Source organism: Mucilaginibacter sp. RCC_168 (genome assembly GCF_041355315.1).
Classification (GTDB): domain Bacteria; phylum Bacteroidota; class Bacteroidia; order Sphingobacteriales; family Sphingobacteriaceae; genus Mucilaginibacter.
Map to the genome: position 1 here is coordinate 115,343 of NZ_JBFUPN010000017.1, position 57,671 is coordinate 173,013.

General features: G+C 42.8%; 50 protein-coding genes (1 of these 50 cut by a window edge). 12 read left to right on the top strand and 38 right to left on the bottom strand.

The genetic code is table 11. The features are described from left to right. Positions 1-165: 165 nt before the first annotated feature. From AB6735_RS17165 to AB6735_RS17190, 6 genes are all read right to left on the bottom strand, one after another. A complete protein-coding gene (locus AB6735_RS17165; protein ID WP_370997037.1) occupies positions 166-1,710 on the bottom strand; it encodes a glycosyl hydrolase family 65 protein in 1,545 nt (514 codons plus the stop codon). 6 nt (positions 1,711-1,716) lie between these two features. Beyond that, on the bottom strand, positions 1,717-2,730 hold the full coding sequence (locus tag AB6735_RS17170; protein ID WP_370997038.1) for a zinc-binding alcohol dehydrogenase family protein: 1,014 nt from the start codon (positions 2,728-2,730) through the stop codon (positions 1,717-1,719). Between the two features lie 168 nt (positions 2,731-2,898). After that, on the bottom strand, positions 2,899-4,551 hold the full coding sequence (locus tag AB6735_RS17175; protein WP_370997039.1) for a UxaA family hydrolase: 1,653 nt from the start codon (positions 4,549-4,551) through the stop codon (positions 2,899-2,901). Between the two features lie 12 nt (positions 4,552-4,563). Then, positions 4,564-6,057: a tagaturonate reductase gene (locus AB6735_RS17180; protein WP_370997040.1), complete on the bottom strand. Its 1,494-nt coding sequence runs from the start codon at positions 6,055-6,057 to the stop codon at positions 4,564-4,566. Between the two features lie 25 nt (positions 6,058-6,082). After that, the gene (locus tag AB6735_RS17185; protein WP_255366832.1) at positions 6,083-7,987 is read right to left on the bottom strand and encodes a glycoside hydrolase family 105 protein; all 1,905 of its coding nucleotides are present in this window, start codon (positions 7,985-7,987) and stop codon (positions 6,083-6,085) included. Between the two features lie 99 nt (positions 7,988-8,086). Continuing rightward, positions 8,087-9,742, bottom strand: a complete 1,656-nt coding sequence (locus AB6735_RS17190) for a glycoside hydrolase family 28 protein (RefSeq protein ID WP_370997041.1) — start codon at positions 9,740-9,742, stop codon at positions 8,087-8,089. A gap of 249 nt (positions 9,743-9,991) precedes the next feature. Between AB6735_RS17190 and AB6735_RS17195 the strand changes: the two genes are divergently transcribed. Continuing rightward, positions 9,992-10,297 carry a hypothetical protein gene (locus tag AB6735_RS17195; RefSeq protein ID WP_370997042.1) on the top strand — a complete coding sequence of 102 codons (306 nt, stop codon included), beginning with the start codon at positions 9,992-9,994 and terminating at the stop codon, positions 10,295-10,297. 8 nt (positions 10,298-10,305) lie between these two features. Here AB6735_RS17195 and AB6735_RS17200 read toward each other — a convergent pair whose 3' ends face one another. The 5 genes from AB6735_RS17200 to AB6735_RS17220 all read right to left on the bottom strand — a co-directional run bounded on the left by AB6735_RS17200 (position 10,306) and on the right by AB6735_RS17220 (position 13,814). Continuing rightward, entirely contained in the window at positions 10,306-10,431 is a 126-nt protein-coding gene (locus tag AB6735_RS17200; RefSeq protein ID WP_370997043.1) for a hypothetical protein, read from the bottom strand. A 381-nt stretch (positions 10,432-10,812) separates the two neighbouring features. Further along, the gene (locus AB6735_RS17205; protein ID WP_370997044.1) at positions 10,813-11,757 is read right to left on the bottom strand and encodes a nucleoside hydrolase; all 945 of its coding nucleotides are present in this window, start codon (positions 11,755-11,757) and stop codon (positions 10,813-10,815) included. 365 nt (positions 11,758-12,122) lie between these two features. Next, the gene (locus AB6735_RS17210; RefSeq protein ID WP_370997045.1) at positions 12,123-12,542 is read right to left on the bottom strand and encodes a hypothetical protein; all 420 of its coding nucleotides are present in this window, start codon (positions 12,540-12,542) and stop codon (positions 12,123-12,125) included. Between the two features lie 655 nt (positions 12,543-13,197). Further along, the gene (locus tag AB6735_RS17215; protein ID WP_090463400.1) at positions 13,198-13,392 is read right to left on the bottom strand and encodes a hypothetical protein; all 195 of its coding nucleotides are present in this window, start codon (positions 13,390-13,392) and stop codon (positions 13,198-13,200) included. A gap of 191 nt (positions 13,393-13,583) precedes the next feature. After that, positions 13,584-13,814, bottom strand: a complete 231-nt coding sequence (locus AB6735_RS17220; RefSeq protein WP_090463397.1) for an SDR family oxidoreductase — start codon at positions 13,812-13,814, stop codon at positions 13,584-13,586. Between the two features lie 10 nt (positions 13,815-13,824). On the opposite strand from AB6735_RS17220, the gene AB6735_RS17225 reads away from it, so the two are divergent. The 6 genes from AB6735_RS17225 to AB6735_RS17250 all read left to right on the top strand — a co-directional run bounded on the left by AB6735_RS17225 (position 13,825) and on the right by AB6735_RS17250 (position 20,106). Further along, positions 13,825-13,974 carry a helix-turn-helix domain-containing protein gene (locus AB6735_RS17225; RefSeq protein ID WP_255366831.1) on the top strand — a complete coding sequence of 50 codons (150 nt, stop codon included), beginning with the start codon at positions 13,825-13,827 and terminating at the stop codon, positions 13,972-13,974. Between the two features lie 93 nt (positions 13,975-14,067). Next, on the top strand, positions 14,068-14,946 hold the full coding sequence (locus AB6735_RS17230; protein ID WP_090463391.1) for an AraC family transcriptional regulator: 879 nt from the start codon (positions 14,068-14,070) through the stop codon (positions 14,944-14,946). 84 nt (positions 14,947-15,030) lie between these two features. Beyond that, positions 15,031-16,239, top strand: coding sequence for an MFS transporter (locus AB6735_RS17235; protein ID WP_370997047.1), 1,209 nt, complete (start codon positions 15,031-15,033; stop codon positions 16,237-16,239). Positions 16,240-16,264: 25 nt separating this feature from the next. After that, positions 16,265-17,326 (top strand): alpha/beta hydrolase, encoded by a 1,062-nt coding sequence (locus AB6735_RS17240; RefSeq protein WP_370997048.1) that lies wholly within the window; start codon positions 16,265-16,267, stop codon positions 17,324-17,326. A 70-nt stretch (positions 17,327-17,396) separates the two neighbouring features. Next, a complete protein-coding gene (locus AB6735_RS17245; RefSeq protein WP_370997050.1) occupies positions 17,397-17,942 on the top strand; it encodes a YbhB/YbcL family Raf kinase inhibitor-like protein in 546 nt (181 codons plus the stop codon). A gap of 676 nt (positions 17,943-18,618) precedes the next feature. Then, positions 18,619-20,106, top strand: coding sequence for a serine hydrolase domain-containing protein (locus AB6735_RS17250; RefSeq protein ID WP_090463382.1), 1,488 nt, complete (start codon positions 18,619-18,621; stop codon positions 20,104-20,106). Between the two features lie 296 nt (positions 20,107-20,402). Here the strand turns inward: AB6735_RS17250 and AB6735_RS17255 are convergent, their stop codons facing one another. The 5 genes from AB6735_RS17255 to AB6735_RS17275 all read right to left on the bottom strand — a co-directional run bounded on the left by AB6735_RS17255 (position 20,403) and on the right by AB6735_RS17275 (position 25,807). Beyond that, complete coding sequence (locus tag AB6735_RS17255; RefSeq protein ID WP_370997051.1) at positions 20,403-21,770, bottom strand: S41 family peptidase; 1,368 nt, start codon at positions 21,768-21,770, stop codon at positions 20,403-20,405. Positions 21,771-21,796: 26 nt separating this feature from the next. After that, positions 21,797-24,301 carry a M1 family aminopeptidase gene (locus AB6735_RS17260; RefSeq protein WP_370997052.1) on the bottom strand — a complete coding sequence of 835 codons (2,505 nt, stop codon included), beginning with the start codon at positions 24,299-24,301 and terminating at the stop codon, positions 21,797-21,799. Between the two features lie 92 nt (positions 24,302-24,393). After that, positions 24,394-24,828, bottom strand: a complete 435-nt coding sequence (locus tag AB6735_RS17265; RefSeq protein WP_090463372.1) for a hypothetical protein — start codon at positions 24,826-24,828, stop codon at positions 24,394-24,396. A gap of 59 nt (positions 24,829-24,887) precedes the next feature. After that, entirely contained in the window at positions 24,888-25,331 is a 444-nt protein-coding gene (locus AB6735_RS17270; RefSeq protein ID WP_090463370.1) for a hypothetical protein, read from the bottom strand. Further along, on the bottom strand, positions 25,328-25,807 hold the full coding sequence (locus tag AB6735_RS17275) for an RNA polymerase sigma factor (RefSeq protein WP_370997053.1): 480 nt from the start codon (positions 25,805-25,807) through the stop codon (positions 25,328-25,330). Before AB6735_RS17275 ends, AB6735_RS17270 begins: the two co-directional genes overlap by 4 nt. A gap of 724 nt (positions 25,808-26,531) precedes the next feature. Here AB6735_RS17275 and AB6735_RS17280 point away from each other — a divergent pair. The 3 genes from AB6735_RS17280 (at position 26,532) to AB6735_RS17290 (ending at position 30,512) form a co-directional block, all read left to right on the top strand. After that, entirely contained in the window at positions 26,532-26,726 is a 195-nt protein-coding gene (locus AB6735_RS17280; protein WP_370997054.1) for a hypothetical protein, read from the top strand. A 351-nt stretch (positions 26,727-27,077) separates the two neighbouring features. Beyond that, positions 27,078-27,878: a GLPGLI family protein gene (locus AB6735_RS17285; RefSeq protein ID WP_370997055.1), complete on the top strand. Its 801-nt coding sequence runs from the start codon at positions 27,078-27,080 to the stop codon at positions 27,876-27,878. Between the two features lie 9 nt (positions 27,879-27,887). Then, positions 27,888-30,512, top strand: a complete 2,625-nt coding sequence (locus AB6735_RS17290; RefSeq protein WP_370997056.1) for a carboxypeptidase-like regulatory domain-containing protein — start codon at positions 27,888-27,890, stop codon at positions 30,510-30,512. Positions 30,513-31,076: 564 nt separating this feature from the next. Here AB6735_RS17290 and AB6735_RS17295 read toward each other — a convergent pair. The 5 genes from AB6735_RS17295 to AB6735_RS17315 all read right to left on the bottom strand — a co-directional run bounded on the left by AB6735_RS17295 (position 31,077) and on the right by AB6735_RS17315 (position 34,790). Beyond that, complete coding sequence (locus tag AB6735_RS17295; RefSeq protein WP_370997057.1) at positions 31,077-32,144, bottom strand: zinc-binding dehydrogenase; 1,068 nt, start codon at positions 32,142-32,144, stop codon at positions 31,077-31,079. A 28-nt stretch (positions 32,145-32,172) separates the two neighbouring features. After that, the gene (locus AB6735_RS17300; protein WP_370997058.1) at positions 32,173-32,919 is read right to left on the bottom strand and encodes an SDR family oxidoreductase; all 747 of its coding nucleotides are present in this window, start codon (positions 32,917-32,919) and stop codon (positions 32,173-32,175) included. A gap of 12 nt (positions 32,920-32,931) precedes the next feature. Further along, positions 32,932-33,384 (bottom strand): BON domain-containing protein, encoded by a 453-nt coding sequence (locus AB6735_RS17305; protein WP_370997059.1) that lies wholly within the window; start codon positions 33,382-33,384, stop codon positions 32,932-32,934. Next, positions 33,381-33,950 (bottom strand): YetF domain-containing protein, encoded by a 570-nt coding sequence (locus tag AB6735_RS17310; protein WP_370997060.1) that lies wholly within the window; start codon positions 33,948-33,950, stop codon positions 33,381-33,383. Before AB6735_RS17310 ends, AB6735_RS17305 begins: the two co-directional genes overlap by 4 nt. 153 nt (positions 33,951-34,103) lie before the next feature. After that, complete coding sequence (locus AB6735_RS17315; RefSeq protein ID WP_370997061.1) at positions 34,104-34,790, bottom strand: DUF421 domain-containing protein; 687 nt, start codon at positions 34,788-34,790, stop codon at positions 34,104-34,106. Between the two features lie 467 nt (positions 34,791-35,257). Between AB6735_RS17315 and AB6735_RS17320 the strand changes: the two genes are divergently transcribed. Continuing rightward, positions 35,258-35,392, top strand: a complete 135-nt coding sequence (locus tag AB6735_RS17320; protein WP_370997062.1) for a hypothetical protein — start codon at positions 35,258-35,260, stop codon at positions 35,390-35,392. A gap of 234 nt (positions 35,393-35,626) precedes the next feature. On the opposite strand, the gene AB6735_RS17325 is transcribed toward AB6735_RS17320, so the two are convergent. The 16 genes from AB6735_RS17325 to AB6735_RS17400 all read right to left on the bottom strand — a co-directional run bounded on the left by AB6735_RS17325 (position 35,627) and on the right by AB6735_RS17400 (position 54,276). Next, complete coding sequence (locus AB6735_RS17325) at positions 35,627-36,307, bottom strand: HAD hydrolase-like protein (RefSeq protein WP_370997063.1); 681 nt, start codon at positions 36,305-36,307, stop codon at positions 35,627-35,629. A 265-nt stretch (positions 36,308-36,572) separates the two neighbouring features. Further along, positions 36,573-37,691: an ABC transporter permease gene (locus tag AB6735_RS17330; RefSeq protein ID WP_370997064.1), complete on the bottom strand. Its 1,119-nt coding sequence runs from the start codon at positions 37,689-37,691 to the stop codon at positions 36,573-36,575. After that, the gene (locus tag AB6735_RS17335) at positions 37,688-38,866 is read right to left on the bottom strand and encodes an ABC transporter permease (protein ID WP_370997065.1); all 1,179 of its coding nucleotides are present in this window, start codon (positions 38,864-38,866) and stop codon (positions 37,688-37,690) included. The genes AB6735_RS17330 and AB6735_RS17335 overlap by 4 nt, the downstream gene beginning before the upstream one ends. Beyond that, on the bottom strand, positions 38,805-39,545 hold the full coding sequence (locus tag AB6735_RS17340; protein ID WP_370997066.1) for an ABC transporter ATP-binding protein: 741 nt from the start codon (positions 39,543-39,545) through the stop codon (positions 38,805-38,807). The genes AB6735_RS17335 and AB6735_RS17340 overlap by 62 nt, the downstream gene beginning before the upstream one ends. Before the next feature lies 1 nt (position 39,546). Then, positions 39,547-40,452, bottom strand: coding sequence for an ABC transporter ATP-binding protein (locus tag AB6735_RS17345; protein WP_370997067.1), 906 nt, complete (start codon positions 40,450-40,452; stop codon positions 39,547-39,549). Positions 40,453-40,455: 3 nt separating this feature from the next. Then, the gene (locus AB6735_RS17350) at positions 40,456-41,349 is read right to left on the bottom strand and encodes an HlyD family secretion protein (RefSeq protein WP_370997068.1); all 894 of its coding nucleotides are present in this window, start codon (positions 41,347-41,349) and stop codon (positions 40,456-40,458) included. Between the two features lie 7 nt (positions 41,350-41,356). Further along, positions 41,357-42,628 carry a TolC family protein gene (locus tag AB6735_RS17355; RefSeq protein WP_370997069.1) on the bottom strand — a complete coding sequence of 424 codons (1,272 nt, stop codon included), beginning with the start codon at positions 42,626-42,628 and terminating at the stop codon, positions 41,357-41,359. 66 nt (positions 42,629-42,694) lie between these two features. Beyond that, the gene (locus tag AB6735_RS17360) at positions 42,695-43,303 is read right to left on the bottom strand and encodes a TetR/AcrR family transcriptional regulator (RefSeq protein WP_370997070.1); all 609 of its coding nucleotides are present in this window, start codon (positions 43,301-43,303) and stop codon (positions 42,695-42,697) included. A 650-nt stretch (positions 43,304-43,953) separates the two neighbouring features. Continuing rightward, on the bottom strand, positions 43,954-44,808 hold the full coding sequence (locus AB6735_RS17365) for an HD domain-containing protein (protein ID WP_370997071.1): 855 nt from the start codon (positions 44,806-44,808) through the stop codon (positions 43,954-43,956). A 211-nt stretch (positions 44,809-45,019) separates the two neighbouring features. Further along, entirely contained in the window at positions 45,020-46,123 is a 1,104-nt protein-coding gene (locus AB6735_RS17370; protein ID WP_370997072.1) for a phytase, read from the bottom strand. Between the two features lie 61 nt (positions 46,124-46,184). After that, positions 46,185-47,438: a right-handed parallel beta-helix repeat-containing protein gene (locus tag AB6735_RS17375; RefSeq protein WP_370997073.1), complete on the bottom strand. Its 1,254-nt coding sequence runs from the start codon at positions 47,436-47,438 to the stop codon at positions 46,185-46,187. Positions 47,439-47,466: 28 nt separating this feature from the next. Beyond that, complete coding sequence (locus tag AB6735_RS17380) at positions 47,467-50,235, bottom strand: TonB-dependent receptor domain-containing protein (protein WP_370997074.1); 2,769 nt, start codon at positions 50,233-50,235, stop codon at positions 47,467-47,469. Positions 50,236-50,574: 339 nt separating this feature from the next. Next, complete coding sequence (locus tag AB6735_RS17385; protein ID WP_370997075.1) at positions 50,575-52,224, bottom strand: tetratricopeptide repeat protein; 1,650 nt, start codon at positions 52,222-52,224, stop codon at positions 50,575-50,577. Between the two features lie 179 nt (positions 52,225-52,403). Beyond that, positions 52,404-52,562 carry a hypothetical protein gene (locus tag AB6735_RS17390; protein WP_370997076.1) on the bottom strand — a complete coding sequence of 53 codons (159 nt, stop codon included), beginning with the start codon at positions 52,560-52,562 and terminating at the stop codon, positions 52,404-52,406. Positions 52,563-52,811: 249 nt separating this feature from the next. Beyond that, a complete protein-coding gene (locus AB6735_RS17395; protein WP_370997077.1) occupies positions 52,812-53,396 on the bottom strand; it encodes a TetR/AcrR family transcriptional regulator in 585 nt (194 codons plus the stop codon). Positions 53,397-53,520: 124 nt separating this feature from the next. Next, positions 53,521-54,276 (bottom strand): SDR family oxidoreductase, encoded by a 756-nt coding sequence (locus AB6735_RS17400; protein WP_370997078.1) that lies wholly within the window; start codon positions 54,274-54,276, stop codon positions 53,521-53,523. A 329-nt stretch (positions 54,277-54,605) separates the two neighbouring features. On the opposite strand from AB6735_RS17400, the gene AB6735_RS17405 reads away from it, so the two are divergent. Further along, the gene (locus AB6735_RS17405) at positions 54,606-56,375 is read left to right on the top strand and encodes a hypothetical protein (RefSeq protein ID WP_370997079.1); all 1,770 of its coding nucleotides are present in this window, start codon (positions 54,606-54,608) and stop codon (positions 56,373-56,375) included. Positions 56,376-56,824: 449 nt separating this feature from the next. Here AB6735_RS17405 and AB6735_RS17410 read toward each other — a convergent pair whose 3' ends face one another. Continuing rightward, positions 56,825-57,671: the 3' portion of a FecR family protein gene (locus tag AB6735_RS17410; protein ID WP_370997080.1), read on the bottom strand. 143 nt of this gene lie beyond the right edge of the window; the window shows 847 of its 990 coding nt (coding positions 144-990); its start codon lies off the right edge, out of view; its stop codon occupies positions 56,825-56,827.

Consider the following 57,671-nt stretch of genomic DNA (forward strand, 5'->3'; position numbering starts at 1 on the left):
TCAGTATCTCAAACGATACCTTTGGTTGTGAACTTAATTGGTTGTATAGTATTCAAAAATATCAGTACGCTGCTGTAATTTCATCTGATATTTTCTCTATCTACTATACGATATTATCATCATTTAAGCCAGCAAAGCCAATAAAAGAGAGAAAATGAGTCAGGATTAAGCCGGGAGCTTTACCAGTACATGTTTTAATTGTACACTCCTGGATATCACCTTACCGTCGGCATAAATGATGAACCCCTTGCCCTTGTGATATTTTGTGCCTGTTTTATCCCAAACCACGCTGATAGTGTGCCCGTGATAAAGTACATTATCCAATGCAAACCATTTCCATTGGTTTTGGGGAACCAGCGGGAAGATTTCCAAAATATTATCCTCGCGGGGCTTTAAGCCCACAAGATCGCTGATAATCAGATCACAAAAGCCGGAATGGTTATAATAGCTGCTCCTTGGGTTATCACCTTTAAGCCAATAGCCTGTTTTTTCGTCCTGGTATTCACCCAAATAAGGCTGTCCCCGCTTAATGTGTGAAAGGGCATATTTATGCAGTTCATTATAAAAAACACCCGGCGTCATAGTGCCTTTATTTTGATACGCGGTAAGCAGATTGGCCAGTCCTTTTAAGGTTTGCGTGGTGGCAAATGGCCACACCGCTCCATCCCATTCGCAACCATGCCCGGTACCGTGGGTGCGGAACAGTGGGTGCCTGCGTTCGGCAGTGGTAATGCCCCATGGCGCGTTGAAACCTTTGGGATTTATCAACTGATCCCATTGTTTGGCATATACCGGCTTATCATCGGGCAGGTTAAAATACCAGGGGATAAAGCCCAGTTCCTCACGAGCACCGGCAAAATGCCCGTCGGGTTTGCGCACTTCAAAAAAGGAAGCGCTGTCATTCCATAAACTATCCTGCACCAATTTCTTTAGGTCGATAGCCTTTTGTGCGTATTTTATTTTCAGCGAATCATTGCCAGTTAGCGCTGCCATTTTTGACAGGGCTACCGCATTACCATACATATAGCTGTTAATAGTAGGCCGGATGTTTTTGACCTTGCGCGCCCCGCTGATACTTTCTTCCATCGCGTCGCGCACATCAAACTGCCAGAACAGTTTGGAAGGCAGCTGCTTTTCAGTTTCCCATACACGATAGTCGGTGTTGAGCAAAGGCAGGGCCTGCTCCACAAACTTTTTGTTAAGGTTTACGAGGTAGTAATTATAAACCGCGTCATCTATCCAGCTGCTGAAAGCATGGAGGTGCGGCTTCTTTTGCTTAGGATCGACATAAAGCCAAAAGTGAATATACTGATTGATATATTGCGGATCATGCAGCCAGCGCCCCTCATAAACCTGGTGACCGAGAGCACTGCTTGAACTATTATAAACGCCCGTAAAACTTACCGGAGTTATGAATTCGGTAAAAATAAAGCCGTCCGGCGTTTGTTTGAGGTGTTTCCTGAACGTCCACCAGCGGTAATAATAGATCTTCTGAATTGCCGAATCGGGACATTCAAACAAAGGAACATTTTTGGCAAGCCATTCGTAGGCATGGTCATTGGTAATGTAATTCTTTACCGTTTCGGTATCTATTTTATTAAAACCGTTTACGTAGGTTTTTAGCTTTTCAAAACCCAGCACAGGCTTTTGCTGTGCGAAAGCATTTACCACAACGCAAAAAAACAAGCCGATCAAAAACGCCCTTTTCATTATCACTTATACCTCCACAATTGCTTTTATAACTCCGTTGGCGGGGTTAAGCCAGCTTTCAAACTGATCTTTTATTTCATCGAAAGCCACCCGGTGGGTGATATACGTTTGCGGGTTTACCAGTCCGCTTTTCATAGAACGGATCACATGCTCAAAATCCTCGCGGGTGGCGTTACGGCTGCTCATTAAGGTAGATTCTCGCTTATGAAATTCGGGGTGACTTACAATGATCTCGTCACGCTGCAAGCCAACCAGCACGTATCTGCCGCCATGCGCCAGGTACAGGAACGCACCGTTTATAGCCCTTTGATTGCCGGTCGCATCGATAATCACCGTAGGCATATCGCCATTGGTGATCTCATTCACACGTTCGGCTACATCTTCGTTCTTTACGTTGATGGTATAATCGACTTTCAGGTTTTCGCGGCAAAAGTTAAGGCGCTGTTCATTTACGTCGGCAGCTATGACCTTTGCACCGGCAATGCGGGCAAATTCCATAATGCCTAAGCCAATCGGTCCGGCGCCTATCACCAGTACAAATTCGCCGGGTTTAACATTGGCCCGCCTAACGCCATGCGCACCGATGGCCAATGACTCCACCAATGCCAGTTCATCAAAACTCAATCCCTCGCCATGAACCAGTAAATGCGATGGAACCTGCAGGTATTCGGCCATGCCACCATCGGTATGTACACCGCAAACCCGGATATTTACACAGCAGTTTGGCTTACCGGAGCGGCAGGCAATACAATGCCCACAATTGAAATAGGGAATAAAAGTTACTGATTCACCCTTTTCAAAACTTTCGGCATCACCGGTTTCAACCAACTCAGCGGCAAGCTCGTGACCTAAAATTCTTGGATAGCTAAAAAAAGGTTGTGTCCCTTCAAAAGCATGCAGATCGGTACCGCAAATACCTATGCGTTTTATTTTGAGCAACGAATAACCCGGTTTTAATTGCGGCATATCGGCATTGCCGTATTCCAGCTGACCGGGTGTGGTACAGGTTAATATTTTCATTAGTTTTTCGTCATGTTTCTCTCCTGTTTCCGTGTCCTCACGAAAACCTGGTGTTTTTTATTTTGGCTATTTCTTCCTTCTAACTCTCTTCATTCCATATAACCCTCAATACCTGTCTACGTGTGTTTGTGGGGACACGCACACGGGTGGAAAAAGTAAATATGCAATTTAAAGCGAAACTCCTCTTTTCCACGGGATAAAATCATCCTGTCCGTGACGTACCGCGTGGACTTCAATTTCTCCGCTCGCCACTTTTACAACATAGTCCAAAATGCGTTCTCCTGCTTGTTCAATGGTTTCATCACCCTCCACAATAGTACCGGTGTTGATGTCGATAATATCGTTCATACGGTTAAATAACGCGGTGTTGGTTGCAATTTTTACAACCGGCGCTATCGGGTTACCGGTAGGTGTCCCCAGGCCGGTGGTAAACAGTACGATGTTGGCACCTGAGCCAACTTCGGCGCTGGTTGATTCAACGTCATTGCCTGGTGTACACAGCAGGTTAAGACCCGGTTGTGTTACTTTTTCGGGATAATCTAACACATCGGCCACCGGCGATGTACCTCCTTTTTTAGCCGCCCCGGCAGATTTGATAGCATCGGTGATCAAACCATCTTTAATATTGCCCGGCGATGGGTTCATGTAAAAGCCTGAACCGGATTCCTCTGCGCGTTGACTATAAGTACGTACCAGGTCGGCAAAGCGTTCGGCCTTGGTTTTATCCAGGCAACGGTCAATAAGGTTTTGCTCCACGCCACATAGTTCCGGAAACTCGGCCAAAATAACGGAACCACCCAAAGCTACCAGTAGATCCGAAGTGTAACCGATAGCTGGGTTTGCCGAAATGCCCGAGAAGCCATCTGAACCGCCGCACTCCAACCCAATGGTCAGCTTACTTAAAGGAGCCGGTTTACGGGTATACTGATTGGCGTGCATCAAGCCAGCAAGTGTTTGCCTGATCGCCAGTTCCATCAAATCGGCCTCCTTGCCCGTTTTCTGTTGATCTAAAATATATAAGGGTTTGTCAAACTGTGGTGAGCGTTTGTTGATCTCTTCCTGCAAAGTTTTCACCTCGGCATTCTGACAGCCTAAGCTCAAAACCGTTGCTCCGGCTACATTCGGATGCGTAATGTAACCAGCCAGCAAACCGCAAAGCGCAGTCGAGTCTTGACGGGTACCGCCGCAACCACCTGTATGCGTTAAAAACTTAATGCCGTCAACGTTAGGGAAAACCTTGTTGCCTGCGCTTTGCGCGGTATCATTGCCTATTTCAGTATATAAAACCTCATCTATCTCTGCCCCCGCCTTTATTTTGCCAATCAACTCCTGTGCCTTGATCTCGTATGTTTTTTTTCGGCCATAGCCTAAAGGTTTAACCAAAGCTTCCTGCAATACTTCAATGTTACGATTTTCGCAAAACACCATCGGCACAACCAGCCAGTAATTTGCGGTGCCTACGCTGCCATCGCCCCGGTGATAGCCGTTAAATGTTTTGCCTTCCCATTTACTAATATCCGGCTTGTGCCAATCGGTATGGCTTTGGCCTGTTAAAAAGCTGTTTGCCGCGTGTTTTACATTGGCAGTACTAAGCAAACCGCCAACCGCTATTGGACTTTGAGCCTTACCTACCAATACCCCATACATGATGATCTCGCCCCCTTCAGGGATTTCCACAATGGCAAACTTATGTTTAGCCGATACTGGTTCCTTTACTGTATAACTTTCACCTTTGTAAGTAACCTGCTCGCCGGCCTGTAGATCGGTCAATGCTACCAGTACATTATCGGCAGGATGTATTTTTAATATATTCTGTTTCATCTCTCTTCCTGTTTAAATAGCACTTATTTCCAGTTTTCCATGTTCGTTAATAAGCTTAAACTGCGCTGTCACCGCTTCCGTAAAGCCGGATAACGTTGTCAGATCGGCATCCCAAAGGCCTTTATTTTTAAGGATAGAGGCTATGGCTGTTTCGACATCGGCAGCGTTCCATGCTTTGCTTAAAGTGGGTGCCTGGTCATCAGTTACCGCATAATTCTCTGAATACGCTGTTCCGGTGTACTTACCATCGGCAATTTCGGTAATTTGCATAAAGCGGATAAAAGCCGCGAAACCAAGGGCCATCAATTGAGGTGCTCTATTATTTTGTTTGTAATAGTTTAATAATAACGGAATAACCCTCATTTTAATTTTAGTGGCGTACTGCACCGAAATGCTCAGCCACTCGTGCCTGATGTTCGGATTGCGAAACCTGTCGAGTACCTTATTACCAAAATCGCGGGCTACATCTTCATCAATCTGGTAAGGGATGGATGGCATGATTTCGGTAAACATCAACTGGGTAATGAACTTTGTAAAATGCGCATCGTCCATTGCTTCCTTTACCGTTTTAAAACCTGAAAGATAAGCTACGGCACAGCTCAGTGTATGCGTACCGTTAAGCAACCGGAGTTTTAACTCCCTGAACAATTCAATATCCGGTGTGATCACCACACCTTTATCGGCCTGGGCAAAAGATAATACTTCGGCAATTTTTTCATCGCCCTGGATAGCCCAAAGACTATAAGTTTCGGACATGATGCTGAGGTTATCGGTATAACCACGCTCGGCTTCCATAGCGTCGCTCATTTGTTGATCTGGTCTGCCGGGTACTATCCTGTCCACCAGCGAATTGCAAAAACTATTGCTGCTTTCCAGCCAGTCCATAAAAGCGGGCTCCAGTTTATTCAAATGCGCAAGTTCCAGCACAATGGATTCCAGTTTTTTGCCGTTATCGATGATCAGCTCGGTTGGAATGATCACCAAACCGGTATCAGGCCTTCCGTCAAATGCCCTATAGCGCTCATATAATATAGCCAGCAATTTGCCGGGAAATGATGCCGGCGGATGTTTGCGCACATCTTCCTTCACCAGTTGGATACCCACTTCGGTTGTGTTGGAAATCACGATCTGTAAATCTTTGCTGCGGGCTATTTCCAAAATCTCCTCCCACTCGCTTGAAGCAGAAAGCACGCGGCTGATTGCCGAACAGATCACCTGCTCATTAACCTCTTCGCCGTTTTCAATCCCCTTGGAGTAAATGGTGTACAAACCATCCTGCATATCAAAATCAGTAGTTGAGCCTTTATCGGTAGATTTAACAACCGCTACCCTGCCGTTGAAGATCCCGGCACGATTAGCTTTATCGATAAAGTAATCGGGAAGGCCTCGCAGTAATACCCCCGTTCCGAACTGCAGCACTTTTTCGGGCAGATCGAATACATTAGCAGGCGGTAATTCAGTTGCCGGTACAGTTGTTTTGTTTAGGTTATATCGTGATAATATCATGTGCTTATGGGTTGTAATGAAGTTGCTATTTTTTTGTTTGAGGGATTTGTTTAACCAACCAGCTTACTAAATCGTTGGCTGCTTTAAAATTGTCATATTCGGGAGGCAGTTTCCGGCCGTCTGTATATTCGTTATAAAACCAGGGATCGCCAACTGCAAACACGGTGCCCTTGCCATATTTGGCAGTAGCTACAATGATATCTTTACCATTGATTAATTGTGGAACAGCGGCATTAGTTAGCTGCAACGTACTCAACTCCTTGATGTAAACCTTGCGCGCCGTTTTAAAGATGGAATTGCCGGCGGAAATATTAATTGCCCCTTGTTCAAAGTTGCGCCCTACTACCCTGTTAACACTATTTAGGTTAAAACTAATACCAAATTTTGCCATCAGTTTGTTCAGGTGCACAAACTCGGCATTGCCCGTATCGTTGTTTAATACAACCAATACCCCGCCATTTTTCACCCAGTTGCTAATCGATTTAACATGCGGTTCTTCAATATATTTAGCATCAGGGTTTTCCTTTGGGATATCGGGATCAACAATAACATAGGCTGCTGCCTTTTTGAGGTTATTCGCATCCGGCGCTTCATTTAAAGTTTTGGTTTGCAGACCGTAATTGTTAAAGATCTGCCCTAAAAACGAAAAGCCATTGTTATCTTGCTCCTCCCATTTGTAATGGAACGGGATACTTTTGCCGGTAACATCATTGTGATGCTCATTATTAAAATAGCTGTCCAAAAGCACGGTTTTTCCTTTGCCTAAATTCAGGTTAGTTAGGCGCTCCATCTCCACACTTGCTAACATAAAAGCGCCTACACCTTTGGTTTCGTTAGTAACAGTTTTTACGCCGGTGTAGTATTCGTAACTACCGTCGCGGTATGGCTCACCACCAACACCAACAGCGCCTGCCGTGCCGTTAAAGTTTACCTGCCCATCAGCATCTATTTCGATGAAATTTTTGATAATGCCATCATATGATTTCCGGGCTGCCGGTAAATACTTTCGAGGCAAATAGCCTTCCCTTACACCTTTAGCCAGCGTATAAACAAACATACAAGATGCGGATGCTTCCAAATAATTACCTTTTTTGCCCCCCTTATCAAGCACCTGGTACCACAAACCCGAGTTTTTATCCTGGCTACCTTGTATCGCCACAACAAGGCGGTTCAAAATGGCGAGCAGCGCGGCACGTTTAGGGTGATTGGTCGGAAAATAGGGTAACACATCAACCAGTGCCATGGCATACCAACCATTGGCACGGGCCCATAAACTTGCCGACAGGCCAGTTTGAGGATTTGCCCAGCGCTCCTTTTTACTTTCATCCCAGGCATGATACAACAACCCTGTTTTGCTATCCCGCGCATGTTGCTCCATCCAGATAAACTGATCGGCTACCTGGTCAAAATCGACATCCTCATGGTAAACCGATGCGTATTCTGCATAAAAAGGTTCGGCCATATATAAGCCATCCAGCCACATTTGATTGGGATATCTTTTTTTATGCCAGAAGCCTCCTTCAGCTGTTTTGGGCTGCCCATTTAATTGCTTACGAAGTAGTGAAGCTGCTTTATAGTACTTTTCGGCACCTGATACCTGGTGCAGAAACAACAAACTTCGGCCCGAAAGGATATTATCCAAAGTATAATCATTGGCCTTATAAGTGCGGATAGTTCCGTCTGTGCCTACATACCTATCCATTGATTTTTGGATATAACTAAAATATTCGCCTTTTGCCGATTGCTGCCAAACGCTTTGCAGTCCCTGTAAAACGATCCCCTGATCATACGACCAATTAGTTCCCGGCAACGAATCTTTCCAAATACGAATAGCGGTGTTAGCCATCCGCTGCGACCATGGCTGTGTTTGTGCCCTGAGCCCAATTCCTGCAGGCAGGAAAGCACATAGCATCAATATTTTCTTCATCATATAGCTCATTTTATCAATGTTACATCCGGTTATCATTCCCGGCACAGGTGCTGTTCAATGTATTTTTTCAATCAGCCACAATCTTTGTTTCGCCATTCATTATTTTGAACTGGTTAGCGTGCTTTCTGCTGCGCCTGAAACAAACTCAACTTTGTTTTTTGCCTTTGAGGCATCCGTATCAAGCAATTTAATTTGCTGCGACTTTTTCCCGGCGATCCTGAACAGCAGCCTGGTATCGCCATAGGTAATATGGTTAAAAGTTACGCTGCTGCTGTTTTGAATATTGATGAGCGGACTGGTTTCTTTGCTTTTGAAGCAGATATTTTTTAAGAAAATATTCTGTGCCTCTATTACATCGGCACATTTAACAGTTTTGAAAGTGCTGTTTTCGATGTGGATGTCTTTAATCCCCATTTCCGGCAATCCCCTGATCATGAGCGCTTTTTCGGCACCGTTACAAACCACATTGTCCACATAAAACTTGCGAAATGAGGGTGTAGCTTCTGTTACCGCCACAACGGTCTGATTGTTTACATCATCTGATTCGCCCGGCGATTTACCACTGTAGTACATATCAAAAAGAATGGCCTCATGGGCAATATCCCTCATGCTGATATTTTTGATGAAGATATTTTCAACCATACCTCCGCGGCCGCGCGTGGTTTTAAAACGCAAACCGATATCCGTACCAATGAATGTACAGTCAGACACGAAAATATTACGCGCCCCGCCCGACATTTCACTGCCTATTACAAAACCACCATGGGCGCGATAAATCACATTATCCCTTACGATTACATTTTCGGTTGGCCTGCCTCGTTTACGGCCCTCTTCGTCCCTGCCCGATTTGATGCAGATGCCATCATCGCCCGCATCAAAAGTGCTCCCTTCAATCAAAACATTCCGGCAGGATTCCACATCAATGCCATCACCATTCTGCGCGTTCCAGGGATTTCTAACCCTTACATTCTGTACAGTAAGGTCTTCGCATAATAAAGTGTGAATATCCCAGGCGGGCGAATTTTGTAAAGTAACACCCTGCAGCAATACTTTTTTACAGTTGGTAAGCACCAGCATATTAGGCCGGAAAAAGTCTTTAAAAGGTTCATTGTCCCTGAGGGTTTTTCCATTACCTATTACACCTGCTCCCGGAGTTTTGAGCCCTTTAACATAGCTTTGGGATGGATACCACGATCTGCCATTTTCGCTCACTATACCGCCCGATGCTACGAGCTTATTCCATTCGGCTGCGGTGAGCCTGTCTTTACTGACCGCCCGCCAGGCCTCGCCGTGCCCGTCAATGATCCCCTCACCGGTAATAGCAATATTTGTAAGATTAGTACCGGATACCGGCGATTCATTACGCACCGCGACATGGCCTTCATAATTGCCTTCAACCAGTTTATACTGGCTTTTATCGTTAGTAAACTGCAACAGCGCTGCACGGCTTACATGCAGGTTTACATTGCTTTTCATAACCAGCGGACCAGTTAACCACAAACCCTGCGGAATGAGCACCACACCGCCGCCCTTTGCACTACATGCGGCAATTGCTTTGTTGATGCTGGTTGTATTTAGCGTAAGGCCATCTGCCTTAGCTCCATATTTTAAAATATTGATGGTATCCTTTTTAAACACGGGCTTACCTGCCTGCGGCAAGTGCTGCCAGGAATATTGCTGAACCTGCGCCCGCGATGTAAAGCAACCTGCCAAAAGCAAAACCGCTATCCCAAACCTTATTTTTATTACCGACATGTTTTTATTTTAACACAGCTATTTCTCGCCTTATAATTGGAAGGACCGTTAAATCCTAAACAAGATTAGTGGCTGACAGCAAAAAAAAAAAGGATTTGGCTAACTAAAAACGTGCAAACGTTCCCAGAAACGTTTGCGCAAATTTTGAGCGGTCTGAAAGCCGCACCGAGTTTCTATTTTAAATCAGGATTAAAATGACATATCGAGGAACAAAGCAGTCCAAGACGTGCAGGTAACTATCTTTGGTCAATGAACTTACTTCGTCGCGCTCTTGGCCGCGCGAGAGCCAGTTACTTTTTTAGCCAAAAATGTAACCAAAAAGGCTTGCAGCAGAAAGGCTTCTTTGCGCTCAAGCCTTTGCCTGCAAACCGGACTGAACCACGGGCTGCAATTATTTTGCCCCGCTTCGCCGCTCTTACCCCCACTTCTGCAAAAACTTGCTATGCCCTTTCCATTACACATACCCACCATCGTTCTGCCTGCTTTCGCCCGAAGCTGATCCGCTGCGAAAAAGCATTCTCTTTTAACTTGGGTATGGTTAGTATTGACACTTGACTTACTTACTACCTTATTAAATTATTCACCTTTGATTTTGATAATTTATCAAATTCCACCATACCTACCCGGGTGGCCCAGGCGCTGTACATTGCTTCGAGTTCAGCTACTTTTTGAGGATATTTGGCGCTCAAGTCATTTAATTTGGAGCGGTCAGTACTGATTCCATTTATTCTCAGGTCGTTGCGATACTAATTTCCAGTCACCCAATCTTACAGCGTGGCTACCTTCGTGCTCAAAAAACAATCCGTTATGCTCTTTCCAGCTTTGTCTGGATATTCTGGGAGGCTTGACCAGGCGATTCCGTGCAATGTGAAGCACCGATTTGTATTATCACTTTTAGAGAATTACAATTATTGATCAATGAATTAATATGATCAAAGTGTTGCAGAACAAATGGTTCGTTATTTCCATACATGGTGATCAAGGGCTTCGGAATGTCCACTCAGAGACTATCGTCATGTTAAACAGACTTCAGTTCGACAGCGTTCTCAAAAAATTCATTTTTATATGTCTCAGTTTTTAAACAATTCCAGTTTCGAAAAAAAATCGCCGAACATTAACCGGGTGTCGATATGCTGATATACCCTAATTTTTCTTCCGCTGGGATTTGATTGGTAAACACCTGAGCTCGTAATGATGGGGCAAGGATTGTTCATGTAATCACTTGATGACGGATCGGCCTCGAACGATGATTGAAGAGCGGTTAGCAAAACCAACGGGCTATCCCCCAGCACATAGGTTTCGCCGATATTAAACTTGTATTTTTGCAGTCTTCCTATCAAATTCTCAAGGGTGTTGAAAAGGTACTTGCCGATCTCTCCATTTGGTTTGATCCGCGTTGCCAATTCCGCATAAGATATTAATGCTTGCCGGTAAACATTTCGCGGCACCTGCCATAAATTTACCTGGCTGCGGTTAAATAAAGCTCTTGCGGCAAAAATATCGATATTCAGGTTATACTCTACTGCCGAACCATTGGGTGGAGGTAAGGCAAGACCGCTGTACTCAGCGCCGCCGATCCATATTAGTGTTAGCTTTTCAGCAATTTCCGGTTTGGTTAATGCCGCCGAAGCAATTTCGGTAAGCCCGGCGCCGCATAACACATATAATGGCAACTTGGTATCGGTGCGTAATGCTTCCTTTAGAATAAAATCAACGGCATCGCTTTTTACCGGCGTGCTGTCGTTTGGCATGCCGGTATTGGATCCGGCTATAAGCGGGATCTTCCCATCCATTTTCATCACCGACAATAATTCATGCGCTTTTTTTGCAGCGTTATCCGCCTGTGTTTTAGAAGGGTCGAAACCATCGCGGGCATTTAGGTGCGTACCGATAATAGCCCTTATCTCAACCGATGGCGACAACAGCAGGTGTGTTAATTGGAAAAGACCGTCCGGATCACCGCCAAAATCATTGTCTATGATTACACGCATACGCGGTGTTATCAGAGGGGCCATTTGGCAATTGGCGATTAAAGGAGATACGAAGATCAGCAGAAAAAAAATGGTCTGGAATATTCTCATGGCAATTATTGTTTGATTAAATCTATATAAGCCCTCTTTCATTGTCTTTGGAAAATCTGTGGTATAAACCGCGGGCTTTCGGGCTATACGTCCCTTTAAAGTATGAAGATTTATTAATAATTTTTCTTTTGTGATCATGCTCAGGATAGGTCTTTTATTTCCGCCGTCTTCATTAATGGCAAGCTCATTACTAACTAAATTGAATAGCCTAACTGCTTTAAAAAAAAAAGAATCTATTACACAGGTTTACCATTGGTATAACATCTTCGTTTCCCGATTTGAAGAAAAACATAGTTGTTTCAAAATTTATGTTGAATTCGTAATTCACCTTCTTTTGAATACATTTTTTTTATATCATTAAATTTGTAAGTAAACTCCCGTCCAGTTGGCTTAATAAATGTAATAAAACCGATAACTACTTTAATGTACTTTTGGAAAATGTTTTTTTCGTGAGAATAAAGTGAAAATAATATATGAGCATCTCTTTGCAAATCACTTTCTAACCTATCCGATAAATAAACAGTCCAATATTTTTCAATAGTTCTGTAGAAGTTCAACATCGCCCCTTGGGAGTTAATGTCTGAGGTTTTCTTAAAATCACCTTCCCTAACTAAAAACAGTTTTCCAGTTACTCGGCTTAGGCACACATACACATAATTGGTTTGTTGATATACATAATTTCTTTTAACTTCCGTATAATGGGAATAGAAATCAGTCATTTCATTGAAATTAACATCTAAGTCAATAGGCAAATTTTCGCGGTTATCCAGGAACGAAAACTGTGCAAAACCGTTTATACCTATGAACAAATTCGTGTGAGTGAAATCATTGTTTGCGGCAACTGCGAATATTGAACCGCTACTTAGACCGGCGATGAGCACGTTAACCAAAATCAAATACAATCTATTAAAAATCAGAAAGTTATAACAAGAGGCAATTAATCGGTTCGATGTACCCCCAAAAATTCACTTTCGAAGAATTGCAACATCGAACCGCTTTTACAAGTGAATTATACTCTTGTATCTACTTGATAACAGCGAAATAAAAGGTAAAAAAGAAGACCAAACGACCGTTTTTTGGTGCTTGCCCATTCTGGCTCCAGACTGGACATAATTCGAACCATTTGATTCACCCAGCTAAAGTTATTGAACGAACTAAAAGTTGCTTAAGAGATTCGACAAGGATATTGCATTGCTTTTTGGATGACTTAAAACTATTGGCAATTAAGATTTTTTAGATGATAAACTGAGAAGTTTTTAATCCGGCGAATGACATGAGGCATGGAAAATGATATTAATACCTCATGTAAACATCATAAGCCGCCTAAGCCGAGCTGTAAAGAGCACAATAATAAATTGACTTCCGCTACAATCTTCATCGTTTTACATTAATAGCGGGTCTAATTGTTACAGGTCCGATTAGCCCTGCCGACATCACCTGGTCATCACTGGCTTTAAACTGCAGGTATCGTTGATCCCCGCTTTTTGCCTTTCCTATAAAGCTGTTTAACTGGCCGGTGGCCACACGTATCTCTATTTTGTTGCCGCCTTCCCCGGACTTTCCGTCCAAAGATAAAAATTTAAAAAAATGAAAGATCTGACACAAAGTAGCCGAATGCTGATTGATGAGAACACTGAACTCTTATTCTAAATTAATATTGATCGTATGATTTCTTTAAATCACTATTTTATTTTGTAGAGCGAAAAGCTCTAAAAGCGGAAGTCGCCGCTTTTAGGTTTGCTTTGATTTGTTAGTGCTGATTATTTCAGCGCATAATTTATAAAACCGCCGTCGGCAATCAGTTCGCATCCTGTAATAAAACTTGCATCTTCGGAAGCTAAGAATATAACTACTTTGGCAATTTCGTCAGCACTTCCCATTCTCTTTACGGCGGTGCTGGAAGCATAGTGCGCTTTAAATTGACCTACCGCTTCTTCAGGGAAACCAAGTTTAGAATAGTTAGGGGTATCTGTTGGCCCAGGGCTAACAATATTTACACGGTTGAAAGTAGATTATGAATTGACAGATTTTGGCAAATCTCTTATTCCTTTACTTAAATCCATCGCTGAATGGGGAAAAGAAACGGCAGAAAAAAACAAAAACATAAAATACACCCCTAACGAAGGTATGGATTGTTCAATCCAGAAATAGTTTCTTGCGCATCAAATCCTTAATCGCCTACACAGTTCTAAATGTTCAGCATAAGTTGCTTGACATCCAGGTTTGAATTTTATAATTTTGTGCATGAAAGATCAAACGCCTCGCGCAGTTTCGGAATTTAACAAGGAACTTAAACTAAAAGGCTTTAATATATTCAAAATTGAGGAAGACAGTAACGCCACACGCATTTACAGCCGGAAAGACTTTTATAAAATTTGCTTAACGACCGGCAAAAGTATTATTCATTATGCTGACAGAAGCTTTGAAGCCAATGACACGGTGTTGTTTTTTGGCAATCCCCATATTCCTTATTCCTGGGAGACGCTTTCAACCACTTATGTCGGTTATACATGTCTTTTTTCTGAAGATTTTTTAAAGCTTTCTGAGCGCTCCGAAAGCTTACAACAATCTCCGTTTTTTAAGATTGGTGGTACGCCGGTCTTAAAAATTAATCATCAGCAGCGGGATTTTTTAAATACCATCTTTCTGAAAATGATTGAAGAACAACGCACAGATTATGTTTACAAAGATGACCTGATCCGTAATTATATCAATCTTATCATACATGAGGCACTTAAATTACAGCCTTCAGAGAACTTTGATCAGCATAAAAATGCGGCGTCCCGCATCACATCGGTTTTTCTTGAATTGCTTGAACGTCAGTTTCCGATAGAAACGGCTGACCGTCCCCTGCAATTGAAGACCGCACAGGATTATGCCAGGAACCTAAATGTCCATGTCAACTATCTCAACCGGTCAGTTAATGAAATTACCGGGAAGTCAACGACAGCGCACATATCCGAACGGGTACTTCATGAGGCCAAGGCCATGCTGCAGCATACCGATTGGAACATTTCTGACATCGCCTATGCCCTCGGCTTTGATTATCCTTCTTACTTCAACAACTTCTTTAAAAAATTAGCAGGCACGAATCCCCGCAATTTCAGGGCGTCCGAGATTTGAAATTCTTAAGTATTGGTTTGAAATCTTTTAACTTGGGCGGCAGCACCTGCAGTACTTTTGCATCTGAAAAACAAATCAGATGCTATGAACATCGCAGGAAAGGAAAGTCCGGAATTAAAATTTGATACGTCTGTTGCAGATCTCCAACCATCCTGGAATGCAGTGTACGCTATTTCTCTGGGTGTAGCTTGTCTGATCATTTCGGAGTTCTTGCCAGTCAGTTTGCTGACCCCAATGGCTAAAAGCCTAAATATAAGCGAGGGAACAGCCGGTCAGGCAATATCGGTAACGGCAATAGTTGCCATGGCCTCAAGCCTGTTTATGGGCGTGTTAACTAAAAAAACGGACAGGCGATGGGTACTGTTAGCATTTTGCGTGTTGCAGGTCTTATCCAACCTCCTGGTAGCGCTCTCACCGAATTTTACATTTTTGCTGGCTGGCCGAATTTTATTAGGCATCGGGCTCGGCGGATTCTGGGGTATGGCCGCAGCGACAGCTATGCGCCTGGTACCACCTAAATTGGTTCCCGGAGCACTCTCCATCATATTTGGGGCAGTATCTGTTGCCACAGTAGCGGCGGCACCATTGGGAAGCTATTTGGGAACGCTGCTCGGTTGGCGAAACGTTTTTTTCATTGTATCAGGACTAAGTGTAGGTGCGCTGGTCTGGCAGGCGGCAACGCTGCCTTCGATGCCAACACAAAACCCGCCCGGTTTAGGTTCCGTGTTAAAACTGCTGAAGCGCCCCGCTGTCAAAGGAGGTATGCTGGGGACGTTCTTCATGTTCATCGGCTATGCATCGTTATTTACTTATCTCCGTCCGTTCCTGGAGAAAGTTACTGGGGTTGCTAATGACCAGCTTTCCGTTTTGCTCCTAGGGTTCGGTGTCGCGAATCTTATTGGAACAGTACTATCGAAATACCTTTTTGAGTGGGGCTTACAACGCTCTCTGATCCTTATGCCATTTTTAATGTGCGGCATAGCTGTTCTTCTGCCAATATTCGGGAACATCATCCCGGTCGCTTTTTTATTGACTGCATTTTGGGGAATGTTTTTGGGGGTAATCCAGGTAGGCTGGACGGCGTGGCTGACACGTGCGGTACCGGATGAAACTGAAAGCGGCGGCGGCTTGCAAATCGCGATTATTCAACTTGCTATAACCACGGGTGCGGCATCAGGCGGAATCATGATGGATCACACCGGCGTTAAAGGCGTTTTCCTTGCCAGCGCTGTTTTTACGTTCGTCGCTGCCCTGGCCGCTATGCTGGCCTTTAAGAAAAGAGAAAACAAATAATATAAATAATTAAACACATAGACCAATGAAATACTTAGCAGGAATAGTGCTGTTCTCAATGATGATGACAGGACATATACAGGCACAAACACAAAAAAACAAATTGAAAATGGAACAGATCTCAGCAACAGGCTTTACTACCTTTAAGGTAAGCGATAAGGTAAATTTATACCGGGTTTCTTTTTTAAACCAGTATCAGATGGAGGTTATAGGCCACTTTTTTATTCCTAAAAATCTCGATCAGAAGCAAAAGCAACCCGCTATCATCGTAGGTCATCCAATGGGCGCTGTTAAAGAACAGGGTGCGGATGTGTACGCCTCTACACTGGCAGACCGTGGATTTATTACACTGGCTATCGATCTGTCCTTTTGGGGAGAAAGTGAGGGTAAACCGATTAATGCGGTCTTGCCGGATGTGTATGCCGAGGACTTCAGTGCTGCGGTCGACTTTTTGGGTACACGTTCATTTATTGACAAAGAGCGCATCGGCATTATCGGAATTTGCGGTAGCGGAAGTTTTGTGGTGAGTGCGGCTAAAATCGATCCGAGGCTGAAAGCAATTGCAACCGTGAGTATGTATGATATGGGTGCTGTTACCCGCAATGGGTTGAACAAGTCGCAAACACTTGAACAGCGCAGGCAATTCCTGGCTGCGGCTGCAGAGCAGCGTTATGCTGATTTCTTGGGCGGGAAACCCAATTATATGAATTATCTGCCGGAAAAATTACCTGCGGACGCTGATACAATACGCAAGGAGTTCTTTGACTTTTACAGAACAAAGCGTGGTATTCATATCCCCAAGGGACATACCCTGATGGAAACAGAGAACCGGACCAATTCTGCGGAAGTAAAATTTATGAATTTTTATCCTTTTGATGATATTGAAACCATTTCGCCGCGCCCAATGCTTTTTATTACCGGTTCAAATGCCCATTCAAGGGAATTTAGTTTTGATGCATATAAAAGGGCTGCGGAGCCGAAGGAATTGGTTGTAATTCCAAATGCCGGACACGTTGACCTTTACGACCGGACAGATTTGATTCCTTTTGATAAGCTGGAAGCTTTCTTTAAAACCAATTTAAAATAAAACACCTGAAGACAGTCGGTGCCCTGCGATTAAGAAGCCGGATCGTATTAACAATTTTGAAACAAATAAAATGAAAAGAACAAGTTTAATCATCTGTTTCCTGCTAATCACAGCTACAGGTTTTGCCCAGAAGACATTTACGCTTTATAGTAAAGACCTGCAGGGGCAGGCTACCATGAAAGAAAGACTGAATGGAGCCGGCTGTACCGGTCAAAATCAATCTCCGCAGCTTTCATGGACAAACGCTCCGGCAGGTACTAAAAGCTTTGCTATTACGATGTACGATAGTGATGCGCCGACCGGAAGTGGTTGGTGGCATTGGATTATGTTCGATGTTCCCGCTAACGTTAATGAGCTTGTTACAAATGCCGGAAAGATTTCGGCAAACCTGGCTCCAAAAGGTGCAATACAATCTCTCACCGACTTTGGTGTTGGCGGGTATGGTGGGCCTTGCCCGCCTGCTAATACAGGCATACACCAATATATTATAACGGTGTATGCACTTAAAACCGATAAACTGGGATTAAATGCGAGCACCCTTCCTCCTGGCGTCGGATTTACGATTTATAAAAATACCCTGGCGAAGGCAAGTTTGGTATTTTACGATCAATATTAAATGGGTAAGACTAAAAATTAGCATGGCAACTGTATTTGGCATTTAAACAGGATAGCAAGTATCTAAAGCATAACTACAGGGAGGGCACATGATGTGCCCTCCGGCTCTTTGACCAGTATTTCCCGCCAGGACCAGGGTTTAGCATCGGGCGGATAGCAATGCAATGTCCTCATTAAATTTCTTCCAGAAAATCAACTACTATAAAAAATCAAATAATTACCTGTAAAACAGTAAATTAAAATAAAAAAATCGTTAATATATTTGCCCACTGCCCGTAAGGAGAATGGGCTTGAACCAAAATGTGCCCCTATTTCACTTAAACGCAGGTTTAAAAATGGGATAAAATTAAAAATGGCTTTTACGATATCGTAAAAGCCATTTCGCTCCCCAGACTGGACATAACTCGAACCATTTGATTGAACAACTGATGATTTTGAACGGATTACAGATTGCTTAGGACAGTAGTCAATTCCGGTGTGACCTACGAAGATTCTTTGCGAAAGTTGAGCGGCTTTTTGTTTTCTTATAATTCGGTGAAAACATCGAGATCTAGCTGAACATAGATTATTTTCGTGATTTTTGTTCATAAAAACCCATTCACTATTCCAAAATAAAATCTTATTTCGTGGTGTAACATAGGGCAAAATCGGATATCTTACAAGCATACTTTATATTTATGAACTTTACAAATACTATCAAAATCCTTTTAGTTGCAGCTTTTCTCACACCAATTTCTTCGCAAGCACAAAACCTTACATCCGACAGCATTGATGTGTTTATTAAACAAAAGATGCATCAGAAACATATCCCTGCATTGCAACTTGCTATAATACACAATAACAAGATCATTAAAACAACAACATATGGTACAGCTAATCTTGAATATAATATTGCTGCTACCGATAAAAGTATCTTTTCTATAAACTCTATCACAAAAGCCTTCACAGGTGTGGCTATTATGCAATTGGCCGAGGAAGGAAAACTCAAAATCACAGACCCTATATCCATGTACCTGGATAGCTTGCCTGTTGCATGGCAAAAAATTACTTTACAACAGGTGTTGACGCATACTTCCGGATTGCCCGATATACTTGACGAAGATGAAATGGTACTTGGACATGGAATAGAAAAACTTGCATTGAAACAGGTAAAAGCCTTGCCAATGGAATTTAATAGAGGTGAAAAATTCAGTTATAACCAAACAGGTTATGTATTGCTTGGCCAAATCATCAATAAATTAAGCGGCATGCATTTCACTCAATTCATTGAAGAAAGACAATTCAAAGTGGCTGGCATGCCTTTAACCCGGTTCGGAGACTCTTATGACGTCATTCCAAATACTGCAGGTGCTTATAGGATGACCAAAATGGTTGATGGTCAATTTACGATGAACAAAACGCCTGGTACAGCATATATCCAATTTCCTTTGTTTTTTAGAACCGCAGCTGGTATATTGTCTACAGCTGGGGATATGGCTACTTGGATTATTGCATTAAAAGAGGGTAAGCTATTGAAGGACAAAGCAAGTATTGAAACCCTGTGGAAACCGGCGATCCTGAATAATGGAAAAATAGGCGGATTTAACGGACTAACCAATGGTTATGCTTTGGGATGGCCAACAGTTACCAGGGATGAGCATCCTGCTGTAGGCCCGGTAGGCGGCGGCAGGTCTGCACTGTTTGTTTACCTAAAAGATGATCTTTCCATTGTTGTATTGACCAATCTAATGGGTGGTAACCCTGATCAGTTCATCGACGAAATCGCCGGGTACTATATCCCCGATATGCATGAGGCAAATGGTTTTGGCTTAGCTCCGAACCTTAAAAAATTAAGAGCCCAATTATTAACAAAAGGTTTTGATAAGGCTGTTTCTGTTGCTTCTTATTTAAAAAAACGAGATACTTCTTTCCGGTTGGAAGAAAATTCACTTAACACCTGGGGATACCAGTTGTTGAATCAAAAGAAAACTTCCGAAGCACTTAATATCTTTAAATTGAATACGATCCTCTATCCGGGCAGTGCTAATGCCTATGATAGCTATGCAGAAGTATTGGAGATAGCCGGTAATAAACCCGAGGCACTCACCAATTATAAAAAATCAATCCAGCTAAATCCAAATAATAAAAATGCTGCAGAACAAATAAGGAAACTTACTTCAAATTAGATTTTCATCCCCAGACTGGACATAATTCGAACCATTTGGTGGAGCAACTGGTGTTATTGAACAAACTACAAGTTGCATAAAAGGGGCTCCATTTCCCTATTGACCACCTATAGCCTATATCGTAAGCATGAAAAAAGCCAACTTTTTCTTTAATTAAATGGGTTAGGTTGCAGAGATGATTTTCGTATAGACGATTAAAATGGCACTCCTAATTGAGCTTTATAAGTTGAGAATTGCTTTTTCTTTTATGTAAATAGCCGAAATGGGATATAAGTCTTTTTGTTTAAGGTAAATTCTTATTGCTGTGCTATTTCTATCGCGAAATTCATTTGGACATCCTGGTGTTGAATAATATCATTCATAGACTGTACGATCAAATAATCAGGAATAGTTCCCCTGTCTTTATGTTTGGTTTTTTTTACTGCCATGACATATTTAAATACGGGGATATTTACCTTGATTTGGGTGTTCGGCAGGAAGAATGTTATTTTATTTCCCGAGGTATTTCCGTAATAGCCGCCCCCGGTTTCCTCACCGACAAAAACACCCCGATTATTTGATCTGGCAATGGATGAAAATTCAGCTGCGCCGGAAAAGCTTTTACCACTGGTAAGGAAAACGACCTTTCCCTTATAATTACCCTTATGCGGTTGTTGTAATTCCACCAGGTCGGGATGGTCCTTTATGGCTTTCGTAGTTGAACTCAGGGAGGCATAATAGGCAAACGGGTGATCCGTCAGGTAACTGTAAAGCAAAGCCCCGTTGCTGTCGTCACCGCCGCCATTTTCCCGCAGGTCAATGATCAGGCTGCCAATCTTTTTATTCTCCAGCTCCTTAAATGATGCGGCTAAAAAGTCAGCGAGGTTTTCTTTGGTCTGAACCAGGTATTCATTAGCAAAGGTCCGGATGGTCATCACAGCAACATTACCTGGCTGATAAGCCAACTCCAGGTAACGATTGGGTATAACCCTCCCAGGAGGAGGGCATTCCATGTTTTTAAAATAACCCGCTGCAATGGTTTTTACCGCCGTGGCACCTCCGACTGTTTTATATTTTATTTCAAAATTTTCCTTAATTCCATAAACCACGTTATACAAATAGGCAAAGGGATCATGGCCGTCATTGACCTTGACATATTTTTCTGTCTGGATACGGCCATCGGATGATAAGTGTTCAAATAGCCGCTTCCTGATTGTGCCAATGCTTCGATGATCAATAGATATGATCTCTGTCCCTGCCGGTAACTCCCTGGTATTGCAGGGCACATAGGCGTTGTTGCCAATGAACCTGGGCTGGATCGGGAACAGCTTGACCTGAGTTATGAACTGGTTGATAAAGTCCTTTGGCAGAAAGCATTCGGTATGTCCGTCCTCTATCCCGCTGATCAGCTGGCTGATGATCGCGAAATAAGCCACTTCGTTCATCGGATGGTCCAGCTCTTTGAAATAGCGGTCAAACAGCCTGTCCATTTCCGCTTTGCTTTTATAGCGGTATAGCCCGGCATGTATTTTTTGCAGTGTGTCGCGCAACGCGGTGAAATCCTGTTGCAGCAATTCGGGCGCAATCTGTTTTGAAATATCATTTACAGATTGCGCAAAAGCAGTTCTAAAAAGGATAAATAATAGAAAAAGTATTAGTATTATTGGTTTTGACAGGAGTTTCATCGCATTCGTATTTAATGTAAATATCATTATTTGGCATCATTGATTTGCTGAATGGCATCCGCGGATGCTTTAGCACCGGCAGCATCGTTGAGCCGGGTACGCTGGTCTTTGATGCTGTCCAGCATCTTGATCATGAAAGGGGCCACGCCATCGCCCTTGTACCGGATAGCCACTTGTTTGAGTTCCTCAATACCTTGTAAAACGGCTTCCGGCCTGGTTAGGTGGCCTATCATCCCCGAAAATGCTTTAGACACGTGGATCTGGTTCTGTATTTCGGCTTCATGATAACGCTGGTAAACAAAGGGCCATTGAGCATCCCCGCCCTGATCCGCATACACGCTGATGATCGCCTGGCTCAGTTGCCCCTCGTTGTCGTTTTCAAATTGTTTGGCTAAACTCAAGCCCAATGCCGGATCTATGCGGATGATCCCGTTAAGAGCGGCCCCGGATACCGAATATGATGGACTGTTGAGCCTTTGCATGAACAGGTTCAGGTAGGCCGGGTCCTTCAATACTGAGAGCGTATTGATCGCATCTGCCTGCACTAAATTGTTCGGGTCTGTCCGGGTAATATTTACCAGCAAAGGCAAAGCGGCATCCCGCAGCGTGGCGTTCATATTACGGATATCTTCCTTGTTTTGATTAAGTGCCCAGATCGCTTTGCGGCGCAAGCCTGAGAAAGGGTCTTTTAAAGCAGCTATCAGCACGCGCTGCGCCTCCGGGCCATCTGCGTTCTTTTCTGCAAGGTTCATGGCTTCATAGCGGTCCAGGTAAAGCGGCGCATGGAAATATTGGTAGACCAACTCTGCCAGGGTCTTATGATCGGTCTTCTCTGCAACCAGCATTTTATCCGCATCAACATTAACCAGGTCGGGTTTTGAGGACGTTTTAAACACTAAGGTATCTGAATGACTGCGGAGCCAGATCTTATGTCGTTCTTTTACGCCATTAACATACACATCCACTGCGATGGGTAAAGTAAAAGCGGTCCCATCCTGGGTTTGCTGCACGAAAACCTTTTGCGTTTTTGCCGCCTCGTCCCATTGGTAGCGGATATCCAGTACCGGATGGCCCGCGCCATAATACCATTGGTTAAAGAACCAGTTCAGGTCGAGGCCGCTGGCTTCTTCCAGCGCCATTCTCAATTGTGGTACTTCGGCGTTTTTAAAGGCGTAGGTGGTCAGGTAAAGGTGCAGGCCCTTATAAAATGCCGCATCGCCCAGGTAGTTGCGCAGCATATTTAAAATGCGCCCGCCTTTAGAATACGTAATGCCAAATGGGTCTTTGGGATTTGTATAATAAAAAGTGACCAGATTTTTGGTACGGGCATCCTGCCGGTCCACGTAGTTCTGCAACCCGTTTTGGAGATGTGCATCCGCTGCATCCTTGCCGTATTTGTGCTCCAGCCAGATCAGTTCCCCAAAATCAGCAAAGGATTCATTGAGGGTAATATTGCTCCAGCTTTCACAGGTCACATAGTCGCCAAACCACTGGTGGAACAGCTCATGTTCCATGCCCGAATCGTAATAACTATCGGCCAGTTCTCTTCTGGTAGAAACGTTACCGAATATAGCTGCAGTGGTGTTTTCCATCGCCCCGCCTACATAATCACGGACGGACACCTCTGCATATTTGTTCCAGGGAAAGTCCACCCCTAAAGTTTTGGCGAAAAAATCAATGGCTTCTGGTATAACTCCGAAATTATCTTTCGCGTAGGGGGCGTATTTCGGCTCCAGGTAGTAGCTAACTTCCTTTCCGTGCCAGCTATCCTTAATGATCTTAAAATCACCTACTGCCATCATGAAAAGGTAGGGTGAATGGGGCAGCTCCATCTTCCAGGTATCGGTACGGGTACCGTCAGCGTTATTCTTCTGCGATGCCAGGCGGCCGTTGGATAAGGTCACATATTTGCCGGGAACGGTCATGCTGATCTCTTGGGTGGTTTTTTGATTCGGCTTGTCGATCGTTGGGAACCAGCAAGAATTGTTTTCCGGTTCGCCCAGTGTCCAGACTTGCGTTGGCTTATCCTTTTCGGTACCGTCCGGGTTAACAAAATACAAGCCGTGTTCGTTATTTCGCCTTCCCTTCAATTCTTCGGGCTTCGCCGTATAAGCGATATACAGCGTGTAATTTTCGAATGGATCGTAAACCTTATCCAGTTTGATATTTAAGCTCAGACTGTCATAAGAAAAATGCAAGGGTATATTTTTACCATTTTTCAGGATCGCCAGCGTATGAATATCCATCCCTTTGGCATCCAGACGAAGGGTGTCGGTCGGATAAAAATGAGGATGCAGGGTAAGCCATTCCCTGCCGTATAAATAGCGCTTTTTATAGTCAAAACGCACGTTGAGTTTGGTATGCACCAGGTCATTGACTTTGGCAGCGGTTTCCCTGTAACCTTTTACCGGGAAGGCAGATTTGAGGTCCTGGGCCGAAACCCGGGAAAACAACCCGGTAAGGAGGATCAGGTAGCATACAGAAAGCAGTATGCAAATGGGTTTGATGGTATATCGTTTAATTGGTTTCATATACATTTAAGGTTAATTAAGGCAGTATTTTTCCAGGCCCGTTTTCGGGGCAGTATTTTTCAAAAAGATTGTTTCAATATTTTACGAACTACTTATGGTTTTTCCCTGCGGTTGATATAAAAATAATAGCCCAGGAAACTGGCTGCAAGGCTGAAGGACATGATCGCCAGGGAATGGATGCCTAAGGGCTGGTAATAATCTACAAAGGAGAGACCCGTACCTAAGCCCATTAACAGGGCAAACCACTTAATGGTTACATTTTTATTGTCGCTGGTAATAGGTTGTAAAAGCTGCGATACTACATGGTCCGGCGCGCCTTTTTCGATCAGCTTGCTTTTAAGCCGAAAGTCCAGCAGCCATCTGATAAAGGTGAGTATCATTACGCCAAATACTACAATGGTCAGAATGGTGCTGGACAGGTGAAGCGCATCATATTTGAAGGTATCTTCAGCAGCGTTTGAATTTTGGGCGGCGGCGGTGGTCCATGTTCCTGCCAGAGTGCCTATGGTGATGATGAGTTTTTTCATGTTGTTTTCTAATGCTGTTTATAGGGTATTAGAGCGGCAGCTACTTTTAAAGTTGCAGTTTATTTATAATTTAAGATATTTAGCTGTTTCTGGTACTTTCGGAATATTTCGATGCCCTGGAAAACGAGTATAAACAGGATGATCAGAACAACCAGGTACATAGCCTCCGGCAAAATACCCTTGAACATTTTAAAAAAGTACAGCCGGTAGACATAAACCGGGATGCCGATCGAAGCCAGTGCGGCAAAAATGAGCAGATAAAACCAGCGCTCATCCCCGGCAACGGTGGTTTCAGGCTGGGGCAGCTGCGCCAGTACAAGGCTTGCCACATCAAAGTCAAAAGCCGGCTGGGGCAACTCGTCCATTTCTGAGAAGATCAGCCGGTAATTGGCCGCTTTTGCTTCACAGGATACGCAGGAGCCGATATGTTCTATCGTATTTAAATTTCCCTTCCCCAGCGCGTATTGCTGAATTTCTTCCTCGCTCAAATGAACCTTATTCATAAGTCCTCCTTTTTGTAATTGGCCAATATATTTTCTTTTAATGTTTTCCGCGCACGGAACAGGTAGCTTTTTATTGTGCCTTCGGGTAAGCCCGTGATCTGCACCATTTCCTCGTTGCTCAGTTCTTCCCGGTATAGGCTAAGTAACGTGCGATAAACCGGCGGGAGCTTATCGATCTCTTTCTCCAGAATATTGTTTAATTCCTTTTTGTTCAGCCTTGTTTCGATTTCATTTTCGAAAATGCTTAAATTGCGGCTGCTGAGCCCTTCCAAAGTCAGATTATCTGATTCTTCACGGTTACCGATTTGGTCCAATAGCAGCAGCTTTTTTTTCTCCAGATAATGCAAACAGGTATGGTAAGCGATCTGCCCGATCCAGGTGGATAGTTTGGACTTAAACCGGAAGCCGGGCTGGATATTCCGGAAGGTGCGACCAGGCGATTCCGTGCTATTTGGAGCACCAATTTGTGTTATCACTTTAAAAAATGGCAATTATTAATCAATGAATTGATATGGTCAAAGTGTTGCAGAACTAACGGTTCTGCTATTCCGGAACGTAGTGATCAATGGCTCCGTAACGTCCAGAAATAATAAAAGCCAAAGTTCTTTAAGAGGTAATTCCGATTTAAAAATGAAGTTTCTGTAGGTCATATAAATAAATATAAGTGTTTAATTCAATCTCGACACGTCTTTCTTTCCCATTTATTATGACTATTTCTTATCTCCTTTGGAATTTGACAGAAATTGACAATATGGAACAACTTTCCAATTATTAATAACAATTACAAGCCTTTTTACAAGCCTCCGTTATCTTTTGGAGATTTCCATCACATTAGGGGTTAAGAAATAATAATATATTGCTTTCAGTAATAGACTTTTATTTTAATTGCAAATTGTTTTATGATCAGCCTTCTCTGCTAACCCTCAGTAGCTCATTGACTATAATTGTCAAAAGAAAATAATTACGGAAGATATTTTGAATATTTAATAATTATTAAATAGATTTATGTCTCATTCATATTTATGAAAATATTTAAGGTTGCGGCCTTATCGACTACATAAAAGTATTACAAATGATCATTGTAGTGGGTTAGTAATCCCAGGAGTAGCTATCCAGCATTACTGCTTTCCGATTTAGCAACGGAAGGATAATTATTAACGTGATGCTAAACACATAATTTTTTAAATTTTTATCAGATTTATGAAAAAGATTCTATTGGGTGCATTCCTTTTAGTGGGTGCAACGACAATGGCTCATGCAAAAGCGGCAGCCAAATTTGACAACATAGAAATTACCACTTCTTGTGGAACCGTTTATTATATCGACCCGTCAGGCGCAAGTACTGCCGATATTATAAATACAGCACTGGAATTAGATGCGGCGGATTGCGGCTAATTCTATTGCTACAATTAGAGGGATCTATAGTCCCTCTAATTTTTGGACATGAAACCGGAAGCCAAATATTTTCCACCTAAACCTTCGGGGTTAGTATTGAAATATTAGTCATAGTATTTGATTTTATTAAAATACTGTTTGGAATTATTCTGCTCATGGATGCGACTACAATAGTCTACGCGAATTATAATACGATACAAAACAAGATAAATTAAATGCTGTTTATGACATTGATCCGCAACTGCAACTGTTTCGGAACTTTTCGGTATCATACTGCCCGATAACATAGATGGGTATCTAAATAATTAAAAAATTAAGCGGATTATATCCGACTCCAATATCCTATTTAAAATGATTAAACACCTATTAAGCATTCTTATCGTTGCTTTATTCATTAGCAATGTAAAGGCGCAGATACTTGACAAAGAAAAACTGGAATGCGAATACAAATTCTCCTGGGTAAATGACACCACTAAACGTAGTGTAAGAAAAGAAGATTTTATGATCTTAAAAGTCGGCGATAAAGTTTCCGAGTTTTATAGCTATAATACCTTTCGTGTCGATTCCGCTATACAAGCTGATTTAAGTAAGGGAATGGGGGCCGTAGAGATGCTGGCAAAACGGGCTTCTTACGGAAAAAAGGGGGTTGAATACCATATCTTTAAAAATTACCCCTCAGGGAAAATGACGGTAACGGAAAAGGTGGGTAATGATAACTTCAAATATGAAGAAACATTAAATCAGAAATGGCAGATACAACCGCAAAAAGCTAAGGTAAACGGATATGCTGCACAAAAAGCCACCTGCACATTTGGTGGCAGACAATATACCGCCTGGTTTACGACTGAAGTTCCGATTGCAACCGGTCCATGGAAGTTTAATGGCCTTCCTGGCTTGATTCTCAATGTTGAAGACAGTACCGGTGATTTCAGATTTGAGTTATTGGGTCTGCATCAGGTTAAGGGTGAGTCTGTTATTAGCCTGCCTCAAAAATCTTATATCAATACGACAAAAGAAGGCTTTATGAAGGTGACAGCGAAATATTATAAAGACCCTGTTGCTTATTTGATAGCCACGTCAACAGTAAAAATTACTCCGGCCAATGGAAATCAGTCAAAACCCCGACCATACAACCCAATAGAGCTATACTGATTTCTGTTCATGCGTATATATTTTCTTAGCCTTTCTTTTATAGTCATTTGCTGTACGACTGCCTTTTCCCAGATCATCATAAAGGGTAAAATATTGGATGCAGACAAAAAAGCACCATTGGAAAGCGTTGTCATAACAGTACTGCAACCGGATAGCACAACCATCATAAACTACGCTATCAGTGACAGCAAAGGAGAATTTAATATAGAGGTGTCGTCCGTTTCGGACCGATACCTTTTAAAGGCTTCCCTATTGGCTTTTAAAACACAAATTATACGACTGTACAACCGCAATGTCCGGGAAATAAGCATTCTGCTTGCACCCCAGGTTACTGAACTAAAGGAGGTTTTTGTTAAGCCACCCAAAATAGTTCAAAGGCATGATACGATCAGTTATGATGTGGCATCCTATTCCAATGTTCAGGACAGGACTATCGGTGATGTTTTAAAAAAGCTACCGGGCATAGATATTCAGGATGATGGCACTGTTTTATATAATGGGAAAGCCATAAATAAATTTTATATTGAAGGGCTGGATTTACTCGATAACCGGTATGGGCTTGCCGTCAATAATGTGGCACCAAAAGATGTGCAGAGCGTTGAGATCCTCGAAGGCCATCAGCCGATAAAGGCATTAAAGAAAAGCACGCCAACGGATCGTGCTGCCCTGAACCTGAAACTTAAAAAGAACTCAAAGGCGCGTTGGTTGGGTCATTTGGAAGTCGCAGGAGGCCTGACACCCGCATTGTGGCGAGCAGATGCTTTAGCCTTGAAATTCTCTCCTAAGATTCAAAGCTTAAATCTCTTTCAGGCCAATAATATTGGGGAAAATATTAAAACGCAATTCAAGCAACATACATTGGAAGATTATATTAACGGGCAGGATAACCAAAGTGAGCAAACCAAATTCATCAAGGTTGCTGCCGAAAATGCGCCAATAGCCGATGAGCGTTCTATGCTCAACCAGACATTTGCCCTTTCAACAAATAATCTCAGACTTTTTAAAAATGATTACCAGATAAAGACGAACTTCAATTATGTCAATGACCGACTGACCGCCTTTAAGAATTCCGTTATCACCTATTATAGTCCTGGTGCGCTCCAAGACCGTATTATTGAAAATAACTCAGGGATTTCAAAACAGAATCAGGGTAATCTCGATGTTAACATCAGCAAGAATACGGATCGGTTTTATTTAAATAATAAGCTCAGCGGGCAGGTGTTTTGGAATAACACAGATGTTGCCACTATAGGAAGTAGCCCGAACGATCAACAAAGCCGCGTACCTTATCACTTCGTTGATAATAATTTTAATTTTATTAAATCCTTTGGACAAAACCGACTCACAATCAGCTCTTTTAATCATCTTACTTTTCAACCGGAAGATTTGAACTTCACTACAGCCGGCACCGCAAACCCGGTTGAGCAGCGCGCAGATCACCGTGATTTTTTCAGCAATACCAATATCGCCGTAAGTTCAAGCTTACACAAATGGGTTATAGAGTATCGCACCGGTATCAAAGCATCCATCCAAAGGCTTAATTCAAAGATTGAACCCAATGGCAACGAATTACCTTTTCAGGATTCTTCGACGAATCAGGCCTACTGGCGCTCTATTGACTATTACGGAAGTGTATCAGCTCAATACCTCAATGATGTCCTGAATTTTAAAATAACCTTACCGGCGAACTTCTACAATACACAGCTTAACAATAGTCTTGATCAATCAAGGGAAAATGATAACCGCTTTTACCTGAACCCAAGTATGGAGTTAAACTACAAGATCACATCAAAATTGTCCGTAAATGCTCGTGCTGAACTGATCACAAAACTGCTGGGCATTGATTACTTAAGCGAGGGATACATTTATCAAACTTACCGCAATATTGTTTCAGGCAGCAACCGGGTTAATATTGAGCGACGCCAGAACTATGCCCTTTCGCTCAGTTACCGTTCACCGGTAAGCTCCCTTTTTATGGCACTTTCTGCATCGTATGCGCCAACGTTGAAAAATCAGCTTATACAAAGATCTTTTGATAACTATCTGACCATAGAAAGATTGTTCCCTTTAAATAATGATAAATCACTTTGGAGTGTATCCGGTAGGATCAGTAAGGGCATAGATGATATTGATGCCGTGGCTTCGCTCGCTGTTACCTACCAAAACGCCACCAATCAATTATTGCAGGCCGCCACTGTATTAAGTAGTGAAAACAGGTCTTTACAATTTAACCCAAAGTTTGTCATAAACTTCAACAAGGTAGTTAATGTGGAGTATAATGGTAGTTTCAATACCAGCAAGTTGCTTGTGGCCAATAGCCCCTCAACAGGCTCCCTGGGCAGCATCTATCAAAAACTACTGGTAGGCTGGATTGTTAGCAAACAGCTTAATATGAAGGCGGGAGTTGACCAGGTATATAACCAGCTGACGCAAACCCAACATCTTTCCGCCTTTTTTGCCGATTACAGGATTCAATATATCCCGGCAAAAAACATAGCTCTGGAACTAAGTTTGAAAAATATTTTTAACAAAAAGACGATTGCTTATAATTTAATCGAGACGGCAAGTAATACCTCCAGTATCTATACGATTAGGCCATTTAATGCCCTCGCCGGTATCCGGTTTAACTTTTAAGCCGTTGTACCTTCATGGTAATAAAAGTTAATTGCCGGTGGATATTTCTTACTTGATATTGGGTTTAAGGTTACAACGGGCAAAAGTATTGGAGATAGGATTAGAGCTATTTTGCCGTTTTGCTGGCGACGCCTAAAGTTCAAACTAAGGCGCCCAAAAACGACCGATTCCGAACAGTATTAAAATGCGCCTAAATTGACTGTTCATAAATTAGAATTTTGAATATTGGACATGTTCATTAATTCCCCGGCGGGAAAACGTACGTTGAATATGTTATTGAAGCAGACTTAATTCGGCCTGGCCAGGGCTAACAAAGAAGGGAAAACGCTCGGGCGCCAAACCAAGACCACCGAAAATCAAAATTAATGTGATTTCCGATTCATCATTTATTGCTCCGTTTGTTACTGCCTGCAAAAAACAAAAATCACAAAAACCGACACCATTTAGCAAACCTAAAAAGGGCACAAAAAAGGCACAATAGATTTGTGTATCACCTCATTTCCACCCAAAATAAGTATACACCGGGCATCTAATGCCGGTTCAGCAGTTATTCGTTTAGCCATCTTAAATATTAAGTGCCACAAATACGGCGTGCGTGGATTCTTTCTTTTCAGCCGTGTCAAAAGCCTGATTGATGTCGTCCAATGAAAAACGGTGCGTGATCATTTTTTTTGCGTTCATTTTACCTTTGGCCAGCAGGTCAAGGCTAATCTGCATTTCCGGATAAATATCCCAATACGAATAGCTTGCACTCATGATCAGCTTGATCTCGGCCATCTGAATATGGCTCCAGTCCAATGCGATCTGCTGTTCCTTTTCAAAGCCGCCAACTACCACTACTTTACCGCCGATGCGCACGCAGGAGACGGCCTGCGGCAGCGTCACCGGCATGGCGGTGCCACCGGCACATTCAAAAACGATGTCGGCACCGCGGCCGGATGTAAAGGCTTTTACCTTTTCCTGTATATCTTCTTTTTCCGGGTTGACCACCTGATCGGCGCCGAGTTCCACTGCCAGTTGCAGTGCGGAGTCTACCTTGTCAATGATCAGCACATCGGCACCGCTTAGCTTAGCCAATTGTAGCTGCCCAAGTCCGATGCAGCCGGCACCGATCACCACCACTTTATCATTCAGTTTGATACCGCTCAACTGAATGGCGTGCAAACCGACCGAAAACGTATCAAGCAGTGCGGCTTCTTCAAAACTGACATGATCTGGCAGTTTATAAAATTTACGGCATGGTCCGGCTACATATTCCGCAAATGCCTGGGATAAAGTGCGCATCCTTACCGGGTAAAGGTTCGGGCATAAGTTATAATGCTGAATATTACACCATTCACAGGTATCATCGCCCAGTAAAGTTTCGATCACCACCCGGTCGCCTGGCTTTATATTTTTCACATCGGGCCCAACTTCCACTACTTCACCTGCCAGTTCATGACCCATGATTTTACAGGTGAGTTCATGCTCGGCTTTTTTCCAGTGGCGCAGGTCGGTGCCGCAGATACCGGCAACACGGATCCGTGCAAGCACCCAATCCGCTTTTTCGAGCTTAGGCCGGCCAACATTCTCCATTTCAAAGGTTCCTTCTTCCGTTTTTAAAGCGGCCTTCATTCCTTGTTCTTTTTCCATTGATAGTTTTAATTAGTTATATTTATATTTAAATCAGTTGCAATCTCGGCCGTAAACGGATCTCCACCACATCACAGCGTTCATCCTGCGCCAGTGCGTAACAAACAGCCGCAGCGATATCTTCTGCCGTCATCATTTCCTGTTTATCCACGGCCTGCTGTTTTTCATCCGTAGTCTGAGGCTGCATATCGGTGTCTACTGCTCCCGGTTCAATCAGGGTAATGCGTACACCACTTTCATTCACTTCTTTTCGCAGGCTTTCCGCAAAGCCTTGTATGCCGGCCTTAGTGGCTACATAAACGGAACTTTGAGGCTCCCGCACATCGGCGCTCATCGAGCCGATCAGCACGATATGTCCGCTTTTATTTTTCATGCGGTCGAGCGCCATCCGTGAACAGGCTATATATCCCAATAAATTAGTATTCACCACCCGCTGCCAGTCAGGATAACCGCCTTCCATCACGGAACCGTAGGCCAGGGCGGCATTGTTAACCATAATATCAAGTTTGCCTTCAAAAATCCGGTCGGCTTCCGCAAATAACTGCCTGATGCCTTCGTTAGTCGAAAGATCACTGGCGATCCCATGGAGTTGACCTTTGCCGTTCATTTGGTTCCAGGTGGCAAGCGTATCTTCCAGATGTTGTTGCTCCTGGCCTGCGATCAACACCCTGCCGCCTAAAACGGCAAGCTGCAATGCGATTTCCCGACCAATACCTGTTGTGCCGCCGGTCACCAGGATACGTCGGCCGCTAATCTTTTTTGTTAATTCTTCCATATTTTTAATTGTTTAATGCACCGAAAGACTGTCTTTGATCGTTCCGTGATATTTTGATTGCACATCTTTAAGCAATTGGCCTTTTAACTCAGGCGCTACTGACCCTTTCAGAACCATACTCGCTGAGTCAACGATGGCCAATGTTTGCGGGTACTTGGCCAGGATGCTGTCTGTTTCGAGTTTCAGCGGCGTTAGTGCATCCAGGGCAATCGGCGTTATTGTTACCTGGTAACTGACGCTTTTGATCACATGGATATTACTGATGGTTTGTTTGATCTTGTCAAACGCCTTCTGCGAAGGGCACTCGCCGGTAAAAACAACAGCACCATGGTTAACCGTGTATTGCAGTCCTGCAAAATTCAGATCCTGCTGTGCTTTGCTGGCAATATCCGCCCGGATCTCCTGGTCGGATGCCTGGCAACCGGCCAGGCTAAGTAGTGTTAAACCGATCAGTATTTTTTTCATGTCAATTGGGTTTTGGTGATTTCCTCCACAGCAGAGACCCATTTTTCGTTGCCGCAGTTAGGGCAACATGCGTAAGGCTTTTCTGCGGGCTTTTGTGGCAGGCCGCATTGCATGCAAAGCTGCTTTTCGGTATGCTCTTTAAAGAAACTTCGCATAGCATCATCCCAGGGTGGCAGCACACATAACCCCGGCACGGGTGCAGGATTGCTGATGAGCGCGAAGTTTCCGCTTGCTTCCATATAGTATCGGCTAACGCTGCCCAGTTGCAGTACGCCCTGCGAACGGAGCTGAGCAAGTACCCGCTCATGTGAAAGTCTGGATATGCCTAACTCCTTCATATTGATCACGCCGTCGCTCACCAGCGTGCTCACCTTGCCTAACACAACATCGCCAAAGCGTTCATTTTGAAAGCTTAGCCTGGCGATCAAACGTTCGACAGCGATGAGTACAAAAGCTATGATCACGGCTGGCAAAAGGCCGCGGTCGGGCGCCATCATGGGAATACCGACGGCCGCAGCCAGGGATACCAGGGCAGCCAGCTCATTACGCGTCAACTGCGAAGACATGCGTTTGCCCATTAAACGCATGGAAACCATTAAGATCAGGTAAACCGCAAAGGCTCTGATGAATAATTCGATAAAAAAGGAGACAGGCACCTCGCCAAGAAGGATGCGTTGCCAGTCGCCGAGATGGATATCTTGTGGTTGCATAGAAAATAGTTAACTGGTTACGGCTGCTGTCCAAGTGTTTGCTCCGCAGCGCGGACAGGTTTTTTGAACATTTTGTGGTGCAACCGCATAACCGCAGTTTACACAAGCCAAATCGTTCGAATGATGCAATAGGTTTAGCACCTGTTTGTCATCAGGCGGGGTCGTTGGCAGGCCTGCTACAGGTACATGGGCCTTAATTGTTGTAAATACACCGCAGGCCTCCAGGTACACCCGGCTTACATCTCCCAGGTTCAGGATGCCTTTACCACGCAGCTCGGCCAGCAGTTGCTGACGCGATATCCGGCACGAGCGCATCTCATCTAAGTTAAATACACCGTTCTTTAATAACGTACTGATCTTACCCTGGCTTAGTTCCTCGATGCGGGCATTCTTTAACCCCCAGCGGCTAAGCCCGCGCTGGAACAATAGCGTACAGAGCAAGACAAACATGCTTAGCGTGATACCCCGGTCGGGCGTTTGCATCGCTACCGAAACAATGGCACCCAGCGTCAGCATTACCGCCATCTCCAGGATGGTTAGCTGACCACTCATGCGCTTACCCAGCCAGCGCAACACCAGTAATAAAAAAATATAAATAATTACGCTGCGGATGAATACCTCCAGCAGAAACATAGGTGGCGCCTGTCCAAAAAGGATGCGCTGCCAGTCGGCCAAATGGATTTCGAACTTTTTCATAGTAATTGTTGATTGTTAACGGGCCGTCTGACCTTCCGGTTCGCTGTTTTTTGAAAAACAGGTACTCTGCTTCGGCAGATGGATCAAAATACGCGCTTCACGCGAAAAATACCGGTGAATGGAGCAAAGTACCTGATTTGCGGTTCCGCTTAAACAAATGAGGCCGGTAGGTATTTTCCTTTCATGCAGGCAAGTGATTCCAATACCTGATCGGCGGTTACACCGGCGCGATTGGCATTTATGATTTTGATGTTCGGGACAGGAAACTGAAAGCTATGGCCGGCTCGTCAGTATTGACAACCCGTCTTATTTATGTCTTGATCATATCGAGTCGTTCAATTACGCCATTAGTGAGCAAGAGGAAAGCGGAATAGTGTATGCTTACGCTTCTCCGCGTAACAAGCACCAAAACCTTTCTGTTGATCCAGTAAAAGAACTTTGGAAACAAATAACTAAAAACAAAACCTATGAAATTTATTAACAGAAGAACACACGCCATATTAGATTACCTGGTAGGTATTATTATGATCGCCTCGACCTGGCTGTTTGGCTTTGCCGCAGTATTCATATCAAAGCTGTGTTTACCAAATGGTGGTGATTAGATCTGCTTTGGTGTCCGGATGATACAACAGCTTATCAGGTATGACTTTATTAAAGGGGGCATACGAAAAATTCTGACATATGATTAACAGAACCATTAGAGACAAAGGCTCTTATAAATGGTATAGCATTGATAGTAAACCTAATGGTTCTGCTTCTTTTAAAGGATCCGCGGGTGTATTAGCCAACGCTATGGATCAATTAAAAGAGAGGCAACAATGAACGGTAACTGTTATTTAATCTATGATCGATAACAAATCAATCAGGTCATTGATGACATAATCGGGGTTAGCTGAAAGTAACTGTTCTTTCGTATGGGCCCCGGTAGTTATACCTATACTCAAGCCGCATCCGGCGTTTTGTCCTTCCTGGATATCTACGGTTGAATCGCCAACCTTAACCACTTCTTTGCCGTTTACTATTCCAAATTTTTTCATCGCGAAGTATATCATATCGGGGTTTGGCCTGTTTTCATCAACATCTGAGGCCGTTACCAGGCTATCAAAATCTATACCCTCTTCCCATCCCAGTTTTTCAATGATCGAGTGCGCTGTTGACCTATCATATCCAGTATTCAACACAGCGTATATATTACGCTGTTTTAATGCTGTAAAAAGTAATAAAGCGTTATTTTGAGGCAGGATATCAGCCATGTTGTAGGCTTCTGTAAGCTGCTTCATGAAACTTTGATAGATTTTTTCTATAATCATTTCATCATTAATACCTGCATAAACAGACAAAACCGACCTGATAGCCTGTTTTTTCTCTTTCCCTGCTCCCTCTGTGAGTACCTGATCAAAATTAAAATTAAAACCAGCCTCATTAATGGCTTTCTGAAGAGTTTTATATACCAGATTATTTTCGTTAACTGTTGTTCCGGCCATATCAAAAACGACCATTTTGATGTTATACTTCATTTATTTTTTTATTTCTTGAATTTAATGGTGATGCCAACATGTATGGGCGTACTTTTTGGATAATGGAAATTATTTTGGAAAAGCATTTTAATCATACAAACATTGTTTAGTAAAACTAAATAATGTTTAATATTTCTCTACATTTTTACCCATTATGCTTGTGTTAACAATTGATTAAATTTTATGATTTTCCTAAAAAGTGCTAATTCTACGCAATGCTTAACCATTTCACGGTAAAAATCTAAGCGAATGCTCTATTTGCCTGCTAACTGGTTTTTTTATAGTTATAAATGGCCAAACTATTAAACACCAGCGCAAACAAAGTGATGTAGCCAAGTTGTGGCGCTATATTTTTAAAACCGCTCCCCTTCAGCATGATCATCCGCATTACTTCAATGAGATAGCTAACAGGATTAAACCTGGCAACCACTTTGGCCCAGTTGGGCATACTGTCAATCGAGGTGAATAGGCCTCCCATCAGCACAAAGATCATCACAAAAAAGAACATCACGAACATAGCCTGTTGCTGCGAATCGCAAAAGGTAGAGATCAATAATCCAAAGCCCAAAACAGCCAGTAAATAAACCGCGATAAATCCATACATCAGGAAAAGATTACCTACCGGCGTTATGCCATATACCAGCCAGGCAACAATAAGTCCCAGTGTAAACACTACATTACCCAGAATCCAGAACGGGATAAGCTTGCCTAAAATAAAATGATATTTCTTTATCGGGGTTACATTGATCTGCTCAATGGTACCTACTTCTTTTTCCTTAACAATATTTAGAGCTGTTAAAAAGCCCCCTATCATGGTTACCAATATAGCCAGTATGCCAGGTACCATAAAAACATGGTAATTGAGCAAAGGATTGTACCAGTTTGATGACGCGACATCAATAGTTGGCTGCCAATTAAGCGCGCCAGGCTGAATGAATTGTAATCTGACATCGCTGTTAAAATCCTGTATCACATTTAGTAAATACACACTTCCAAGGTTGGCTTTTGTGCCGTTTATAGCATTTACAGCCACAAATAGTTTCTGTCCGTTTTCACGCACCAGGTTACGTTCAAAGCCTTGAGGTATTTCCAGTATAAGATCAGCCCGGTCAGATTCGATCAGCTGGTAAGCCTGTTTAAAGGAAAAATCATAACCGGTTAGTTTAAAATACCCGGAGGATGTTACTTTGTTGATCAGCTTTTGTGAATAGGACGAATGATCATTATCGATAACCGCGACGCTGACACTTTTTACCTCATAATTTGCCGCCAGGGGTAATACCAGGAGTTGCACCACTGGCACTACTATAGCCATTGCCAGTATGGCTTTATTACGAAAGATCTGCCTGAATTCTTTTTGCAGTAAAAATTTGATCGTCCTCATGATAAACGGATTTTAAAACTTTTTAAGCTGATGATAAGCATCACCATGGTTATTGCTGCCAGAATGAGCGTTTCCTTCCATATAGCCCCAAAGCCGAGGCCTTTGATCATGATATCCTTCACCATAATATAGTACCATTTGGCAGGTATAATATTGGAAATTATTTGCAGCGGCACGGGCATGTTTTCTATGGGGAACATAAAACCGCTGAACAGAATAGTAGGCAGCATCATACCCATTAAGGAGATGAGCATGGCCACCTGCATGGTATTTGTTTTTACCGAAATGAAAATACCAATGGTAAGGCAGGTGATAATAAACAAGATACTTTCGGCAAAGAGCAACAGGACACTTCCGTTTATGGGCAGATCGAGCACAAAAACGCTGAGGAGCAATATGGAAACTACATTGATGAGAGATAAGAGCAGGTATGGCACCGCTTTAGCTATAATTACTTTAAACGGGCTGAATGGCGAAACTAATAATATTTCCATCGTACCGGTTTCTTTCTCCTTTACAATGGAAACAGCAGTCATCATAACGCATACCAGCATTAATACCAATGCCATTACGCCCGGCACATAATTAGGTGCGCCTTTAAGCTCCGGATTGTATAAAAACCTAAGCTCGGGTGTTATCCGATAAGGAATATTGTTGGTCTTGTTAAAATCCATCTGATAATCCTGTACAATGGAATTGATATAACTGGTTAAAGTAGTGGCGTTATTCGGGTCGATTGCGTCGGCAATTATTTGTATGCGGGCCTCATTCTGATGCACCAGATCATCATAAAAATTAGCCGGGAAGATCACAGCCAGCCTGATTTCTCCCTGTTTAAGGGCTTCCTTCATTTCCTGGCTGTTCCTTACAGTTTTGTCTATCTCAAAATAGTTACTTGCCGCTATCTTAGAGATGATCTGTTTTGAAGCCGCGTCCTTAGCCTGATCCATGATCACTATCCTGGCGTCTTTCACCTCGCTGGTAAGGGCAAAACCAAATATCAGTATCTGTACTATCGGCATGCCAAACAGGATTAGCAAGGTTTTCCGGTCACGCAGCACATGCGCAAACTCTTTTCGTATAAATATCAGTATCTGTTTCATATCTATCAGTTTATTCACCGCGTTTGGCGCCGCGGGCCAGTTCATAAAATACTTCGTCCATATTATTGGCATGGAAGGTATCCTTTAGGTTTCTGGGGGTGTCGAGCGCTTTAATAACGCCATCAACCATAATGGATATGCGGTTGCAATATTCTGCCTCATCCATATAATGGGTAGTAACAAAGATGGTTACCCCCCTATCAGCAGCATCGTAGATCAGATCCCAAAACTGCCTGCGCGTTACCGGGTCAACACCACCGGTCGGTTCGTCCAAAAAAACAATCTTAGGCTCATGCAGTATGGCTGCCGAAAAGGAGAGTTTTTGTTTCCATCCCAATGGAAGGGAAACCACCAGTTTTTTTGCCTCCTGTTGCAATCCCAAATGATTTATTAATTCCTCGCTTTTGGTTTTGATCTGCTGGTTGGTTAAGCCATAAATGCCGCCAAAAAATTTAATGTTTTCCAATACCGTCAAATCCTCATACAACGAAAACTTCTGGCTCATATAGCCAATGCTTTTCTTAATCTGTTCGGTTTGCTTATATACATCAAAACCGGCTATGGTAGCCTTGCCCGATGATGGCGTAGAAAGCCCGCACAGCATACGCATAGCCGTGGTTTTTCCTGCGCCGTTAGCCCCCAGGAAACCAAATATTTCGCCCTTGTCTACCTCAAAGGTGATCTCATTGGCGGCGATAAAATCGCCAAAACGTTTAGTTAATTTTTCAGTCTTTATTACGGCTTCGCTCATGTTATAATAGTTTAATAAAGCTGTCTTCAATGGTAACCGCTGTTTTTTCCAGCTCGATATCTTCCATTCCTTGTTGCTTTAAATAGGTGGTTACTTCGTTCAAATTCACCTCCGGGTTCCTAAAGGAAACATGCGCGAACTCTCCGAATGCATAACTGTTCATCACCTGGTCATAATCACGCAGTATTTTTAAAAGCCGGTGCATATTGCCCGCTTTAACAGCATAAAGTTGTTCGGGGTATGATCTGATAATATTTTCAGGCGTATCAACCGATAAAAGCTTCCCGGATTGGATCAGGGCGATCTTATCGCACATATTGGCCTCATCCATATAGGGCGTTGACACTACTATGGTGATATTTTGCGCTTTCAATTGTTTAAGCATCTCCCAAAATTCCTTACGGGATACCGGGTCGACCCCGGTGGTCGGTTCATCCAGAAACAAAACCACCGGTTTATGGATCAGCGCGCAGCACAGAGCCAGTTTCTGTTTCATCCCACCCGATAGTTTCCCCGCCCTTCTTGTTTTAAAGGGCTCCAGCTGCACATAAATATCTTTGATCAAATGATAATTGGCCTCTACCGTGGTATCAAACACTGTTGCAAAAAAATTCAGGTTCTCTTCAACACTCAGATCCTGGTACAAGGAAAACTTCCCGGGCATGTAACCTACCTTGTTCCTGATCTGTTTATAATCCCTTACCACGTCGCTGCCATCAACTATCGCCGAGCCGCCATCTGGTAGCAATAAGGTGGTGAGCACCCTAAAAATGCTGGTCTTCCCGGCCCCATCCGGACCGATCAGCCCGAATATCTCTCCCGGTTTTACGGAAAAGGAAACATCGTCAACCGCGATCTTATCCTTACCATAATTTTTCACCAGGTTTTTTACAACAACGGCTTCCATCGCTTATAATTTAATTTCTCCATACATCCCTATTTTCAGAAAGCCGTCGTTCTTTACCCGGATCTTAACGGCATATACCAGGTTGGCCCGTTCATCCTTGGTCTGGATGGTTTTTGGGGTGAACTCCGCTTTATTACTTACCCACTCCACAACACCGGTATAGTTTTTATAAGTGTCTTTGGTATCATCAACCAAAACCTTCACCTGCTGGCCAATTTTCACATGCGGAATCTGGTCGCCGGTGATATAAACCCGCAGGATAATGGGATTCAGGGCGGCTATCTTATAGATGGGTTTGCCCACATCGGTTACTTCGCTGGCTTCGGCGTATTTGGTTAGTACCGTACCGTTAACCTCATTGATGATCCGGCACTTATCGAGCTGATCATTGATCTGTTCAATCTGCGCGCTCAATGGTTTGGCCTGATCATTTAAGTTTGCTGTAGTAATGCTCAATGATGATTGTAAAGCGACTATTTGCTTTTTAACAACATCTACCTGGGTATTGGCATCGTCTAATTGTTTTTTTGTAGCCGCGTCGCCCTTTAATAAATTAATGTTGCGCAATTGCTCGCGTTTTGCCTGGCGCAGCTGTTCTTCTAAAGATGCGGTTTGGGCAGCTATGTTGGGTTTGCCGCTCAATGTGGCTCTTATCTGCGCCTCCAGTTGTTTCTTTTTTAAATAGAGCTGGATACTATCGATATAACCTACTACCTGCCCGGCTTTTAGTACCTGCCCCTCTTCCAGATTTAATTCTTTTATAACCCCGGTGCCCTGGGCCGAAACAATGGTTTCAACTGCCTCAAAGGTGCCCGACGCGTCGTATTTATCTTCATTTTTGCTGCAGGACATCAGGCCTGTCAATAAAATTGCAAATGGTAATAATATCGTTTTCATGATGGTTCTATTGTTGATTCCCGGTTGTGGTTTGCTGATTATATTGGGTAATTAAGAGTTGTATCTCATGCAGTATTTTGTTTTGACGGGCCTGATTTTCATCGTTTACATCGGTTAGGAAGTCATTGGTGGTGATTACGCCATTTTCTAACTGCACCAGCGCGGTGTTTTTTACTTTTTCCCGAAGACCAATGATCTCATCATCAGTGGCTAATAGCCGCTGGTACTTGACAATATCAGCATCTTGTTGTTTCACGGTTAAATTGGTATTAAAAAGAAATGTTGCCTTCTGTACATCGAGATTCTTGCGATTAATGTCGATAAGCGCCCTGCTCTTTTTTAAAGTATAGAATACCGATGGCGACCAACTAAGCTTAATGCCGCCGATATAATAGGTATCAAAACTATTACTAAGAAAGTTTAATCCGGGACGTGATACACCGCCCTGTAAAAACAGGTTCAGTTTGGGAAGAGCCTGAACGGTAAGCTGTTTGTTTTGCACATCTAGACTTTTCCCTTGCTGGTTGTACCCCAACAATTCGGGCCGGTTAATTTCATGCGAGGGATTTACCGGTTGCGGTTTTACCAGGACGGTTGTCTCATCAACAGTTTTACCGATAAAAAGACCCAGCATATCGGTATAGGCTTTACGTGATGCCTGGAGGTTGATAGTCTGCTGTTTATTTTGCAGTAACTGAGCCAATAATATATCGCCATTGCTCCTGAAAGCAGTTCCATTTTTTATGGAGGCCCGAATTTTATTATGGCCCAATTGTATATCATTGATAACGAGGTCATTTTGTTTTATTTGAGCATCGACTAACAGTACGCCAAAAAACAATTGGTTAATGCGATCTTTTAGCTGGTACAGGTCTGTTTCCAGTTGTTGCTGATTAACCGCTTCGGTAGCTTTTTGCAGCTGCTTTTGCTGTTTTATCGCACCGCCGTCATAAACTACCTGGTCAAATTCGCCATATAGTTTATACTGATCCTTGCTTAGCGTTGGAATATTTATTCCGGGTAATTTGATAGGTATAGCAGTTACTGCCGATTGGTAAGTAGCCTGCCCATTGATGTTTAGTTGTGGCAGATACCCTTTTTGTATATTTTCAATGGTATAATCAGCTGTTTTTGCAATCAGTTCTCTTTGTTTTACCTGGGGATAATTTTGCAGGGCCAGCTTATAACAGTCGCTAAGTGTTAGCTGATCTGCAGATTGCGCCCTGCACATCAAAACAGTGCTCAACAAGGGTACAATAAGCAATATGTTTTTTTTCATGGTTAATCAATTAGTTTAATATCTTGATTTAGTCATTTGATTAAATTACAGGCAAAAAAATGTGCCCTATCCGAGCATCATTTTCATCCATTTAGGTATCAATATTTTCCGATCCTCTATAATCTGGGCAAAAGCCTCCTCGCTAACCGGCCCAGCGGTAAGAAACACCGGTTTAGCTACAAAAGGAAATACCATCATCCCTAAAAAGTTAAGAAAAAACTGAAGAGGATTAATTTCTTGATTTCGCTCGGCGAGTTGCTGCACAAAATGTGATTTCAATAGATGACCATTCGACTGGACAAGTTTCCCGAAACGCTCCGGATTACTCCTGATCTCGCTTAACACGAATATGGGCAGGTCAGGGTTTTTAGTCAACATATCAATATAACTATTTGTTACCTGATTCAATTTTTCATCTAATGAGGTTTCTCTGTTGTTCATTGCCGGAGCGATAAAAGATAGAAGTTGTTTTACCTTTTCGATCATTACGATCTCGAAAAGTTTTTCTTTACTGCGGAAATAGTAATTCAAAAGTGCCAGGTTAAGACCAGCCTCTTCGGCGATATCACGTGTTTTTGTAGCCGCATAGCCTTTTTTTGTAAAAACAATACGAGCTGCTTCTTTAAATTTCTCTTCTGTCGAAAGGTTCTTTTCCTCTTTTATTTCTTCCTTCATTCTATATCCGTCTTTATATTGACGATACAAATGTAGAAACAAAAAATGAATTAATCTAAATATTTAATCAAATGATTTAATATTTAGATTAATTTTATTCTGATAAAATTATAACCTTCTCAGAGTTTAACTAAATCTCTATCAAGAAGTATAACACTATTAAATTGAAACACAAACGTTTGCGTAAAGATTTATGCGCAATTTATAGCATCCGTTCAAACTGCGTTCTTAAACTATTCTGTTTTCAGAAATTTATCGATTGAAAATCACCTTCGTTATTATAAGAATTGCGTACTATCTAAAACTGTCATAAATATTGCCATAATTACTGCTTATTTACACAAACGTTTGCGTAACAATAAAAATACAGATCACATCTTTTTGATTTACATTCACTTAGTGTTAGATAGGTTATAACACAGTTATTACGCAAAATATCGGCCCTACCTGATGGCCGGTGTAATTAGGAATTGGCTGTTATCCGGAGTGAGACCTGGAGATGGTTGATTAAGTGGTTAGTATATGGACCCTTTTTAGGAAGGGTCCTTTTTTTTGATATTTTAAAATTTTGAACAAGCCCGGATAAATCTCCGGGCTTGTTTTTTTGTATAAAGTTTAGGCTGTATTTATTTTTTTATCGCAGGTGACGTTCAGATCATTATCATGGGATGAAGTGACCGTTGTTTAAATCGTTCAGTTGCCCCTTTATTGGCAAATTGTTTAAAGTGTACCAGATTTCCGATGTCAGCTAATCGCTGGTTCATGACCACATTATTATTTAATTTACGCAACACCTGAAAATCATCCCGTAAAAGATCGTTTTTTTGAAGTATCCCCTCATCTAAAGCGTCTTTAATAAGTTCGGCCAGTTTCAGGTTGGCATATACATGTTCGGGCTTTTTAAAATAAGCCTCATTTAAACGCCGGAATTGATTTTTGATCCAGTCGCCTGCCTTTTCAGACCTAACGACCATGCAACCATCCTGGATGGTAAGTTCACTGATAAAATTCCGGATCTCGGTTAGCCCGATAAAGTCTGCCTGGTACAAATCTCTCAGCGTATAGTCTACCCGGTCGGCACAAAGTGCAGGAAGTGGCTGCTCCAGAATGGTATGAGCCTGCTTAAACAAAGAGGTGCTGTTAAACCCATATTTTTTGAGAATGACCGGAATTTCTGAGCGGTTGATCACCTCGTCGAATATGGTTTCATGATAATCTTCATTGGTATTTTCAAACACATAATCAGCAACGTGCGAAAAAGCGGTATGTGAAATATCATGCAACAAAGCGGCTATTTGTTCTTCAATACCTCCGCCAAAATGTTTTACCAGGTAAAGTACACCAACAGAATGCGCGTAACGGTTTTGGTTTAAGGCCGGGTTAACCAGAAATATAGCCCCACCCTGGTGGATGTTTTTTAACCGCTGTACAGGTGCCGACAAGATCAATTCTTCCAGCACCGGCCCTACTTCAAAAGTACCGTAAATCTTATCCTCAATCTTCATATCACTTTTTTTTATAACCATTATAGGGCCCGATACCGGCCCGATTCCGTGATACAAACCTATATTAAATTTTATTAAAATACTAATATTTTTAGCATTTATTTCATCATTTTAAAAAGCTTTCATATCGCATCAATGTTATTTTAATGCCCTGATAAAACAAAAAAGGCCACCCTCCGGATGACCTTTTACTATTGATAGTTAATATAACCTATTTCACTTTCAATTCTTTACCTGCAATATCTTCCCAACGATAGTAGTGGAAAGTTTTGTCGTTACTCATCACCACAAAAATGCCATGTTTAAAAGTAGCATTAAGCGGTGTAGCCACAACATCAGAACCATCGCTTTGCTGGGCAGCCACATTGGCAATTTTTACCAGCTTATGTTCAAAAGGATTAGCTTTTGTTCCTTCGCGGCTAAAGATCTGGAAACGGTTGGCACCCTGATCCGATACCAGGATATAACCTGTTTTATCTGTTAGTTTATAAATAGAGATGCCTTCATGATCGGCTTCAAAACCCGATGTACCAAATATAGCCAGCTGCTTATCACCTTTCTCCGGATCGGCATAGTATTGGCGCACACCTACCTGCTCGTCTGAATAATAAATATAACCCAATTCATTATCTACCGCTATCGATTCAATTTCCTTTTTACCGCTGTACTGGCCAAATTTGCGTACCAGTGTTGCCTTAATGTGTCCGCTGCCATCATCTTCCAGTAAATACTGCCATATATAGCCGCCATCTTTCGGACCATTTTTGCGGCCAACCACCGAGTACATTTTACCATTTTTTGCCGTGTAGATAGATATGCCCATCAGGTCGCGGTACTCGAAACCGGTTTCGCCTGCAAACACTTCAATACCTCCGCTATCCACCGGCTTCATATCCGGCAGGGAAAATATCCGCAGTTTATGGGTCATACGTTCAGTGGTAATAGCAATATCGGTAGGCTTGCCACCCAACATCAGGCCATAAGCCAGATCGACATTGTTTGGTCGTTTTAAGCCGCGCACCACTTTGTCTTTCAAAATTTTCCCCTGCAGATCAAATACGTATAATGCCCCTTCACTGTTTTTATCGGTACCGATAACCAAACTTTTAGAAGCATCGACCGGGTTTATCCATATGGCCGGGTCATCGGTATCAAACAATACAGGTTCGGTAACAATAACAGGCTTAATAGCCTGCGGGGAAACTGCTGGCATCACATTTCCTTTGTGGTCACGTACCTGGGGCTGACCACAAGCTGTGTTAAACAGCATTACACCTGCTGATATAATTATTATATAACTGCTTAATTTATTCATTAATCATATTTTAAAAAACAGCCCGGCTATATAGCCAGGCTGCATCGTATGCTACATTCAATTATTTTGTTCCGAAAGCGCCGATGTAATTAGCCGGATCCGGCGATATATAGGTTACCCCATTTACCGTAATGCCCGCTACGTGATGGCGTGTAAAGTTGGTAATACCATGATTTAAGGCCGGCGAACCGCTTTGCAAATGAAAATCCCAGGCCGTATTAAATACCGCGTTCAGTACCGGGGTAGATTCCGGGTAGTTCACAAACTTAGGATCGTTATCACCGGCTTGGGTACTGATGATATCATTTACACCGGCAACAATATCTTTTGACGGTTGGAACTGGTTTACCGTAGTTTGATCATAACCATAATAAAGGTTATTGCTGATCACCGAACGTTTATCTTCCGGCGCTTTAGTATCTCTTTTGATGCCAAAACGGGTATTGGCAAACAGGTTATTATATAAATCAGCATGTACCGTACTTTCTACCCAGATAGAACCACCTTTGGCCGATGGTCTGCGCCAGCCGGTGTTGATCATGGTATTGTTATAGGCAATAATATATGCCTGCGGATTACGATCGCCTGCATTTGACAACTTGAGGGCATTGGTATTGGCGCTATACACCAGGTTAAAGCCCACATCGGCCAAACATCCCGACTTAAAGTTCATGGCCTCGCCACCTGTTACACCTGTAGTATAAAAAGTGTTGTTGGCAAAAATGATCTTGCCGCCTTCAATATAGGTACAGTCTTCCTGAAAATTACGGACGATACTATTCACTACGATCAGTTTACCATTCACATTAGAAAACCAGAGTGCCGGTAGATTTTCGCCTGATTTAGCTTTATATAAACCCTGTTTTACCGAAGTTGAGGCATCTGATGTGGTATTGCCGCCGTACTCCAGTATAGTATGATCCAAAACCAGCTCCTGACAGGTTTTAGCTGCCAATATCCCGCCCCACAGTTTTCCGAATTTTTTGGCATCGGTTTTATAAGCATCGTTCACCGTAAATTTTATCGGATTTTCCGCAGTGCCTCTTGAATACAGATTGCCTTTTACTATAAATTCGGGTTTGGCTACTGTATCCATCAATACGGTTACTCCTTCTTCAATGATCAGTGATTTACCTTCAGGAATGATCACATCTCCTTTAATAACCTGGGTACTACCCTTTGTCCACACGCCGGATATCTCGCCCAGGGCCGAACCGTCGCCAGAGCTGGTATCAACATCCAGGTTGGCTTTTCTGCAACCGCTAATGGCTATGGCCGATAATAGCAGTGCCGTAAATATTGGTTTTAAGTTCATCTTATTTTTGATTAAAATGATTAATTTTTTAAAGTTTATAGCGCACACCTATCAGGTAGGTCTGTTTGTAATAATCGCTGCGAATTAAAGTGTGGCCGTTTGATTCATCTATCCCTTCTACATTCGCGTTGGCGGCATTGGTACCTTTTATGAATAATTTATTGGGCGTATTTAGCAGGTTACCTGCTTTTACAAAAACGCTTATACCACTTTTAAATCTTTTTTCGGCAGAGGCATCCATTTGTATAAAGCCTTTTTGCCACAGGTCATTATCCAGAAATTGAGATACCGTATTGATCCTCGGACCGGTATAACTTGTAGCCAGCTGTGCATCCCATCCCTTTTTGGTATCCTTATATAAAAGGGAAACATTTGCAATATGCTCCGACTGGCCGTAAAGCGGTCTCGTTTGATTTACAGATTCCAGCTGGGGATTGCCATTGGCATCAATGTATCTGGAGCTTTTTGGAGTGGTAATGCGAGAGTGCGTGTAGGTGTAATTGGCTTTTATACCAAACTTATTAAAGTACTTGATGAAATCAAGCTCTAAACCATAGTTGTGTGCTGTACCAAAATTACCCGGAGTGTAATATATATCCTGCCCGCGTGTAGCATCCGGTTTAAAAATATATTCGATAGGATCTTTAATGGTTTTATAAAAGCCACCAACCAGCAATTGTGTAGATGCACTTGGGAAGAGCTCATATCGTAAATCAAAATTATCGGCTATCGCGCGTTTCAAATCGGGGTTACCGCGTTCCTCATACTCTTCATTTACTATTTTGCTGGGCACTATCTCGTAAAAGCCGGGTCGGTTAACTGATCTGAAGTATGACGCGTGCAACTGCTCTTTATCGGTTAAAAAGTATTTTAAAGTAAGACTTGGCAACACATCGGTATAAACCTGGTTACCCTTCGGACGCAGTTCACTTTGCGGAAAAAGCATATTGTATCCCTGATCGGTATGCTCAACCCTTGCACCACCCACTACCTGTACGGTTTTTGTTGTAAATTTAAACATACCATAACCCGCACCTATTTTTTCAGAAGCATCATAGGTTAATGGATTATTTACCGCACCTGTGCCCGGACTATTTACGGTAAAAGCCAGATCGGTATAATTTTGAAAATCGGTGCCATATAATGCGTTTGTGTTAACTGCGCTAAGTCCATAATTATTATAGAAGCTACTGCGCTGCTTATCGCGGTATAAACCACCCGCAGAAAAATCAACATTAACACCGGCAACCGGGGCGGTATAAGTCAGGTCAAGATAACCAGCTTTATCTTCGTCGGTATTACGCTCCCAACGATGGGTAAGCGAAGTACCATTGGCCAGAAAGGTACGACGATCAACTCCATTTTCGCGCACACCGTTCAAACTAATGGTTGTATTTTCAGGTACTTCGTTTTCGGCTGATGAATACACTGCCGACCACTGTATTTTTAATTTATCGTCAAACAATTTATGATCGCCACGCAGCATGCCATTATAAATTTGCTGTTCGGTTAACCGGCTCCGGGTTGAATAACTGAGTTGTGCGTTACCTTTCTCAGGCTCGTAATTAGTCGAAAAATTGGTTGAAACCTCATCGCGTACCTGTATGTTAGTCAAATTAACATAGGTATTAAACAAGCTTAATTTATTCCGGCTGTCAATCACATAATCAACTTTGGAGAACAGGCCGTAACGTTTTTGTTGCTCCGAATACTGCCTGTCGCTTCTACTGGTAATGGAGGCAAATTTATCTGTACTAACAACCTGCGAACTAAAAAACGTACTATTACTGCCACGGTAGGTATTCTGATAGCTACCGGCAACAAGTACGCCTAATTTATTATCAAAAAAACGTTGCCCCAGGGTAAGGCTGCCCACTACGTTGGGGGCAGGGTGTTTTAAAGCATAGCTTAAAGTACCTTTTGAGAAATCATTTTGTGTAGCCTGGTAGCTCTTACCATGTATCTCCGAAGGCGATTTATAGTTGATACCCGAGTAATCATAGCTCATAAATTTACGGTCAATAAACAGCTGGCTATAACCTCCGGCTATATTCGCGTTAATCGTAAGGCGGTCCGGAGCATCTTTCATCACCATGTTAACGGCGCCACCAACCGCGTCGCCTTCCATATTGGGTGTAAGGCTTTTGTAAACCTCTAAGCGATCCAGCAGATCTGACGGAAAAATATCAAGCGGAACATAGCGGTATTTGTTATCCGGGCTCGGGATCTTCACGCCGTTAACCAGGGTATAGTTGTAGCGTTTGTCCATACCACGCAAGATGGCGTATTGACCATCGCCATTGCTATTACGCTCAACTGATACACCCGATACACGGGCAATAACGTTAGCTACCGTCAAATCGGGCGATATTTCAATAGCCTTGCCCGATACCACGTTCAATACCTGGGTCGACTGTTGTTCCAATCTCCTGGCTGTATTCTCAGAGGCCGCATTCTTTTTGGTAGATATGGTTACTTCCTGCAATGCTTTACCGGCTTCTTCGAGGTAAATTTTCAGATGAGGGTTATCTTCCTTTTCAATATCTACTTCCTGTATCACGGTTTTATACATGACATAGGAAATCCTCAGATTGAAGGCCCCTTTTGGTACATCTTTTAATTCAAACGAACCATCCAAACCGGTGGTGGTGGCTTTATTGGTTTTATCCAGGCTAACGGTAGCCCCTACCATGGGTTCGCCGGTTTTACGGTCGTAAACATGGCCCTTAAGCTTTGTAGCGTTCGCAGCGGTAACGCATAACAGCAGGAATAATAAGGTTTGTAAATATTTATTCATTTTTGTGAGCGATTGATACAATTGTGTTTGATTTTTTTTGACGGGGCAAAGGTGTTTAAACCATCTATATGCTCCTTAATATTTGCCGTTACAAAAAGGAAACAGCGTTACAAGCAACGTATACGGGAGGGCAACAAAAAATTATAAACAACTTATTTTCAACTATATACAAAACAACAAAACCTCCATTATCATTAGTTTACCGTTACATTAAGGATATGTTAAGGGGTGCGAGGATCGGGGTGCGGGAGCGAGATCGGAATAAGGTTAGTATTAGGTAATTCCTTGTTTACAAACTCGATCCTCGCTTCAGATTCCCGCTCTCGCAACTCGCTCCCACTACAACGCTTGTATAAAGGTGGAAAGGTTATCGCCCTGCTCCAGGTTGAGTTTTTTACGCAGGCGATAGCGGGCAACACGCAGGCTATCATTGGAGATGCCTAACAGTCCGGCAATATCTTTCGAGTCCATATTTACTTTAAGCAGGGCTATCAATCGCATATCCGCAGAGGTAAGATCATTGCTGTGCTGCTTCAGCTTGTCGAAAAAGCGTTGGTGTACCTGTTCAAAGGCCAATGTAAATTCCTTCCATTGCTGCTCGTGATTAAAGCTTTGATTTATTTGCTGGATGATCTGCTGCATCTGTTTCTTTTGATCGCGCTTGTCTTCCTTCACCATATCCTGCAGGGTATTGCGCATGTTTTCCAGCAACTGGTTATTTTTGATGAGGTTTAAAGTATGGGTTGAAAGCTCCTGGCTTTTAAGCTCCAATTGTTGTTTCAGGCTTTCTTCTTCTAACTGTTTGTTTTTCAATTCAAGCTGCATCAATTCATGCTGGGCTTCAAATATCGATTTGTTTTGTTCGGCCAAAACACGCTGATCCCTGATCTTTAGGCGCTGCCTGCTAAATGTTACCAATCCCAGCACAATCAGCAGCAATACAATGGTAACTATGGCTATAGTAATTATCTGGTTTATCTTGCGGATATTGTTCAGACGCGTAATTTCATCGCTCTTCTTATCCATATCATACAACACCTGTAAAAAAGAAGTTTGCTTAAGGCTCTCCCTCGAGTACACTTCGAGCGAATACTTACGGCTCAGTTCCAGGTAATGATAAGCGCTATCCATTTGATGCAGCAATTGGTAACCTTTACCCAGATCGCGGCAGGCCGAGGCCAACTGATACAGGTTTTCATTTTTTACCGATAAGGCATAAGCCAGGCGCGATTGCTCAATTCCTTGTGCGTATTTACCTGTTTTACGTAAAATATCGCCAATGTTATTGATCACTTCAATACTGGCAACCTCATCATGATGCTGTTGGTAAATCTCCAGCGATTTTTTAAAACAGGAGTAAGAGGAATCGTAATTGGCCAGGTCCTCATGGATACTGCCCAGGTTTTCGTATATTTTTGCCTGTCCGTAGTTATCCCCTATCTGGTTATAGGTACGCAGGGCCAAATGCTGGTAATAAAAAGAGCTATCGTACCGCTGATGTTTTTCGTACAGATGCCCTATCGCGCCAAATATTTCGGCCTGACCTTTTTTATTGCCCGTGGATCTGTAAAGAGCCAACGCTTTATTATACAATTGGAATGCCTTATCCGATTGCTTGTTATAATAATACAGGATCCCCATTTTACCCATATTCCCGGCCAATAGATCTTTGTTATTTTCCTGAGCGAATATTTTATCAGCATGTAAATAAAAATCAAGGGCTTGCGCGTAATGCCCCTGGTTAAAGCATATCTGCCCCATTTGCTGCAAAATCCTGCCAGCGGCTTGGTTATCATTATCCTGAACCGCTTTAGCATGTGCCTTTTTAAGTACAATAAGGGCCGAATCAGGATGCGGCAGCCCTAATGATTGCAATTGTTGCAACTGTGCATTTTTTTCGGATTGGGCGTGGGTGGTTATGCTTAAACATACAAAGGCACCAATTAGTACCAACATGAATGATGAGGGCCGGGCATAAATGCTAACCATACCTTAAAATTGAATGGGCGATCATAGTATTAAACAGGGCATTAACTCGCTATCAGGAATAGCAATCAAAGAAAACATTTTAATGTAACCTTAATGTTAACAAACAAGCCGATTACATTAAAGAAACATTGAAATAACAATTCAACAGAAAGAGGGCATCAACGCAAGGAGTCCCTATATTAGATACCGGGCTTATTTTCGTCATGCTTTTCGGGCTTAATCTCGGAACGGTTCATCTCCTTCTCTATCTTTTTCTTGTCCTTTTGATTCTTCCAGGCCAGTAAAACTACAACCGCCAATGCCAGCAAAATTATCAGTATTATTAAAGGATAGTTCATAGCCGGTAATTTGGATTCAGACGTAGAGGAAGGATTCGAACCTTCAGCATGCTGCCATCCAGCGCTCTACTATTACTATAAAAAATTACAGTTCTTTTAATTCAGGGGCAAAGCTAAGCAGGTAATGCTACCAGGGAGTTAATCATATATTAATTAATTGTGCATCGAAAATTGGCACTGATCATCTGTTAATTATCACTATAAAAAAGGACTTGCCCTTATTGGGCGCTTGCTTCTTTTTGTGTTAATTTAATTCTTTAATGCAGCAACGGCCACATCGGCAATGTCCCGGAGTGTTTGTTCTCCGGCACCAGTTCTGGCAGCTACTTTTATTCCGGTGATATTAGCAAAAACAAACCTGGCCAATGTACGGGCTGTTTTTCGGGTCGAAAACTGGCCTTGTTGCTGTCCGTTTTCTATCAGTTTGGTTAGGGCATCTTCCACGCTCAGGTTGTTGTTATTCACCATATCGCCTATCTCTTTATCCTGCCCGGCCAGTTCAACAGCGGTGTTTACCATAAAACAGCCTTTCAAAAGCAAGTCTTCCACACTCTCTTTGATCAGGCCATCAAAAATTTGCTTTACAGTAGCTTCTGGGTTTGTGGCTTTAGCCAGCATACTCAGCATGGCCCCGGTTTCCCGGGTTTGATACAGCGACAGGGATTTTTTAAACAGCGTTCTTTTATCAGTATAGGTATTGTATAAACTCGACCGGTTGATGTTCAAACAATCGACCAGATCCTGTGCCGATGTGCCGTTATATCCCTTTCTCCAAAAAAGTTCTGCTGCTTTAGCAAGCAGTTCATCTTCGTCAAAATCTTTTTTGCGTGCCATGATCCATAAATTTAATGCCATTGCCAATGCTATTTACCCCTTTAGATAAACAGCATCAGGCAATAAGGCAAAATTAATAAGCTTAATTTAAATTGAAACAATCGTTTCAATTTCGAACAAATTTTTAGTACATAATGGCGTTCACGGTTAAACCACCATCAACGGTAATTTCGGTACCGGTTATAAACGAAGCATCATCAGAAGCCAGGAACCGTACCACGTTAGCAATTTCTTCGGATTGGGCAAACCGGTTAAGCAAGATCTTTTGACTTAAAGCTGCACCAAATCCATCAACCTGTTCCTGCTCTAAACCTAATTTATCATATAACGGGGTTGCAACCGGGCCGGGAGAAATAGCGTTTACCCTTATTTTACGTGGTGCAAGCTCACGGGCCAAAACCCTGTTAAATGATAATAGAGCGGCTTTACTGATTGAGTAAACACTGCTATCGGCTACACCTAAAACGGCATTTACAGAGGCATTGAATATAATAGAACCGCCATCATTTAACAAAGGAATAAATTTTTGAACGGTAAAATAAACGCCTTTTACGTTAAGGTTCATGATGCTGTCATAATGATCTTCGGTAGCGGTTTCAACCGGACTAAAAGTGGCTATACCGGCGTTCAGGAACAGGATATCAATTTTAGCAAACTGGTCTTTAACGGCTTGTGCTAATTGATCTATCTGGTCAATTTTGCTTTGGTCTGATACGATGCCCGTAGCGCCCAATTCTTCGGCTGCTTTTTCAACAGATGCCCGGTTACGGCCGGTAATAACTACGGTTGCGCCTTGTGCTATCAGTTCTTTTGCGGCTGCATATCCAATACCGCTGTTACCACCTGTAACTACGGCAACTTTGTTTGTTAGATTATTCATTTTTTTAATGTTTAAGATCGTTGTTTTGAAATGTTGAATCAAAGATAAGTATTTTGAAACGATCATTTCAAAATAAAATCAATATTTACTTATTGCTTACAATGAGCTGACATTTAGGGAATAAAATGGTTAATTTTGCCGTAATCAACCATCGCCGAAAATTTTATTTGTCACTATTTGGCAAGACAGGCATCTAACCTAAAATAATTTAAAAACAGTGTAAGGGTAAAAACCCTTGAGCGTGTTATACTATACGCCATGCTTTATGTTGCCCTAACCCGGCTCATATAAAACAGGTGTATGATAACACACAAAGCATCTATAAATTAATGACCATCAACCAAAAACTAATCACCCGCGGCTTTGCGTTTTTTATACCCGCGCTTTTTTGCTCCAAACTTTACGCTCAGAATAACCTGCTGAAGGAGATCTCCATCGGTGAGATCAAACAGCAACGCATGAGTACCGTATTGGATAAGATTGCCAGCAAAGGCAATTTTTATTTTGCCTATAATAATAAAACCATACCGGCCGATAGCATGGTATCTGTGGCGGGTTACCGGGGAACACTTTTTAGCCTGCTGGATAAATTGTTGGGGGATAGTTATGAGTTTAAAGAAGTACCGGGCTACATTGTATTGCGACACGCGCCCGGCAGATTGTACATCACCGCCGAAGTAGATAAGGAGCTGGCAATAGTTAAAGGTTATGTAAATGATGTTTCGGGGCAAAAGGCTATAGGTCAGGCCAGTGTTTATGAAAAAAATCAGCTGGTGTCAACCCTGACCAACGACAAGGGTTACTTTGAACTCAAGCTTAAAACTACTAACGGCCCGCTCTCCTTAAGTGTAAGCAAGGAGGAATACCGCGATACCGCCCTTTATATATTGCCGGTAGTAAACGTAGATTCCAAGCATAATAACAAGAATTATAAATATTACCCCGACGAAGGCTCGGGAAACAGCGTGGAGCACAGCCGCTTTGCCCGTTTTTTTATCAGCTCGAAACAACTGGTTCAAGGTATGAACCTGGGCAACTTTTTTGCCACAAGCCCCTACCAGGTTTCGCTGGTACCCGGCCTGAGTACGCATGGTATGTATAACAGCCAGATCATCGACAAAGTTTCTTATAATCTCCTGGGTGGTTATACTGCCGGTATTAACGGCGTTGAAGCAGCCGGTATATTTAATATCAATCGTAAAGATGTGAACGGTTTTCAGATGGCCGGGATATTTAACGTAGTTGGGGGCAGCCTGAGCGGTTTTGAGATAGCTGGCATATACAACAATGTGCTCAACAACTCAAGCGGCATGCAAGTGGCTGGTATAGGCAACAGAACCAATAAATTTAAAGGCGCGCAGGTGGCTGGTATTGCCAACCTTGATCAGGAAGCCAGTGGCTTTCAAATGGCAGGGCTGTTTAATAACGTAAAGAATTTTACCCATGGCGTACAGGTGGCAGGCTTGTTCAATACCGGGCAGCAATCCAGTGGAGTGCAGTTTGCGGGCCTGTTCAACTGGTCGACAGGGCAAACGGGCTCACAAATGGCCGGTCTTTTCAACGTAGCCAAAAAGGTAAAGGGTTTTCAGCTTGGCTTTTTATTTAACGTAGCCGATAGCAGCGACTATCCCATCGGCATCATCAACTTTATCAAAAACGGCGAAAAAAGCCTGGCCATCAGTACCGATGAAAATCTGTTCATCCATCTTGATTTTCGCTCCGGCGGCAGGGTCATGTACGGCTTGATAGGTGGCGGTTATAAATTTGGCGGCGCGTCATCCAAATATGTTTTTGATATAGGTTTCGGCGCGCATATCATCAACCATTCCAAATTCTCTCTAAACGGCGAATATACAGTAGAGCTTTATACCGATACCAAAAATAAATTCTACCAGACCCAGTCTTTCAGACTGCTACCCGGCTATAAGCTTACTAAACTGCTTCGCCTGTTTGCCGGTCCCACATTCAATATCACCGGCGCCGATCCTAATGACGATGCCCAAATCCATGGCTGGGAGTTGAGCAAACATATTGGCAGTGATAATAACATCACCACCCTAAGTATTGGCGTAACCGGCGGTTTGCAATTTGTTTGGTAACAAAAAAAGGCGCACGTGATGCGCCTCTACGGTTATAAGAATAGGGGTAGAAAGAGAGGCTGTGATTAATCAAATTGACCATTTTTTGGCTAAAGCCAGTAGCTGATCATCTGAAACCCGTCGGTTAAAACCAACGGCAATGAAAGGGAAATCAGTTCGCCTTCTATTCATTGCCGTCCCATTTATGGGACGGATAATGGAATCATTTGCTGGCTTTAGCCGAACCAACAATCTTCCGAAAAATTCGCAATCCAGGCGTCCACGCCTGGATATTATTTTAGGTAAGCGTAGACGCTTACTTAAGTATGGGTTCAAGCGTGGACGCTTGAACCGACGAAGAAGTGTTTTTAATTCTCTCCCCACGGGAGGGGCTTTTATAGCACTAAGCATCCTGATAAATCAAATAACAAAAGAGGCTGATCATGATTGATGTGATACAGCCTCTTTTGTTATCTGATAATGAAATTATTTCCTACTTGCAGAATATTCATAGCAGGGGTGGTACCTTTTATGGCATTCAATGCATTGTTTAGGGGCTCGGACCATTTAATAGGAATGGTGATAGGGGTATTACGCATGGCAGCATTCTCTATTTTGATATTCACGCCGTAAGCTTCGTTCAATACATTAACCAGGCGCCACAGCGGTATATTATTGGCGTTGAATACCGGGTTCTTGTAATAGCTATACAGATCGTCGATGCTTTTTTCAACCTTCAGTTGTTTATCTTCGGGGTTGATGCTCACCATTTGGTTACGGGTTAACCTTACCGCGTTGTTGCTGCGGCTTACCTGTACAATCCCGCTCTCTACAATGATCTGGGTGTTGCGCTGTTTGCTTTTTACATTAAAGGCCGTGCCTACATCTTTAATGGTCACATCATTTACATGCACGGTAAAGGGAGCTGCCTCATCATGCTTCACATCAAAAAATGCCTCGCCGGTAAGTGTTATCTCACGCTTCGATTTAAAAGTACCGGTATAGCTTATGCCCGAATTCTTGTTCAAATGCACCACCGATCCATCAGGCAGCGTATCTACCCGTACCTCGTTATTTGCCTGGATGTTAACTACCCGGTTAGCTGCATTCTGCTGGTATAAAGAATAGCCTATCCAACCACCGCCTATGAGCAATATTGCTGCCGCGGCTATGCGTAGCCAGCCCGTATTGCTGTTGTTCCTGTTTATCGAAACCACCTTAACGGGCTCCCTGTTGGCAGTCACTCTTTTCTCCTTAAATTTCTCCCAGGCCTCGGCCTCTCCCAGCGGACTAACCTGTGCCAGTCGTTTACCGGTC

What these genes read in the sequence shown, in the direction of transcription:
- AB6735_RS17170 (WP_370997038.1), bottom strand. Translation starts at nt 2,730, where the DNA reads ATGAAAATATTAACCTGTACCACACCCGGTCAGCTGGAATACGGCAAT.
- AB6735_RS17325 (WP_370997063.1), bottom strand. Translation starts at nt 36,307, where the DNA reads ATGAAGTATAACATCAAAATGGTCGTTTTTGATATGGCCGGAACAACA.
- AB6735_RS17335 (WP_370997065.1), bottom strand. Translation starts at nt 38,866, where the DNA reads ATGCCAATAATATGGACGAAGTATTTTATGAACTGGCCCGCGGCGCCA.
- AB6735_RS17190 (WP_370997041.1), bottom strand. Translation starts at nt 9,742, where the DNA reads ATGTCGGTAATAAAAATAAGGTTTGGGATAGCGGTTTTGCTTTTGGCA.
- AB6735_RS17255 (WP_370997051.1), bottom strand. Translation starts at nt 21,770, where the DNA reads ATGAAACTCCTGTCAAAACCAATAATACTAATACTTTTTCTATTATTT.
- AB6735_RS17305 (WP_370997059.1), bottom strand. Translation starts at nt 33,384, where the DNA reads ATGAAAAAAATACTGATCGGTTTAACACTACTTAGCCTGGCCGGTTGC.
- AB6735_RS17260 (WP_370997052.1), bottom strand. Translation starts at nt 24,301, where the DNA reads ATGAAACCAATTAAACGATATACCATCAAACCCATTTGCATACTGCTT.
- AB6735_RS17240 (WP_370997048.1), top strand. Translation starts at nt 16,265, where the DNA reads ATGAAATACTTAGCAGGAATAGTGCTGTTCTCAATGATGATGACAGGA.
- AB6735_RS17395 (WP_370997077.1), bottom strand. Translation starts at nt 53,396, where the DNA reads ATGGCACGCAAAAAAGATTTTGACGAAGATGAACTGCTTGCTAAAGCA.
- AB6735_RS17310 (WP_370997060.1), bottom strand. Translation starts at nt 33,950, where the DNA reads ATGTCTTCGCAGTTGACGCGTAATGAGCTGGCTGCCCTGGTATCCCTG.
- AB6735_RS17365 (WP_370997071.1), bottom strand. Translation starts at nt 44,808, where the DNA reads ATGAAGATTGAGGATAAGATTTACGGTACTTTTGAAGTAGGGCCGGTG.
- AB6735_RS17295 (WP_370997057.1), bottom strand. Translation starts at nt 32,144, where the DNA reads ATGGAAAAAGAACAAGGAATGAAGGCCGCTTTAAAAACGGAAGAAGGA.
- AB6735_RS17345 (WP_370997067.1), bottom strand. Translation starts at nt 40,452, where the DNA reads ATGGAAGCCGTTGTTGTAAAAAACCTGGTGAAAAATTATGGTAAGGAT.
- AB6735_RS17380 (WP_370997074.1), bottom strand. Translation starts at nt 50,235, where the DNA reads ATGAATAAATATTTACAAACCTTATTATTCCTGCTGTTATGCGTTACC.
- AB6735_RS17245 (WP_370997050.1), top strand. Translation starts at nt 17,397, where the DNA reads ATGAAAAGAACAAGTTTAATCATCTGTTTCCTGCTAATCACAGCTACA.
- AB6735_RS17405 (WP_370997079.1), top strand. Translation starts at nt 54,606, where the DNA reads ATGACCATCAACCAAAAACTAATCACCCGCGGCTTTGCGTTTTTTATA.
- AB6735_RS17265 (WP_090463372.1), bottom strand. Translation starts at nt 24,828, where the DNA reads ATGAAAAAACTCATCATCACCATAGGCACTCTGGCAGGAACATGGACC.
- AB6735_RS17205 (WP_370997044.1), bottom strand. Translation starts at nt 11,757, where the DNA reads ATGGCCCCTCTGATAACACCGCGTATGCGTGTAATCATAGACAATGAT.
- AB6735_RS17250 (WP_090463382.1), top strand. Translation starts at nt 18,619, where the DNA reads ATGAACTTTACAAATACTATCAAAATCCTTTTAGTTGCAGCTTTTCTC.
- AB6735_RS17390 (WP_370997076.1), bottom strand. Translation starts at nt 52,562, where the DNA reads ATGAACTATCCTTTAATAATACTGATAATTTTGCTGGCATTGGCGGTT.
- AB6735_RS17270 (WP_090463370.1), bottom strand. Translation starts at nt 25,331, where the DNA reads ATGAATAAGGTTCATTTGAGCGAGGAAGAAATTCAGCAATACGCGCTG.
- AB6735_RS17330 (WP_370997064.1), bottom strand. Translation starts at nt 37,691, where the DNA reads ATGAGGACGATCAAATTTTTACTGCAAAAAGAATTCAGGCAGATCTTT.
- AB6735_RS17165 (WP_370997037.1), bottom strand. Translation starts at nt 1,710, where the DNA reads ATGAAAAGGGCGTTTTTGATCGGCTTGTTTTTTTGCGTTGTGGTAAAT.
- AB6735_RS17320 (WP_370997062.1), top strand. Translation starts at nt 35,258, where the DNA reads ATGAAATTTATTAACAGAAGAACACACGCCATATTAGATTACCTGGTA.
- AB6735_RS17195 (WP_370997042.1), top strand. Translation starts at nt 9,992, where the DNA reads ATGAACTTACTTCGTCGCGCTCTTGGCCGCGCGAGAGCCAGTTACTTT.
- AB6735_RS17285 (WP_370997055.1), top strand. Translation starts at nt 27,078, where the DNA reads ATGATTAAACACCTATTAAGCATTCTTATCGTTGCTTTATTCATTAGC.
- AB6735_RS17180 (WP_370997040.1), bottom strand. Translation starts at nt 6,057, where the DNA reads ATGATATTATCACGATATAACCTAAACAAAACAACTGTACCGGCAACT.
- AB6735_RS17315 (WP_370997061.1), bottom strand. Translation starts at nt 34,790, where the DNA reads ATGAAAAAGTTCGAAATCCATTTGGCCGACTGGCAGCGCATCCTTTTT.
- AB6735_RS17350 (WP_370997068.1), bottom strand. Translation starts at nt 41,349, where the DNA reads ATGAAAACGATATTATTACCATTTGCAATTTTATTGACAGGCCTGATG.
- AB6735_RS17300 (WP_370997058.1), bottom strand. Translation starts at nt 32,919, where the DNA reads ATGGAAGAATTAACAAAAAAGATTAGCGGCCGACGTATCCTGGTGACC.
- AB6735_RS17290 (WP_370997056.1), top strand. Translation starts at nt 27,888, where the DNA reads ATGCGTATATATTTTCTTAGCCTTTCTTTTATAGTCATTTGCTGTACG.
- AB6735_RS17340 (WP_370997066.1), bottom strand. Translation starts at nt 39,545, where the DNA reads ATGAGCGAAGCCGTAATAAAGACTGAAAAATTAACTAAACGTTTTGGC.
- AB6735_RS17175 (WP_370997039.1), bottom strand. Translation starts at nt 4,551, where the DNA reads ATGAAACAGAATATATTAAAAATACATCCTGCCGATAATGTACTGGTA.
- AB6735_RS17355 (WP_370997069.1), bottom strand. Translation starts at nt 42,628, where the DNA reads ATGAAAAAAAACATATTGCTTATTGTACCCTTGTTGAGCACTGTTTTG.
- AB6735_RS17280 (WP_370997054.1), top strand. Translation starts at nt 26,532, where the DNA reads ATGAAAAAGATTCTATTGGGTGCATTCCTTTTAGTGGGTGCAACGACA.
- AB6735_RS17400 (WP_370997078.1), bottom strand. Translation starts at nt 54,276, where the DNA reads ATGAATAATCTAACAAACAAAGTTGCCGTAGTTACAGGTGGTAACAGC.
- AB6735_RS17235 (WP_370997047.1), top strand. Translation starts at nt 15,031, where the DNA reads ATGAACATCGCAGGAAAGGAAAGTCCGGAATTAAAATTTGATACGTCT.
- AB6735_RS17370 (WP_370997072.1), bottom strand. Translation starts at nt 46,123, where the DNA reads ATGAATAAATTAAGCAGTTATATAATAATTATATCAGCAGGTGTAATG.
- AB6735_RS17210 (WP_370997045.1), bottom strand. Translation starts at nt 12,542, where the DNA reads ATGACTGATTTCTATTCCCATTATACGGAAGTTAAAAGAAATTATGTA.
- AB6735_RS17360 (WP_370997070.1), bottom strand. Translation starts at nt 43,303, where the DNA reads ATGAAGGAAGAAATAAAAGAGGAAAAGAACCTTTCGACAGAAGAGAAA.
- AB6735_RS17385 (WP_370997075.1), bottom strand. Translation starts at nt 52,224, where the DNA reads ATGGTTAGCATTTATGCCCGGCCCTCATCATTCATGTTGGTACTAATT.
- AB6735_RS17230 (WP_090463391.1), top strand. Translation starts at nt 14,068, where the DNA reads ATGAAAGATCAAACGCCTCGCGCAGTTTCGGAATTTAACAAGGAACTT.
- AB6735_RS17185 (WP_255366832.1), bottom strand. Translation starts at nt 7,987, where the DNA reads ATGATGAAGAAAATATTGATGCTATGTGCTTTCCTGCCTGCAGGAATT.
- AB6735_RS17375 (WP_370997073.1), bottom strand. Translation starts at nt 47,438, where the DNA reads ATGAACTTAAAACCAATATTTACGGCACTGCTATTATCGGCCATAGCC.